Origin of the sequence: Aerococcus viridans (assembly GCF_002871935.1) — a bacterium.
GTDB lineage: Bacteria > Bacillota > Bacilli > Lactobacillales > Aerococcaceae > Aerococcus > Aerococcus viridans_B.
In genome coordinates, this window is the sequence record NZ_PNHQ01000005.1 from 57,672 (window position 1) to 110,466 (window position 52,795).

Here is a 52,795-nt window from a genome sequence, read left to right on the forward strand (position 1 = left end):
CCCTTGTCGTTTCTTCGTTCTTACTGATTCCGTAAGTTCTAAATTACTTTTCGCATAATAATCCATATGCAAGTAATAGGCCACCTCATAATGACTGGCTGCTTGCCAATGGTCAATAGCTTGGTGGGACATTGAATTCACATAGGTTAAAAGCAAGAGTAGACCATTTAATTCATGGTCATCCGAGATATTTTTCAAAATCTGCTGATATTTGTCTTTAGTTATTGTAGCTTCCTCTGCAGTTAGATCATATGGAGATAGAGTAAAGGTTTGTAGATGTTGTAATGTTGTCACTTGGTCAGTTGGTACCGAGGATGAAATCACTAATTCTTTTGACTGCAATTGCGCAAATTCAGTTAGAACAGCAGTAAAGTCATCTAGGCTAGTGACTTTTAACTCTCCTGTACCAACATCTGAAAAGCCTAGAATATATCGGCCGTTTACATAATCAAGGACAGATAAATAATTATTCTCTATCATGCCGATACTATCATTCATGTAGGTGCCAGGTGTCAAGACTTTAACCACACCACGCTTTACCATACCTTTAGTGAGTTTTGGATCCTCTAATTGTTCAGCAATCGCTACTTTATAGCCTTGGCTTACTAGCGTTTTAATATACTCACTAGCTGAGTGGTACGGAATACCACACATCGGAATAGGATCTTCTGCATTTTTATTACGAGATGTTAAGGTAATTTCTAAAATTTGTGCTGCCTTTAAAGCATCATCATTAAACATTTCATAAAAGTCACCCAAACGGAAAAATAAGAAAGCATCCGGATATTGGGCTTTCATTTCATTGTATTGTGCCATCATGGGGGTTTGTTTAGTTTTTTGAGGCATATTAAATTCACTCACTTTTTCTTTTTACGTTAGGTTGCAATCTTTTTTGCATCCTTTTCGCTTTTAAATAATCTCTGTTATTTTACCACAAATCCTTACTCTTGTACGAATACGGCTATATGGTCCTAAACAACAAGTCACCTGTTATCACCGGTGGATAGCACTCTTAATGCAACTGGATTTTTGTGATTAATTTAATCCTATTGAATTCGTTTGCTTTATCCGATGAGGCCTTAGTTGTCTTTGATCATTATCAGCATAGCAAACAGATTTCTATCGTGTATCTATTAGTTGAACTTACTATCACTAATCAAAAATCGAGGCTGGGACAATAATCTCTCAGCCTCGATTTGCTATATCAAAATGTTTATCATCAGGTTTCAAAAGTCAGCATTGTTTGACACTTCCCAAAATGCGCCAATAACATTGCGTTATTATTCGATTTTTGATCCAGTACGTCAATGCTAAAACGACTTTTATCTCACCTTCATTTTTTATAATTCAGTATATTTATGATTATTGTTACGACTTTTTTCAATAGGATATTTCTCATTATTTTTGATTAATTTACGTTCAATGATTTCATCAATATCTAAACCTAAATTGTCTGCTAACATATAAGTGTAAATACAATTCTATCCAAAAAAGGGTCAGGCGTTTTGAAGACTTCTGACCTTTTTGCCTTTCTTATTCAAATTCTTTTAAGAGTATTTCTTGGCGTTTCTTTAATTTGGGGATATCATTCGCTATTAATTTATCCCACATAGAGATTTGGCTTCCAGTTCGACTGATCATCGATTCCTTTTTTTCATTAGTGAAGTCATTCCGCTTTATTGTTTCATATCTGGACCATGCTTCTTCCAGAAATTGATTATCCATCTCTTTAGAGATACCGGTTTCTAACCTAAAGCGATTCCCTTTTTGTAGAAGATTCAACTGGTTCATCTGGCTAGGAAACATCTCTAAATAGCCATTCGCTACAATATAAGCAGCAACTTCTTCATCAATTTTCTTGAAATCAAATTGTAAGGGAATATTCAATTTTTCAAATGTGGCATATGGTATTTCTTTCACCATGGCAGTATAGTCACCCATTTGGGCCTTAACTAAAGCTTTTTTGATTTTTATAGTATCCATATAGCTCTCCTAAATATGATCACTTTGCTGATGATTGATTGGCGCATTCTTATGATGGCGCAAGATATGGCGGTTATATCGTTCATCAGCTTTCAGGTATAAGACCTTACCTTCACCATCCGTAGATAAAGGAGAGGGGTCGCCCACTTCAGTTTCTGTTAGAATCCAATACATATTCGTGAACCCATATCGTTCAAAATCATCATCTCCATAACCATCTGTAAAGTAGACTGCTACAGTATCTTCATTGGTAAAACCTTGGTCATGAAGCCATTGATAAGCCGGGGCAAAACTGGTGCCTCCTCGTCCAGCAAATTCCATATCTTTTAAAGATTGAAATGATAACTGTTTTGCATACTGGACAGTCGTATCCACATGAACTACCCATACTTCAGCGTGTAAAGTCTTTTGTATATTGGCTAACTCACCTAATGAATATGCCAAGGCTTCTTCATTCTGTGAAGCTGAGGTATCAAAGAATGCCACTAATCGACTAGCCGTATCTAAAACACGACCTGGTAAATCCACTCGATGTGGCTGCCTTCTATTCATACGATTTTTAGACAGTTTATAAGGGACTAAAGACGTACCCATGCCTCTTTTAATAACATCTCGCCAGTTTAATGCCCGTTGCTTCGTAATTTGATCGATGCTGACTTTCACTTCACTTGACAATTTTAATCGTAATTCTTCAGTCATTTGACTGTAAGAATCTTTAATTAAACCATTCATCAACTTCCGGTATAAGTCCGCATGTTGGCTATTAGGCGTAATTGGCTGCATGGTACGGTTATTTTTCATTTCCTCTTTTAATTGCTTGGCTGAATCAATTCGCAGTTCTTCTGCTTTATTTGGGTCAAAATTGCCAGCTAATTGACTATATAAATCATCCATTTGACCAGAACCTAACATTTTATTAAAGGTCGACTCAGTTCGGTTGTGCCCCTGTTTTTTCGGATCATTCTTAACAGCTTTTAATTCATTATAGTAATATAACGTCCCAGCCTTTGGTAAAATAAGGCGATTTTCTGTAATATGCTTCACCCATTTTAAAGTTACCACCGTATCTGGTAAATCATCCACATATTGATTCACTTCAGCTTCCATCGCGACACTCATCACTTTAGCTGATTCTTCGTCTTTAAAGGCCCAATCATACTCGACAATATGACCAAATAGGACGTGATAACACATCTGTCTAATCGCCGCCAGCATTCCAGCAGGTGTTTCATAGTACAGATAAAATAAAATAGGGTTAATTGTCATCACCAAGTCTAATCCGCGAAAGCCAATGGTAATTGGTTTAGCGAGTGACCCATTCATTTCTCGGTCTGTATGAAAAAGAATCCCAGCGAAAAGCACATCCCTTGCACCCTTTGTTGAATCTTGATGATTCATCAAACTAGCCGTCAATATGCCTAGCAGTTGATTTTGGGCATCGCTAAATTTTTCATAGTCCTCATGTTGACCATGATTTAAAAAGGTTATATATGCAATACGCATTTTTTGAAAAGTGGTTTCAATATTTTCAAACTCGAAGGCGGAAAATAATTCATTCTCAGACACTTAAACACCTACTTTCTTCCATACACGCGCTTACGCATTAGCATTAACGGCCATTGTAATATCAAAAGTTTTCTCAACAAAGTCATCATTTTGATTCAAAGCACTATAAAATCGTGCCATTGCTGAATCAGCCGGTGCGTCATGCATCCGTTTAATCAAAATATAAATTTCATCAGGCTCAGATACTACGAAGATATCTGTGTACCGGCTAATTAGATCACTATTTTCAATTAAATCTGAATGATCCACAATATAATCTGTTAAATCTTCTATGACGCGTTTACGGCGTACTATTGGCATAGCTTGATATCTATCTAAAATACTTTCGGGTAGATGAGATCCTGTTGCTTGTACAACTTCGGTTGGTTTAATGAAATCAGTTTGTTGTTGTCTCAAAAAAGTTACAAGGACTTGCCCAGCCTCATCACCGATGTTTCCTTCAATACCCTCTATTAAGAACTCAAGATAATCATCCGCTAAATGATAAATATCATGTCCTGCATCTTCAAAAGCATATAATAAGTTAGATAATCGTTCATATGCACGAGGTGTGGGATTCTTATCTTTCGTTTCATCAATTACAATAAAGTATTGGCGACCATCCGCTTGTAGAAATTCTGTAATCAGTGGATGAATCATCGTACGATTTGGATTGTTCTCTTGTGTCTTTTGTGCAAAAGAAATAATCCAATCTTCTAAGTTAGCCCCCATTCTAATCCGCATCGTCCGGTCATTAATAGCCATATCACGAGCATTGGTTGCATATGACGTATTTTCAAACCCTTCTACATCACTTGAAGGGTTTTCAGCCGTAATAATGACCACATTATCAGGTAAAGCTTGTCCCATTAAATTACGTTGTAGTACTAAGTTCATTAACTCTCCTTGCACCATAGCAATCGGTCGATTAAATTCGTCCAAGAAAAGAATCACTTTACGATCTGGATCCGCTTCTGCTGCTGTAATCGCAGCTTGAATTTGTGGATTTAGATAATATTTGATATGGTCTTCTTTTGGTACCGGCATCGTTAAATCACCTGGTTGCAGTAAAGAACAGGTAATTTCAAAGTAAGCGAAATCATTATTTTTAGCTAAATCTCGAATCATTTGCGATTTACCAATCCCACCATGTCCGACAATATTAGGGACAATATCTGTATCTTGGGCTAATAGTAAATTCAATCCTTTGTATACAGCTGTATAAGGTAACCCAGCTATTCTATCTGTCATAATCTATTCACACTTTCTGTATTGATTGTTCCTATTTATTATACGAGTTTCACTTCTTAAAGCCATCTCTTTTCATATATAACTAACAAGGAATACATCATTGTATTTCATTATATCTGTATGATACTTTGTCCATCAATAAGTATGTTACTTATAAAAATATAGCCATCATCCTCATAGTAACATCCATCATTAAAATTGTCGTCTTAAGTTTGATGTTTTAGTGATCCACTTATTAATCATCAATTTCTTAATCTCCCATTTATATTATAAGCAATTAACATATAAAAGCACATTAATCATACAAAAATGACCATTAAAAGAAGGTGAGACAAAAGTCGTTTAGCATTGACGTACTGGACCAAAAGGCGAACAATAATGAAATATTATTGGAGACATTTGGGAAGTATCGGACAATGCTGACTTTTGGCACCCAATTATAAATGTTCTTATATAGCAAAAAGAGGCTGAGACATTTTTGTCCCAGCCTCTTGGTAAACTATTTTGCGTAATCAACCGCTCGTTTTTCGCGTATCACAGTTACTTTAATTTGTCCTGGGTAATCCAGTTCATTTTCAATGCGTTTTGAAATGTCATATGCTAATTCAATGGCTTTTAAATCATCTATTTCATCTGGTTTAACCATTACACGAATTTCTCGACCAGCTTGAATTGCATAAGCGTTATGAACACCGTCATAATCTTTTGCAATAGCTTCTAGACTACGTAATCGTTGGATGTAGTTTTCTAATGATTCACTGCGGGCACCAGGTCGAGCAGATGAAAGTGCATCTGCGATAGCTACTAAGCTTGCGATAACACTTGTTGCTTCAACATCACCATGGTGACTCGCTATGGCATTCACAACAGTTTCTGGTTCTTGATATTTGATTGCAAATTCGGTGCCAATTTGCACGTGAGATCCTTCCACTTCATGGTCGACGGCTTTTCCGATATCATGCATTAATCCAGCGCGTTTAGCTAGCTGTTCATCTTCACCAAGTTCTGCTGCCATTACACCTGCTAATTTAGCAACTTCGATACTGTGATTCAAAACATTTTGTCCGTAACTAGTTCGATAGTATAAGCGACCTAGTGTTTTCACTAAATCAGGGTGAAGAGCATGAATGCCTAAATCAAAAATGGTTTCTTCCCCTATTTCTCTTACTTTACTATCCATTTGTTTACGTGCTTTTTCAACTGCCTCTTCAATTTTGGCTGGATGAATTCGTCCATCTCCAATCAATTTATCTAAGGCAATTTTGGCAATTTCACGACGAATTGGATCAAATCCACTTAATACGACAGCTTCAGGTGTATCATCAACAATCAAATCAATACCTGTTAAGGATTCTAATGTCTTGATATTTCGTCCTTCTTTACCTATGATACGTCCTTTCATGTCATCATTTGGTAAGTGGACAACTGTAACTGTAGATTCTGTAACTGTATCCGCTCCAGAGCGTTCAATAGCCTGAAGTACAATTTGTTTTGCAACTCGATCTGCCGTATCATGAGCTTCTTGTTCAGCTTTTTTAATTAAAATAGCTTTTTCATGAGCTAATGTTTCTTCCATTTCTTTTAATAATAAGTTTTTAGCATCTTCGCGAGACATTGCAGCCACATTAACTAAAACTTCATTTCGTTTTTCAATTAATGCTTCTACCTCTTGCTCAGCTTCTGCAATTTTTTCCTTGCGGTCGCGTATAGATTGCTCTTCATCACTTAATTTATTTTCTTTTTCAGAAATAGATGCATCACGTCTATCCAATTTCTCTTCTTTTCGGTTTAAACGATCTTCTTGTTTCTTAACTTCACTACGGCGATCTCTAACTTCACTATCTACTTCATTTCTATATCGTTGCAATTCTTCTTTTGCGTTTAAGATAATTTCTTTTCGCTCAGATTCTGCGCTACGTTTAGCATTTTCAATGATTCCTTGTGCGGTTATGTGAGCTTCATCTTTTTCACGTTCTTGTGCTTGTAATAAAGATCTTTTTCCTACATAAACGCCACCCAATACACCAACAATTAAAGCAATGATAGCGAAGGCAATTTCAGTAAATCCCATAGTTTCACCTCCGTATCTATTTAATTGTGTTATTATTTTACATAAATATTAAAATACTATAAAACATGCATTACATGCACATAGGTTTATTTTATATTTAAGTGGAACGATTGTCAATCAAGTCAACCGGCAAAAGCATGATAGCCTTTTCAAAAAAATATAGTAAAAAAAGTCTTTCCGTCGTGTTTAAACAGGAAAGACTTTGTAAAAATATATTTTATTCTGTTTCTTCTTCAAACAATGCTGCTTGTGCTTCATCTTTTGTTTCCAAGGCTGCAAGTTCTTCTTCACTTAATTTACCATTTTGACCAAAACCAAAATGTTGACGAACTTGTGCATCAATTCTTTCACGAATTTCTGGATTCTCACGTAAAAATTGTTTTGCATTTTCACGACCTTGGCCAATACGATCTTCACCGTATGAATACCATGAACCAGCTTTATTAATAATATCTAAGTCAGCAGCTAAATCAACTAACTCACCTTCTTGAGAAATACCTTCACCATACATGATATCTATTTCCGCCACTTTGAATGGTGGGGCAACCTTATTTTTTACAATCTTAATTTTAGTTCGGTTACCAATTGCATTACCACTTTCTTTTATTTGTTCACCACGACGAACTTCTAAACGAACTGTTGAGTAAAATTTTAAAGCCCTACCTCCTGGCGTAGTTTCAGGACTTCCGAACATAACCCCAACTTTTTCACGAATTTGGTTGATAAAGATAGCAATCGTTTTAGTTTTATTGATGGTGCCTGATAATTTACGCAATGCTTGAGACATCAAACGAGCTTGAAGACCGATATGTGAATCACCCATCTCACCTTCAATTTCGGCACGTGGCACTAAGGCTGCAACGGAATCGACAACAATGATATCAATCGCGCCTGAACTCACTAAAGCGTCTGCAATTTCTAAACCTTGCTCACCAGTATCGGGTTGTGATAATAATAGTTCATCTACATTTACCCCTAATTTAGCAGCATATTCAGGATCTAACGCATTCTCTGCATCAATAAAAGCAGCAATACCGCCGCGTTTTTGCACTTCTGCAATAGCGTGTAATGAAACAGTTGTTTTACCTGAAGATTCTGGTCCATAAACCTCAATAATACGACCTCGTGGGTAGCCACCAACACCTAAAGCTATATCTAAAGTTAGTGAGCCGGTTGGTACTGTCGAAATTCTCGTATCTCCACGCTCACCCATTTTCATGATTGAGCCTTTACCAAAATTACGCTCAATTTTTTTCATTGCATCGTCTAATGCTTTTTGACGGTTGCTATCGTTTTTATCTATAGTCATGCGCAAATCCTCCTAAATGTTCTCTTAATTCTCTTTTATTTTATAATTCTTTTGCTAATTAAGCAAGAGAAAAAGCGAACGAATGTTCTGTTATTTTTTTATGATATCGAAATAGGCGGTATATACAGAGCGATATTGGATATTTTTACGACTGCCTCTTAAAGTTGGTGTTAAAACTATTGTTGGTTTACCTGCTTGAGCGATACCTATATAGACCGTCCCAACTTCCTTACCTTCCATAGCATCCGGTCCTGCAACTCCTGTAAAAGATACACCAAAGTCCGATTGATATAGGTTTCGTACATTCTCTGCCATTTCAGTGGCTGTTTCAGCGCTTACCATACCAAAGGCTTCAAGGGTTTGTTGTTGTACCTTTAATATATTCGCCTTAGCTGCTTTTGTATATGTCACTGCTGATCCCTGTAAAACCTTTGAAGCACCAGGTACGTCAACCACCTTTTTAGCAGCAAGACCACCTGTAAAACTCTCAGCAAAGGCTATCGTTTGCTGACGTTCAGTTAGTTTTTTCACCAAGACTTCGTTGATACCTAGATTTTCACCTTCTCCAACATAGTAGTCACTAAGTCTATGATTAATCGTTTTTGCAAGTGAGGCCAGCATAGGATTCGTTTCAGCTTCATTTTTACCGACAGCTGTCAATCGGACTGTCACCATAAAATTACCGAAATAGATAGCTACAGACGGATTGCCCTGAGTCATAATTAAGTCATCAATGGTATCTGCTAATTGTGATTCACCAATACCAAAATAATGCAGATATTTTGAGCTAAGTACCAAGTCATTTTGATATTGATCTATTAGATAGTCTGTTACATAATGGTTAAACATGTACTTCATTTCGGACGGTGGTCCAGGTAGTAATATATATGTATGATGATTGTGTTCAATAGCAGTACCTAAGGCTTGTCCCACATCATTTGGGAATGTGTGGCCATTTTCAAAAGTGAGACCCATAGCCAAGTTATTTTCTGTCATTACTCTACCCTTAAAACTTTCTTTAATTGATTCCATCCCTACTTCATTATGAATTAATGGTTGCGCCAGATATTCCGATATCGTTTGTTTAGTTAAGTCATCTCGTGTAGGTCCCAAGCCACCCGTATAGATAATAATATCGGCCCTTTGTTCAGCTTGCGCAGTAACTTTTTTAAGTCTTTCTGGGTTGTCACCAATAACCGTTTGTACATAATGGTCAAATCCTAATTCATTTAATTTTCTTGCAAGAAATTGAGCATTGGTATTGGCTATTTGCCCCATCAATAATTCAGTTCCAACAGCAATAATTTCTACTTTCATTCTATTCCCACCTATTAGATTATACGTTTTATTTATGCGAAAGCGCATAGTCAGCCCTATATATTATAGAATAAAAAAGAGCTAGGTAAAAACCTGAGCCCTTAAATGATTATTATAATCCATCGGAAAAGACCGAAATATTCTTAATAAAGTAGTCTACGCCTGAATAGATCGTAAAGATTAGCGCCAGATACAACAGAATTTGTCCTATTGAAAATGGCAAAAATCCTAATGGGAAATCTCCAATTAGCAAGAAGATGATTGACAGCATCTGCGTAAAAGTTTTCAACTTTCCAGCACCTCCCGCTGCCATGACTGTCCCTTTTTCAACTAGTAATAAACGTAAACCTGTTACCGCAAGCTCTCGCATGATAATAATAGACACTAACCAAGCTGGGGCTAAATCAATCCCCACTAAAGAGATAAAAGCTGTAGCAACAAGCATTTTGTCAGCTAATGGATCGGCAAATTTCCCGAAATTAGTCACTAAGTTATCACGTCGTGCTATGTAACCATCTAACCAATCGGTAAATGAGGCTACTGCAAAAATTACTGCTGCGACTACATACTGCCAATGCCATTGACTACCTAACACTTGAATACCATTTCCACTTGCTGGAATAGATATAAAAATCATAAAAATGGGAATCATGAAGATTCGAATGATGGTTAATTTATTTGGTAAATTCAAATAATCCCTCCTAGTTGACCGTCAGCTATATTGTTTATAGTATAGCATTTTTTTACCCTATAAAATATGTGGATTACACTATTCCATTGTTTCGTCCGCGTTTTCCTGGAAAATATTTACAGTTCGTGGCTTAGAGCCTTCTTGTGGACCAACAATTCCTCGCTGTTCCATATCATCCACTAAACGTGCTGCACGGTTATAGCCAATTCTAAATTGACGCTGTAACATTGAGATTGATACAGTTTCACGGGCTTTAACAAATTCCAATACCGTATCCCACATGTCATCCAAATCTTCGCCCGGTGCTGATTCTTTTGTTTCAGTTGGCATCATTGATTCGACATAATTAGGTTCCTGTTGCTCTTTGACATAGGTAACCACATGCTCTACTTCATCATCAGTGATAAATGCACCTTGGACACGAATAGGTTTTGATTCACCCATTGGAAGATATAACATGTCTCCGCGCCCTAATAATTTTTCAGCACCATTTTGGTCGATAATTGTTCTTGAATCTGTCCCTGATGATACTGCAAAAGCAATACGCGATGGCACATTCGCTTTAATAATTCCTGTGATTACATCAACAGACGGTCTTTGAGTCGCTAGAATCATGTGAATACCAGCTGCACGCGCCATTTGAGCTAAACGAGTAATTGCCGCTTCTACTTCTTTGGAAGCTACCATCATTAGGTCAGCTAACTCATCCACTATTACAACAATATAAGGTAATGATGGATGTGCTGTCCCTTCATTAAGATTCTCTTCATGAATGAAGTCGTTGTAACCATCAATATTCCGTTGTCCTGAAGCTGCAAACAATTCATATCGACGTTCCATTTCTTGTACGACTTTTTGTAAAGCTTGCGCTGCTTTTCGTGGGTTCGTGACAACTGGTGTCAACAAATGAGGGATTCCATTATAGATCGATAATTCAACTTTTTTAGGATCAATCATCATTAATTTAACTTCATTTGGCTTAGCTTTCATCAAAATAGATACGATAATGCCATTAATTGCAACTGATTTACCAGATCCAGTAGATCCCGCAACTAATAGATGGGGCATTTTAGTCAAGTCTGCTGACCGGATGTTTCCGGAAATATCTTTTCCTAAAGGAACTTCTAAGACTTTCCCGGATTGTAATTGATGTTCAAATGAATCACGGAATGAGACTAAAGATACATCCTGATTTGGTACTTCGATTCCAATAAAGGATTTTCCTGGGATTGGGGCTTCAATACGGATATCTTTGGCAGCTAAAGCTAAAGCAATATCATCTGCTAATCCAACAATCTTACTAACTTTCACACCAATAGCAGGTTGGATTTCATATTTGGTAACTGCTGGTCCTAAATTTGCTTTAGTCACTTTAGCATCTACATTAAAGCTTTTAAATGTCGCTTCCAATTTACGGACATTCTCTTTAATGACTGAATATTCACCACTTTGATCAGTAGCCTTAACGGGTTTCAATAAGTTTGCTGGTGGCAACTTATATTCAGGATTCTCTGGCTCTGCAGCCATATCCATCACAATTTCTTTACCATCATCTGGCTCATCAGCTAATTCGTTAGCTTTATCACTCACTGATTCATCAACTTGCTTTGCCACCTGCTCATCCTGTTGGAATTCATCAGCATGTGTACCAATCTCTAATGTTGTTTGTTCGATTTCACTTGTCTGAGCAGTTTTACTAGCATTTGGTCCAACAATCACAACATCTTCATCTTGTTCTTCGACTTGCTTAGGTTTGATAAAGTTGCTGTTTTTATGAACAATCGAATCTGCCCCACTCTGTTTATCTTTTTTAGAAGCTTTATTAGATGCCCCTTTTCGTTTAGTTTGTTCAGCTTTATACTTTTCTCTTTCTTCACGATAACTTGAGATTTGTTGTTTAGAGGCTTCCCAAAATTCGCTTAGCCAGTTAAACACAACATTTATAATCGATTGAATACCTTCAACTAAGTCAAACCAAGTAATACTGAATAAATAACATAGTAGGACCATTAAGGCAATGCCTACAAAAATATAGGTACCTAATTGACTGACTGTATAGAACGTAAAGGTATATAATAATCCGCCTAAAAGTCCGCCACCCAATGGTTGACCAGCACCTTCAGCAGTAAAATTAGCGATTACACGCTGCCAAGTTACTTCTAAAACTGTAGTATCACTTGATAAAGCAATCGCCAGATAGTTCCAAGCATGCATTAATATAGCTAAAATTGGAATGGCCCAAATAAATGTATTCATCACCCTTCCTAACGCTAATGGCCCATGCCCTGTAACAAGAACCCATCCCATGAATATAATTTCTAAGATAAATACTGGAACGGCTAATCCACCAACAAAAAATGCCATTAGATCCATAAATAATCGTCCTAAGGCACCTAGTTCTAACACACCAATAATTGCAAAAAATAGAGAAATACCTGAAAATAATTGCATGCGGAATAACGCTTGTTGTTTTTTAGTTCGTCTTTTCTTTTTCCTTGCCACACTATCCCTCCTCTTCTAGTTTATTTTGCTCGCTGTGATTTGATCGCAAACCTTCTAAAATCTGCGTTAACTCATCCACTCGTTCGCTTGTTAAGGCTTGTTGGTTTTCATACAGTACTAAACTATGATAAATCTGCTCATCATTAGCACATGGTTCACACCAGGCTGTTTCACCCGGTTGCCAAAAAGCCAACATACCTTCCACCCTACTACACGATTTCGGGAATAAATTTTGCAATTTCAATGATTTATTTTGAAAAATAACAGCAGCTGTTACTAAGTCATCAGTTGTTTCAACTGCTACCACTTGCTCGTACCAATCATCTTCAAACCACCAGGGTTCATCAAAACTTTCTATTTGATATACTTGGAAACTCATCTTTTTCACTCTCCAATCAGCACCCTATTATATCAAACTTATGGTCAGTTTTCATCTTGCCGCAGTTCTACTAACTATTTACAAATAAGCATTTAGACGGATGTATTATTGCACTGAAATCTAGTATAATTAAAAGAACATAATGAAAGAAGGGATATTCATGAAAACAAGTCGAATTATTGTAACTGGTCGTGTGCAAGGTGTAGGCTTTCGCTATTTTACGGAAAGAATCGCCAAACGGATGAAGTTAGCTGGAACGGTTGAAAATAAAAATGACGGGTCTGTCGAAATTGTTGTCCAAGCTGACGATACTACATTGCGTGCTTTTGTTGAAGAGGTCAAAGAAATGCCTGAAAATCCTTCTGCGCAAGTAAGTGATATCCAAATTGTCGAAACCTTTGAAAGTGAAGATATGGTGAAATTTCGTACCATTTATTGAAATAGCTTCGCAAATTAGCTACAATAATAACGTTAATCAAGACAGCAAATACAAGTTTCAAATAACTATATAAAATTAAAGGACGTGAAGTTTTGTCAAGCCGTTTAAAGAATAAACGCCTATCACTCATCATATTAGTAATGTCGCTCGTGGTATTTTTGGGTGGTTGCGCTAATCCAAATAAACCAGATGGTCTAATGTATCGTTTAACAGTTGGACCCATTAGTCAACTTATCGAGTGGATTGCCTCACAGTTTGCTGGTAACTATGGAATTGCTATTATTATTATTACCATTGCTATACGAATTATCTTATTGCCGCTTACCTTAAACCAACTAAAAAGCTCAACGCGTCAACAAATTAAGATGCAGGCTTTCCAACCTTATCTTAAAGAAATTCAAGAACGTCAAAAAAATGCTACAACCCAAGAAGAGAAGTTAGCTTTAGCGACTGAACAACAAGAATTCATGCGCGAAAATAATGTTTCTATGCTTGGTGGTATGGGATGTTTACCTTTATTGCTACAATTACCAATTATCTCTGGTTTATACACTGCTATTCGCGTGAGTGAGCCTATTGCAAATTCTGAATTCTTTGGTATTTCTCTCGGTGAATCCCATATGGTTTTAGCTATTATCACTATTGTGATGTATCTTCTTCAATCATTTATCACCCTCCAAGGTGTACCCGAAGAACAAAAAGCACAAATGCGTTCTACCTTGTTCATGACACCTATAATGATGGGATTCATTGTATTTACCACACCAGCCGGATTAACCTTATACTTCCTAGCAGGTGCCATTTGGTCAATCGTACAATCACTATATACAACTTTCTACTATAGACCAAAAATTCAAGCAGAAGTTGATAAGGAAATGGCTGAAAATCCAATCAAGGTGAAGAAATCCTCTAATGGCCGTAAAGATGTTACCAACTCAGTAGTGAATGAAGATACAAACAAATCTTTAACAACTCACAAAAATAAAGCAAATCGTAATGCTGGTAAGCAACGAAAATAAATTAAGATAACAAAAAAAGCCTTCTAATTCGGTTTCACTGCACCGGTTAGAAGGCATTTCTTATGTAATTTTTAACGATTTTGAGGGATCAAATTGTAAATATTCACTTACACGCTATTCGCCATAAAAATGTTTGGAAGCAATAGCTGTTCCTTCTACTAAAGCTTCTAATTTAGCCCATGCAATTTGTTCGTGTAGTCGACCACCTAAACCACAGTCAGTAGAAGCAACCACATTTTCAGGACCCACAATTTCACCAAAACGAATTAAACGTTCAGCGATCAATTCCGGATGCTCAACAACATTAGTTGAGTGAGATACTAAACCAGGTATAATATATTGACCTTCTTTTAAGCGTCCTGCTTTTTCCCATACTTTCCATTCATGTGCATGGCGTGGACTAGATGCTTCAAAAGTGAATCCTGCAGCATTTACTTGTAAACATTGGTCAACAATATACTCTAATGGAATATCTGTTGTATGTGGCCCATGCCATGATCCCCAGCAAATATGTAAACGGACTAAATCTGGATCAATCCCTCTTAAAGCACGGTTGATGGCATCAATACGTAGTTGCAACCATCTTTGAAAGTCTTCTACTGAAGGTTCTGGATTGATTTGATCCCAAGCTTCAGCCAAGTCTGGTGCATCCAATTGAACGATAAATCCTGCATCTGTAATAGCCTTATATTCTTCATGTAAAGCATCTGCTAGATCATTCAACAACGCTTCTTCATCGCCATCATAATAATTGTCCTGTAATCGTGCTGCTGACCCTGGTGATATAGCTGCAATAAATCCTTTATCTATATTATTTTCTCTTAAAGCTGCTTTTAAGTAATCAACATCACGCTTTACCTGATCTTGACCAATATAAGTTACCTTATCACTGAATACCGGATTTCCAACTGCTTTTCGCTTACCTAAAACGCCTGAATCGGGATCTTCATAGGCTTCTCTAAACTTCTCTCGATCACGACGATCTGGAAAAGATGTCAACTTAATGTTTCCTGGCGTTGAACGAATCTTCTCTGGATTTGCCCATCGGTCTTGGTCAGTCATCTCTAAACCACCTAAACGGTAGAATGAATAGTTCCACCAAGCGCCAAAGTCAACTGGACCTGATGTAATATGTCCGTATTCTCCATCATTTAGGATATCAATACCCAAAGCTTTCTGTTTAGCTACTACCTCATTCACCGACTCTTGGATAATTTGGTTATATTCTTCTTCTGAAATTTCATTTTTAGCACGACGTTCATTTGCCTCTAATAATGCTTTTGGTCTTGGTAGAGAACCAACATGAGTCGTTAATATTTTCTTATTCGTCATAGGAAAACCTCCATCTTGTTTAGATAAATTGTAACATAATTACAAAGCTATTATACCCGGATAAAAGTACAGAAAACCTATCAAGGTTGATAAGAAAATTTTGAACACAATAATCAACTTAGAACCAAATATTGTATAGCCCTTTCTTACAATAAATTGCTATACACAAAAACAGGTTGGGAAAATCCCAACCTGTTCTTATCTCGGATGAATATACTATTTGTTAATAGCGATTATTTAATGTATTTTGACTCTAAGCCTTCAGCTTCTAAGAACTCTCTGAATGGTACTAAGTTTTCAGCTTCGTAACGTTCTTTGTAAGCTTTAATTTCGTCTTCGCTGTATAGTTTTGAATCTAATTTCAATGTTTCTACAGGAATTGGACGATCTTGAGTAATCTTACAGTCAATAACTACCGTGTGGCCTTCTTTGTTAGCTTTCACAGCTTCAGCCATTACACGATCAATGTCTTCAATACGATTTACAGTAAATCCTTTAGCACCTTGTGCTTCAGCAATTTTAGCATAGTCTACATCAGTAAAGTCTACACCGAATAAGTTTTTGTTTGTATCTTCATATTTGTTTTTAATGAAGGCATATTCAGTATTAGAGAATACTACGTTGATTACAGGCATGTTGTAGCGAACGTTTGTTACTACATCTGGATAAGTCATTGAGAATGCACCATCACCGATGATATTCCAAACTTGACGATCTGGATAAGTGTTTTTAGCACCTAAACCACCAGGAATAGCAATACCCATTGTAGCGAATAAAGGAGAAGTTCTCCACATATTCTTAGGTGTCATGTGTAAATGACGGATAGATGTTTGTGTTGAGTTACCAACATCGATTGAGTAAATTGCATCTTCATCAGCGTGGTTATTAATTGCGTTGTACACTTGGTAGAATTGCAAGTCACCTTCTTGCTTAGTTTCTAACTTGTTGATGTATTCACGCCAGTTAGCGATGTTCTTCAAGTTAGCTGTCCACCATGCAGACTCTTCAACAGCATCAACTTTGTTTAAGATTTCGTCAATTGCTAAACCAGCATCTCCTAAGATAGCCACATCAGCGTGGTTACGTTTACCTAACATAGCTGGGTCAATATCGATTTGGATGAAGTTTTCAACGTTACGGAAAGTGCCTTCAACCTCTGCGAATGGGAAGTTAGAACCTGCAAATAATACTGTATCTGCTTCTAGGATAGTTTCGTTAGCTGGTTTCCAACCTACACGGTAAGTAGAACCTGTTAACGCTTCGAAATCCCACTCGAAAGTTTCAAAGTTTTTACCAGTAGTAATAACAGGCGCTTTGATTTTACGCGCTAATTCTTGAACTGCAGGACCATGACCCATAGTACCAATACCAGCGTAAATGACTGGACGTTTAGCCTTGTTTAATAATTCAACTGCTGCGTCAATATCTGCTGTTGCCGGAGCAATTGGTTCATATTTACGTAAGCTGTTAGCAGATGAGTACCATTGGTCATTGTCAATTTCAACTTTAGCGAAATCACCAGGAACTTCTAATACTGCTACACCACGTTTTGCAATCGCCATACGTGCAGCTTCGTCAACTAATTTTGGTAATTGTTCAGCATATGCTACACGACGGTTGTAAATTGCAATGTGGTCGTACATTGGGTTTTGGTTTAATTCTTGGAATGCATCCATGTTTAATTCACGTTGTGGACGAGATCCTAAGATTGCTACTACAGGGATATTATCCATTGCTGCATCGTATAAACCATTGATTAAGTGAGACGCACCTGGACCACCAGAACCAACAGTAACACCTAGGTTACCACCGAATTTGCTTTGCATTACTGCAGCCATAGCACCTACTTCTTCGTGTTTCACTTGTAGGAATTTAACGTTATTTTCTTCTTCACCCATTGCGTCCATCAATGAGCTTAGAGTACCTGAAGGAATACCATAAACAGTATCTGCTCCCCAAGATTCTAAGATCTTCATAACTGCTAAACCGATGCTAATTTTATTATCTGACATTTAGATTACCCTCCATTTGATTTAAAAATATCACAATTGAAATCATAGCACTTAAAACAGTTGAATCCAATGAATTGTTCTAAATATTCATTGTGATGTCACTAATTTACCAAAAATAGGCCGTTTTTAGTACAATATTGTTTTTACTATACAAAAAATGATACAAGGCGATAAGTTGTACTAGTACAGTTTGATAACCCAAAACCCTTGTTAATCAAGCACTTTTAAAAAGCAACCATTATTATCATTATTACACATCGTTACTGTTATAAAATATAGAGATTATTTACTCATTTTTATCATTTATCTTATTAAAAATGCTCACATTAGAAAGTTAGTGAAGAATATCTTAAATATAATCTATCGCTCTAAAAGACTACTGATCGCGATTTTTAGAGGCTATGCAACATCATTCGGAATTTCTTTTAGCTATTTTGTTGGTACCCCACCAACAAATGAATAATCTGCTACATCTTTGGTCACAGCCCCTTTCTTCTATACATTAAAATAAGGAAGATGAGACAACAGTCGTTTAGAATTGACTTACTAGACCAAATGTCTTCAATAATGAAATGTTATTGGAGACATTTGGGAGATGTCGGACAATACTGACTTTTGAAACCTGATTATGAACGTTCTTTTATAGTAAAGGGAGGCTGAGATATTTTTATCTCAGCCTCCTGTCATGGTTTATTAAATTAAATGATTATCCTCATCAGTTGCTGCTTCCTCTAGCAATAGATCAATTCTTTCACGATCAGCTGCAGAAATTTCATCTAAAGTATTTAAAATTGGGAAGCGTACATGGAAAATAGAGCCATGCCCTAGCTCACTCTCTACAAATATAGACCCTTTATATCCTTTAATTAATTCCTTAGCAATAGATAATCCTAAACCATTCCCACCACGCTCGCGTGATCTTGCTTTATCTACTCGATAGAATCGATTAAAAATACGATTTTGATCCTCCTGAGACATCCCTTCTCCAAAGTCTTGTATAGCGATTTCAATATAATCTACAGCATTTGTCGCGACTGAGATATGGATTTCTTGGCGATCTGTTGAATATTTTACCGCATTATCCAATAAGATAATCAGTATTTGCTCAAGGTGGCTACGGTAGATTTGAATTTCGTAATTACGTCGCAAGTCATTTTCCAAGAAGAATTGAAAGTCTGGGTATAAGACTTTGAAATTTTGGTATACTTGATTAATCACTTCGTTAATTAATGTTGTCTTATCATAGTATTGCGTATCTACTTGACCAGCACGTGATAGGTCTAACATCTCCTGAACCAGTACTTTCATACGTTCCAGTTCATTTACAGATGCCGATAACGACTCTTCTAGTATTTCTGGATCATCCTTACCCCAACGATTTAACATATTTAAATGTCCTTCAATAATCGCTACAGGTGTACGCAATTCATGCGATACATCTTCAACAAAGTGGATTTGTTGGTCTATATACTCACTCGTTTGATCTAACATTTGGTTGATGCTTTCAGAAATTTCAGTAATTTCACCACGATATTCTGAAACATTTAAACGACGATCAGCAATATTATCTGCGGTAATATTCTTCAAAAATCGTTTCATTTTTTGAATTGGCTGAATAAATACATAAGCTACACTAAAACCAACCACAATCGCGATGAATAAATTAATCCCTACAATCATAATTAATTCAGTACGTTTATTTGAAAGTTGATCGCGTACTTGTTGGTATTCAAATGTAGCAAAATAATAACCAATTTGGTCTGATCCATCATAAAGTAATTGATATGTTAAGAAATCACCTGTTTCATCAGACCGTGTTCTACCCATTGTTCTACTTGTTGAATAATTGTCGACTGTATTACCTGAGTTATATATTAAATTACCATTTTCATTATAAACTTGAATCTTTACACCATGTTCGTTTAGATAGTCCTCTAGAGAAATATTTTCAATGGCCATCCTTGATTGGAATGATTCACGGACTTCTGAAGCAGGGCGTGTCGCTAATGAATTTAAATAAGTTTGTAAGTATGTATCTATTTGTGTAACTTCAGTAATATAATCTTGCTCTAATGATTGTTGTTCTTGAATGTTTGATGTGATGGGGCTCACACTCAAGGCCAACCAAAACAAGCTAGATAAAACTAAGCCCCATTTCCAAATTAATGAAAATGGGTGCTGTAGTTTTGTTTTAAAATCACTTAAAACGTTATCAAACATTATTCTGGCGTCCTCATTACATAACCTGTGCCACGTACAGTTTGAATGTAACCTGGTTGACCATCAACGTCAATTTTATTTCGTAAGTAACGAATATAAACATCAACGACGTTGGTTTCAACTTCAGTTGTATAGCCCCATACTTTGTTTAATAGTTCAGTACGAGGTAAGACGACATTAACATTCTCCATTAACATCACCAATAACTCATACTCACGTTTTGTTAAATCAATTATTTCTTCCCCGCGACGTACGATACGGTTCTCTTTTTCAACAGAAAGGTCTCGGAAAGTAATTTTTGTTTGTTTTCTGTGTTGTTGTTCTTCTTCGATATCAATACGACGAAGTAACGCACGAATACGTGCTAACAATTCTTCAATCGCAAATGGTTTCACGATATAGTCATCCGCACCATGGTCAAAACCTGATACACGGTCAATCACTGAATCTCTTGCTGTCATAATAATAATTGGAACATCTGAAGTTGGACGTAAACGACGACATACTTCAATACCATTAATCTCTGGCAACATTAAATCTAGTAAGATTAAATCCCAGTCGCCTTCTTGTGCCTTTTCAAGTCCAATACGACCATCTTTAGCAAGTTCTGTTTCATAGCCCTCATGTTTAAGTTCTAATTCCACAAAACGTGCTAAATTCTTTTCATCTTCAACGATTAAGATACGTTTTGCTTTTTCTTCACTCATAATTTCACCCTATTTCCTGCACAAATTCATGGGCAAACCCAAAATTAAGCATCAATTTGTTCTTCTTTATCCCATAATAAGTGGTAAGAACCTTCAGCATCAACACGCTCATAGGTATGTGCTCCAAAATAATCACGTTGCGCTTGAATAATATTTGCTGGCAAAGTTTCTGAACGGTAGCTATCATAGTATGATAGTGCTGATGTAAATCCAGGAACTGGAATTCCTGATTTAATTGCTTCAGCTGCTACTTCACGAGTTGCTTGTTGGTAATCTTTTGCGATATCCATGAAGTATTCGTCTAGTAAAATATTTTCTAAGTCAGCATTATTTTCGTAAGCATCCATAATTTTCTCTAGGAAACCTGCTCGTATAATACATCCAGCACGGAAAATTGCTGCGATTTCCTTATAGTTCAAGTTCCAATCATATTCCTCTGACGCTGTACGGTATTGGTAGAAACCTTGAGCGTAAGACATAATTTTAGAGAAGTATAGCGCTTTACGGATTTTTTCAACGAAGTCTTCCTTGCTACCTTCAAATGTTGTGTTTTCTGGACCAGCTAATACTTTAGAAGCACGTACACGTTGGTCTTTCAATGCTGAAATGTAACGCGCGTAAACTGACTCAGTAATTGTTTGTAATGGCACACCAACATCAAGTGCAGATTGAGAAGTCCATTTACCTGTACCTTTATTACCAGCTCGATCTAAGATCACATCAACCATTGGTTTACCTGTTTTTGGATCATGTTTAGTTAAAATATCTGCAGTAATTTCAATTAGGAAACTGTCCAATTCACCAGTATTCCACTCTGCAAAATAATCAGCAATTTCTGTCACAGGTAAGTCTAAATGACGACGTAATAAATCATATGTTTCAGCGATTAATTGCATATCACCATATTCGATACCATTGTGAACCATTTTTACATAATGACCAGCGCCATTAGGACCAATGTAAGTTACACATGGCTCGCCATCACTAGGTGCTTTAGCAGCGATTTGCTTCAAGATTGGTTCCACAATATCATATGCTTCTTTAGGGCCTCCTGGCATTAAGCTAGGTCCTTTAAGAGCACCCTCTTCACCACCAGAAACACCCATACCAATGAAGTGGATACCAGAACCGTCAATTTCATTAGAACGACGAATGGTATCTTGGAAGAATGTATTTCCTCCGTCAATAATCACATCATCTTTGTCTAATAATGGCATCAATTGACTGATTGTTGCATCTGTTGCTTTACCTGCTTGTACCATTAATAAGATACGACGAGGTTTTTCTAATGAGTTCACAAACGCTTCCATAGTCTCAGCAAAAACTAAGTTTTTATCTGGATTTTCATCAACAACAGCTTTTGCTTTGCTAGTAGTACGGTTAAATACAGCAACCGTATAGCCACGGCTTTCAATATTCAATGCTAAGTTCTTGCCCATTACGGCCATTCCGACAACACCAATATGTGCTTCAGTCATTTATTTTCCTCCTTAAGGTAACAACTTGATGATAAAACCTTCTCATATAGTATCAAATAATCTCATAATTTAAAAGTATCTCATCATAATCATAGTAAATTTCACGCTTATTTTTAGCGATTATTCATAATTCATCTCTCATTATACCACTATCTTGAAAAAAAACATTGATAGGATACCAGAAGAAAGGCGTATATTTTTGTGTTATAATAATTGAGAATAAAAATGAGGAGTTTTAATATGCGTAAAGGTCAAAAGAAACATCAACCAGAAAAACGTGGCTTCGATAAAATGTACGATAAAAAAGATAAGAAAACGGGTAAAATCTTTACTTGGATAATGTTAATCCTTCTGTTATCATCAGTCGTTTTATCTTTAGGCTTTGCACTATATAGCTACTTTGGTTTATAAATCATTTGAATAAAAATAAAGGGTCTACAACATAGCATCGTAGACCCTTTTTATTTATTATGATCATTTCACTAGTGATAATTGTAACCGACTAAGATATGATTCTTTTTATGCTAAACCGTCAACTGCTTGAATAGCACTTTCATAGTCAGGTTCGTTTGTTACCTCGTTTACAATTTCTTTATAAACAACTTTACCTTCACTATCAATAACGAACATTGCCCGTGCTAACTTGCCTAATTCTGGTAAGAAAATACCGTAGTCTTTACCGAATGCTGCTGCATCGTTTAACATACGCATGTCTGAATCATTTTCAGCTTTCCAGTTAGATAAAGATTCGTCAGTATTCATAGATATTGTTGCAACTTCTACGCCCTCACCAGCTTGTTTAGCATAGTCGCTGATGCGATTTGATTGGATAGAACATACAGATGAGTCAATATCTGGTACAACGGATAATAAAAGTACTTTGCCAGCAAAGTCTGCTTTACTTACTTTGCCACCATTTACTTCATTCACCTCAAAATCAGGTGCCACTTGGTTTACTTCTACCGGAGTACCTTCTAATTCTACAACTTCGCCTTTAAATGTAACAGTTGCCATAATGTTAATTCCTCCTTTGATTGATTAGCTTCAGTCTATCAATAGTATAACAATAACTTTAATAAGAACTCAATTCAAAAGGGTTAGCTCTTACATTATAATAAGTCACTGAAGGCTTCCGAATCTTCCTTGCTGCGTGAACCAGGCATAATTTTCTCTCCCATAGCTCCTTCAACAGCCCGTTGTACCAAACCTTCGATATCTAATTTCGCTTCGTAGTAGGCAATATCATCTAATTTTGGCTTGGTTTTAGGTGATGGTGGTGCAAAGACAGTACAGCAGTCTTCAAATGGTTGAATAGATAAATCAAAGGTATCGATTTTTTGTGAAATATCAATGATTTCTAGCTTATCCATAGATACAACCGGACGAATCACGGGTGTGCTCGTCACCTCATTGATAGCAAACATTGATTCTAATGTTTGTGACGCCACTTGGCCAATCGATTCACCGTTTATAATCGCTAAGCCATTGTATTGTTTACGCAATTCATCTGAAATCCGCATCATCATCCGGCGGGTAATGGTCATTAAATAAGCTGGGTTCACATGCTCTTTAATGGCTTCCTGGGTTTCCGTAAATGGTACTTCTACAAAATTGATCCAACCGCCAAATTTAGTTAATTTTTCAGTTAAATCTTTAGCTTTATTTAGAGCTTGTGGACTTGTATAGGGAGGTGAAGCAAAGTGGACGGCTGTAATTCTAATACCACGTTTCATAGCTAAATAACCAGCAACCGGTGAATCAATGCCGCCAGAAAGCATCAAAACAGCATTCGCTGATGTCCCTACTGGTAATCCGCCTGCTCCATTAATCCACTCAGATGAAACCAAGAAATCATTTTCGCGTACCTTTACTCGAATAGTTAAATCAGGTTTCTTCATTTGGACTTTTAATTCAGGAAATTCTTCTGCTAAAAAACCACCTAATGCTTGATTCACATCGTTTGTATCCATTGAATAATTGTGGTCTGAACGAGAGGTCGCCACTTTAAAAGATTGCACGCCATTTTTAGCGATTTCTGCTTTCACTAATTTTATGGCAGCTTCTTTTAATAAATCAAAATCACGCGCTAATTCAATAGCTGGTGAAAAACTTTGTATACCAAAGACTTTCTCCAAACCAGATAAAACTTCTTCCTGAGGCGCACCATTTAACTCCATGAACATAAAGTCATGTTGTTGATTGATCTTAATGTCTGGATACTCACTTAAAGCTTCACGGATATTCTTCGCTAGCGTCGACACAAAATTTCGCTTGTTTTTCCCTTTAGTTGATAATTCACCATAGCGAATCATGATTAATTCTTTCATACTACCTCCTAGATTATTGAATACGTTCAAATTTCTTCATTAGTTGACTATAAACTTCAATAAAGCGATCTACTTCTGCCATAGTGTTTTCCTTACCAAAACTTACACGAATAGCTTGTTTAGCCCAAACTGGATCAACCTTCATCGCACCTAAGGTTGATGAAGTATTATTCACAGCTCGGCTTGAACAAGCACTAGTTGTAGAGACGATAATATCTTCATCTTCTAAAGCATGAACCATTACTTCCCCTCTAACACCTTTTAATGCAAAGCATAATACATGTGGCGCTGCATCTCCTGGACTAAAAACTTGTACAAGATCTGTGTGTTGCGCTAAAAAGGTACGTAATTTTTCTTGCATTGCATTTTCTTTTGTTTTTACTGCTTTCGCTTCGGTTAAAGCCATTCGAAGTGCTTTTGCTGTTGCTACAATCCCCGCTAAGTTTTCTGTTGTTGATCGTTGGCCCATCTCTTGACCCCCGCCATCCAATAGATGACTGATTACACGATTTTGTTTTTTATATAAAATGCCGATACCACGAGGTCCATTAAATTTATGGGCAGAAAAACTCATCAAATCCACTCGTTTATGAATAAGTGGTTTTTCGAAAGTGCCCACACTTTGAACACCGTCAACGTGGAAATGGATAGTTGGATATTTTTCTAATAAATCACCAATTTCAGTGATAGGTTGGATCGTACCAATTTCGTTATTTACAGCCATTACAGATACAAGTATCGTATTCTCTTGAATAGCTGCCGCTACATCTTCAACATGGACTTTTCCTGATTTGTCAACTGGTAGATAAGTAATATCAAAGCCATCTTGGTGCAATGCTTCCATCGTATTTCGGACAGATGGATGTTCAACACCAGAAACAATAATATGTTTGCCATGATATTTAGCTTTTTCCATAGCTGTTCCTTTGATGGCCCAATTATTCGATTCTGTGCCACCAGAGGTAAAGAATATTTCTTGCGACTGTGCTCCAAGTAAGTCGGCAACTTGTTTTCGTGCAGAATTTAATAGTTTAGCTGATTCATTTCCCAACTTATGCAAACTAGATGGATTACCATAATAATTCTGCATGACTTGTATCATCGTTTGTAATGCTTCCGGCGCAATTTTAGTAGTTGCGCTATTATCAAAATAAATCATTTCTGCCATGGTCGTTCCTTCCTTTTTCCCTTTTCAACTCTTAACATATTATAGGCATATATCGCAAAATGCAAGTAACTGAATTAAAGTCTTTATTTCTTAGACAAACCAATCAAAAACAAAGAGACCGAGCATATATCTCGGTCCCTATAAAAAAATTATCGTACTTGATTTTCTTGATCATATTGTTGAATGATTTCTTGTCTAGCGCCTGGTTGAATGAGATCAACTGCTTGGGCGATATTTTCAAAAGCATCCTCATATAAAAATTCTTTATCAAAAAGGTAATAGGTCCGTTCAATTACCTCATTCAACTCTGGATGTTGTGGGCGGAAACGATTCGCGTATTGAATAGCATTTTCAGTTAATTGTGCAGCACGTACTTGCTTTTCAGTTTCATCATCTAAGTACTCAATACCTTTTGCAATTTGATCAGTAAGGTTTTCAATCTCTAACATATCTAATTTGACACGGTTTAGCAATTCTGATAAATGATCAATGCGATCACTTGTATCAAAGAAATAATCTAAGTAATCATCTGTTAAACCTGGCAAATGGTGAATCTCTACTGAACGCTTAATATTACGTAAATCCAATTCAAACATGTATAAATCATCACGCGCATCACGTTCTCTTTGACGTAGGTTAGCTAAAGCAACAACGATTGCTGACTGCCCTTTATCAATTTCTGTTAATTGATCATAGATTTCTCGATAACGTGCTTCCATGTCTGAATAGGCAATTTGATGTTCAGCTAATTGATCATCCGTTGTTTTTAGTAGCTCTTTTTGTCTTTCTATTTGATCAGCATACTCTTGCATTTTGCCCATTTCATTATCATATAACAAATAGTTTTGAGATACACGATCAATTTCTAAAGCCCCATAGCGGTTGCTTTGTGTAACTTGCTCCAAGCGACGTTGCACAGCTCCTTGATTTTTTCCAATATACTCTCTAGAAGCGATCTCTTTCTCCATTAAAGTATATGTGTGATCAATCTGTACGCCTGCTGCTTCCATTAATTCAGAAGCTTGTGTTAAATCTGCATCTGAAACAGCTCTTTTAGCTTCTACGACTTTCTTTTCAGAATTGGAAATTTCTTTAGGTATGTCCACATCAATAGGAAATTGGAAATGCTCCTCTTCCATATGCGCAAAACCTTGTTTCATATCAGCAACTTGTTCCACATACTCTTCATTTAACTTAGTATATAGATCTGGAATTTTTTCCATCATTTGTTCCAGCTCATTCAAGTCGGCATCAATTTGTACAAGTACTTCTTGTGCACCTAAGAAATCCCCGTCATTCATTTGTTGGTGGTATTTCGTAAAATCAAGCTCAATATAAGCTAAATGGTGCTCCAAGGTTTCTAGTGCATCGCCAAATTTATAACCATGTGCTAATAATTGCTTCCGTAAAGCAGCATAACGGTCATATGTTTCTTCGTGTTTGTCTTCCGATGCTTTCTCACTAGCTAGTATTTCAGTTAATCGGTCATTAATACCACTCACTTCATTTTTTGTTTCTTCAAGAATGGTTTCTACTTCATCAGCTACACTTCTCGCTTTAACGATATTATATTTATCCGTATAATCTTGGGCAGATACTAACGCTGCCTCAATCTCTGGCAAACGAAAACGAGTGATTGTTTGCCATTTGGCTTGCTCACTCTCATAAACTCTACGCGTTGCTCCTGATACATTCTTGTTGCGTAATGTATATAGCTTGTCCGCTACCGGTGTAGACATAATCTCTTGCTTTTGCTCATCTAGTTCAATATTGGCTTGTGTCTGTTTACGTCCTAGGTAATAAATGAGTCCGTAACCAAGTAATACCAAGATAATTAAGATTAATAATGCTATTAAAAATGGCACACGCACGCCTCCTTCTATCCGTTGATATTTTCATAAAATTTTTAAGGGTTATTTAATCCCTATATTATCACAATTTAAGTAAAAAAAATATGCGTTATATTAAAATAATACTTCAAATAAGAGGTGTGAATATTGTATTTCAGATGTTGTTATCATAAAATACCATTAAACTTTTTAAAATTATGGTAGTGCTTTCATATAGTATCTAACGACAGAAATTACATTATTTAAATAAAAAAAGCCGGAACAATGTCCCGACCCTTTTCAGTAACAAATCATCTAAAATTAGATTAATTTGTTGTAGTATTCAACGACTAGAGATTCGTCGATTTCTTGGTTCATTTCGTCACGTTGAGGTAAACGAATTAAAGAACCTTCTAATTTTTCAGCGTCGAATTGTACGTAAGGTACATGACCGTATAAACCTTCAACTGCTTCTTTAATTACTTTAATGTCTTTAGATTTTTCACGAACAGCAATTACTTGACCTGGTTGAACGCGGAATGATGGGATATCAACTCGCTTACCGTCTACAGTAATGTGACCGTGATTGACTAATTGACGCGCTTGACGGCGAGTAGTCGCTAAACCTAAACGGTAAACGATGTTATCTAAACGTTGTTCTAGTAATATCATGAAGTTAACACCATGTTTACCTTCTCTGATTTTACCAGCTTGAACGAATAAGTTAGCAAATTGTTTTTCACTCAAACCGTAGATGAAACGTAATTTTTGTTTTTCTTGTAATTGTAAGCCGTATTCAGATAATTTAGCACGACGACCATTACCATGTTCACCTGGCGCATATGGGCGACGAGCGATTTCTTTACCAGTACCTGAAATTGAGATACCTAAACGACGAGAAACTTTCCAGTTAGATCCTGTAAAACGAGACATTATATATTCCTCCATAAAAATAAAATTTTGGAGTAAAATAACCTTTTAAATTGACCGCATTCGTGCATTTCACCTTAGCGTTTTCGTCTTCTGCAGCCGCAGACTACTTGGCTTACTGCCTAAAGTCAGTGGTTGAAATGTTGACGAGCTTGCTTCAATTTTGCTGCATTATTTTACACGCCTTTCATCATACCATTATTCTTAAATTCCGTCAATAGGAAGTTAATTTAGGTGTTTGAGGTAGCTCAAAGTGACCTTCGCAGCATTCTGTCCAGCCGTTACCACAAATTCATCAAAGATAACATTCGCGTCTTGTTGCGCTGTGTCTGAAATAGCTCGAATAACGATACAATCAATCCCAAACTGATTTGCCACCTGAGCAACCGCTGCACCTTCCATTTCGGCACATTGCGCACCTCTAAAAGTTTGATACAGGCTGCTCACCTTATCTACATCAGCAATAAATTGATCACCAGTTAAAATTAACCCTGGCGTTGCTGTTAATTCTGTTTCATGATAAGCATCTAGGAATCCTTGAATCAAGTTTTCAGGTGCCTTATAACGAGCTGGCATCGTAGGTACTTGTCCTAATTCATAGCCAAAGGCACGTGCATCCGCATCATGGTACATCGTAGCTTCTCCAATGATAATGTCTCCTATTTGACGGTCGGGAGAAACAGCACCTGCTGAACCTGTATTAATGATTAAATCTGGTTGCCTTTGTGCAACTAAAGTTGTCGCAATTGCTGCATTGACCTTTCCTATACCACACCGTGCGACAATTAAGTCATGGCCCTCATAGCTAGCAGTCCAAATTTCTGTTGGCCCTACAACTTCACTAGTCGTTAATCCAAGGTGTTCCTTATAGTAACCAATTTCTTCTTCCATTGGGCAAATAATTGCTACTTTCATCTACTCAGTCTCCTTTATTCGTAATATCTACACATAAAATGCGATAATCGTTAAAACGATTACCCCTATTGTTAACAAAACGATAGTGATATTTAGGAAGCGGTCAATTTTTGTCGCCCCAAAGAAATGTCTTTCTTTCTTTGCTTCCTGGTCAACAGACACTAAAATATCGCCGTCTTTAACCCCATCGTCCATTGGTTTCTCAGTCACGTAAGCATTCTCTTGATATTTTGTCTTAGTACTGATCTCTTCATTTGTTTTTTCATCTATTTCTTCGGATGGTCCAAATAATCTTTCTTTAAATGAAAGCCGCTCTTTCTTTGTAGCCGTTTCTTTAACCGGGTGTTTGTCTGAATGGTCTTGCATTGATTTGGCAGTCGTTATTACATGATCATCTGGGGTCGACCACTGACTTTGATCAACCGTTTCACGCCCAACGGAAGCTGGTTTAACTGACTGTGTTTGCTGCCTTTCCTTTTCATAAAGCGCTTGGTTTAACATATCCGCTGAAAATTTTCTAGGTGCATCCAGATCTTCTTCTCGTTTAAATACCTTTCTATCACTTGCGCTTGCATTACGGTTAAAAGCCGCTGACTTAAGGTGGCGTACATCACGCGTAGTATTGTTCCGATTAACATTTAATGGTTGTTTACTTTCTTGAATACCATCAGTCACTTCACCGCCCGTCTTATCAGCCTTGTCTTTTTTATTTTTTAAGGCCCGATACTGGGCACGTGTTAACTGCTGTTCATCATCTGGCGTCATATATGTCACCTACTATCCTTGTAATTTCATAATTTGCCAATATTGAATGGCGTAAATTGTCTTCATATCTGTAATTTCACCTTTGGCAATGGCTGCTTTTGCTGCAGTATAATCTAAGTATATTAATTCGATATTTTCATCATCGTCTTGTGCTGGCGGCTCTGGTAAGTCATGAACTTCTTCGCACATATACATCTGAATAAATTCATCGTTATAACCTGGTGTTACATAAAAACCATCCAGGGCCTGCCATTTTTCACCAGCCATACCCGTTTCTTCAGCAAACTCCCGCTTAGCTGCTAATAATAAATCTTCACCTGGATCTACCAAACCAGCAGGCACCTCTAAACTAACAGCTTCTATCCCTTTTCGAAATTGTCGTACTAAGACAATTTGTTCATCCCGCAAGGCAAAGATACCTACTGCTGGACCATGGAAAATAAGTTCTCGAGCAGCAAGCTCACCATTTTGTAAAAGAACTTGGTGCTTCTCTAAGTTTAAAATTTTTCCTTCATAAAGCGTCTCTTTACGAATCGTTTTTTCACCAAATGTCATCCTAGTCAACCTTTCTGGAGTTTGATATTTCCCGTATATCCCTTTATATTTTAGCATTTTTATCTAAAGTATGGGTAAGAAGGAGGAATTTTAGGGATTTATTTACTTTTTAGGACATTACGATTATTTACCTACTATTGTATATAAATAGCTTTGCGTTTTTAAATAAGACTAGAGGCCGATGTTGCATTTAGGCATATCCCCTATAATGAATATAAACCATAAAAGGAGTGACTAGACATGTACCGCCCACTTCGATACATCGCCAAATTAGGCCAATATCCATTATACTGGCCCATGAATTTACCTTTGCTTACACTATTACTAATACTTGATGCTCCGTACTATCAAATCGCTTTCTGGATAATTGCTTTATCATTTTTAGTATTTATTGTTAAAAATAGCTTTTGTTCAAATATAGCAGCTAGTAAAGATTACCATGGAAGATATAGACTAGGACGCATACCCAAATCAAGGAAACAAATTTATGATTCTGCTAATTTAACTGATCAAGAAATTCAATTTTTTCGGTCCGAAATGGCAGAAAGCTTAGCACATATTGAAACGATATTAAACTTTGAAAATTATAATACACATTTAAATATGGTGTTTAAGCGCTATGACATGAGTATCCTATTAAAAAGCTATTTTCAAGCGATTACCCTAGCGCCTTATCGTTTAAGCCAGGCAAGTGACTTCCTTTACCAAATTTTACCTAATTTGGAGAATGTCCTTAAGCAATACACTAATATTAACCAAGAAATGCATCGCTCGCCAAAGAAAATCCAAGCATTGACGAACTTACGTGAAGAAATCGCTAATCTAGCTGAACAAGCACAAGAATCATTCGAACATTTTATTCAAGATTCCAAATAAAGGAGAATTATAATGACAGAAGACAAAAAACAATCATACAGTCAAACAGCCCATTTATCTAAATCAGTGGATGATCTGATTGCTAATCCCTTCCGAGATGCGAATTTAGCTAACCCTCCCTTAAAAAATATCACCAATACTAACGATGAAACGAGTATCGAACAAACTATTTACCAACAACTATCAAAAGACCGCCAAGACCAAGCAAAAGCCTTATCTGAAAAAATTGATGCCAGTGATAGTCAATCAATCGTTTCATACGGTGCCATGGCACAAAAGGAAATCGGAGACTTTTCACATCAGATCATAGCTCAAGTTCAAAACCAAGATTTAGATGTTGTAGGTGAACAACTAAGAGCGTTGCTATCCCGGTTAAATGATACTGATCCTAGCCAGTTAGCGAATCAAAATCAAAGTCGAATCCAACGTTGGTTTAAGAAACAGAAAGCTTCATTATATGAAATGAACGCCAAGTATCAAAAAGTAGGTTACCAAATTGATGAGATTGCTAGTCAATTAAACCGTCAAAAGAATGGCTTATTAAATGATAATTTACAACTTGAAAGTCTCTATCAACAAAACCTTGAGTTCTTTGAAGCTTTAAATGTATACATTGCTGCCGCACAAATCAAAGCAGATCGCTTACGCCAAGAGGAACTCCCCTCACTAAAAAACCAAATCACAAGTGACCATGATCAAATGACTATCCAAAAGATTGCTGATTTAGAGCAATTTATAAATCGTCTAGAAAAAAGAATTTACGACTTAGAGCTAACACGTGAAATTACTATTCAACAAGCTCCGCAAATCCGTCTCATTCAAAATGCTAATCAAAACTTAGCTGAGAAAATTCAATCTTCAATTTATACGGCAATTCCTTTATGGAAAAACCAAATTGCTATCCAACTATCACTGTATCGTCAAAAAGATGCATTGGATGCCCAAATTGCCGTTACAGATACAACTAATCAATTATTAACAGAAAATGCTGAATTATTAAAACAGTCTTCTCTTGAAACAGCTAGACAATCTGAACGTGGTGTAGTAGACATTGATACCTTGAAACACTCTCAACAAAAATTGATTGATACGATTACAGAAACTATGCAAATTCAAGAAGAAGGTCGCGCAAAAAGACTACAAGCAGAACGAGAAATGGTACAAATGGAAAGTGAGTTAAAACAACATTTATTAAATAGCAGTTCAAAAAAATCATAATGTTATCTAGTTAAGGGGTTATCACTTCATCCGTCTTCTATCATATGTTATAATATATGCATGGACAAGAGGTCCTAAACAAAATGAAATGGAGGAATTATTATGGGCTGGTTATGGTCTTTAATCGTCGGTGGACTTATTGGTTGGGGTGCAGGTGCTATCCTAGGTAAAGATGTTCCCGGAGGCATTATTGGTAATATTATCTGTGGTATGTTAGGTTCATGGGTAGCTTCTACTTTCTTACAAGACTTTGGTCCTGTAATTGGTGGATATGCAGTTGTCCCTTCACTAATTGGATCTATCGTATTAATTTTAATATTAAACTTTATTTTAAAACGTTTAAACTAGTATAACGACTCAATAATAAAGGGCATTGAACAATTTCGTTCAGTGCCCTTTTTCTATGTATTAAACAATCAAAAATATATCAGAAAAATAGCGGCGCAACATTTAATTCGTCGCTACCGCTATCTTATTCGTATGCATACTAAGCTAATTCAATATTGACTGCTTGAGGTCCACGTTTCCCTTGAGCAATTTCAAACTGTACTTTTTGACCAACTGCTAATGAAGGTTGATCTAGGTGACGCAATGCTGAAAAGTGCACGAAGATATCATCTTCTTCTGGAAAGTCTGGTAACTCAATAAAACCAAAGCCTTCTTTTGCATTAAAGTTTTTTACAATGCCGTAATAGGCCATCTTAATTCTCCTCTTCAACTAAAGCTTCAGGATAGTGGTTAATCACAATATCAGCACAACGAGCACATAAATGTGGCGCAGCTTCAATTGTACCTACTTCTTCATAAACACCACGACAACGTTCACAAGTTTCTCCGTGCGCATGTTCAATCATTAAGCTATAACCTTCGTAATCTGTGGCATCTTCACTAGCTTCCACTAAATCATGAATGGCTAACTGAGATACCATCAAGTATGTAGCTAATTCTTCACCAACACTTTCTAATAATGCTTTTGTTTCATCATTAGCAAAGATATGTAATTTCGCTTGTAATGATTTACCAATCACTTTTTCTTCACGTGCAGTCTCTAAAGATTTGTTTACATCAGAACGTAATGACATGAAAGCTGACCATTTACTTTCTAACGCTTCACTATTGTCATAAGTGACAACCTCTGGGAATTCAGCTAATTGTGCGTAAGCTTCCTCTTCTTGTAAATAAGCCCAAATTTCTTCAGCTGTATGCGGAATAACCGGTGTTAGTAAGATTGTTACTGCCTTAGCCACTTCATACATTACTGTTTGCATATTACGACGTTTTTTAGAATCTGGTAATTCAATATACACTACATCTTTAGCATAATCTAGGTAGAAGTTAGACATATCCAGTGTTAGGAAGTTTGTAATTTCATGGTTAACTGTCATAAAGTCATATGTATCATACGCATGGCGGACATTACGTACCATTTCATTTAAACGATTCATCATGTATTGATCAATGGACGCTAAGTCTTCATAGGCAACTGCATCTTTTTTCACATCAAAGTCGTACAAGTTTCCTAGTAAGAAACGTACTGTATTACGGATACGACGATAGTTTTCAGCGACTTGTCCTAAGATGTCATCGGAAATACGTACATCATAATAAGTATCAACTGAAGATACCCATAGCCGTAAGATATCAGCACCGCGTTGCTTAATGACATCGTTTGGTGAGACGGTATTACCGAGAGATTTACTCATCTTGCGGCCATCACCATCGTTTACAAATCCTTGAGAGAGCACTGATTTATATGGTGCTTCATCATTAACAGCCACTGAGGTTAGTAGTGATGAATGGAACCAACCACGGTATTGATCAGAACCCTCTAAGTACATATCAGCTGGGAAAGTTAGGTCTTTACGCGTACGTAACACACCATGGTGAGATGACCCTGAGTCAAACCATACATCCATGATATCCATTTCTTTAGTGAATTTACCATTTGGAGAAGCGGGATGTGTAAAACCTTCCGGTAATAAATCTTTAGCTTCACGTTCAAACCAAACATTTGAACCAAATTCATCAAACAAATCAGCTATATGTGCAATTGTTTCTGGTGTACATACTGGCTCCCCGTTTTCTGCATAGAAAATTGGTAGAGGTACACCCCAAACACGTTGACGTGAAATTACCCAGTCTTTACGATCACGAATCATATTGTAAATGCGTGTTTGACCAGATGGGTGCCACCATTTCACTTCGTTATCTATTGTATCTAAAGTACGTTCACGAATTTTTTCGACTGAACAGAACCATTGTGGTGTAGCTCGATAAATTACTGGTTTTTTCGTACGCCAATCATGTGGATATGAGTGAGTGAAATAATCTAATTTTAGTAAACGATTATTCTCTTTCATCTTTTCAATAGAAAGTTCATTTCCTTTTTCATAGAATATCCCCTCAAATCCAGGTGCTTCATCGGTAAAGTAACCTTGGTCATCAATTGGTGAAAGTACTTCTAATTTATAATTTAATGATGCAAAATAGTCATCTTCCCCGTGTCCAGGAGAGGTGTGCACTAACCCAGTACCAGATTCCGCAGTAACATGATCACCTAAGATTAATAAAGAGTCACGGTCATAATATGGATGTTCAGCAACCATATACTCTAAATCAGTCCCTTTTAAAGGTTCTCCTTCAACTGTATAATCAGACCAATCTAATTCTGTTGCTAAACTATTCACTAAATCTGTAGCTACAACAAACTTACGGTCCTTAACAGCGACTACTGAATATTCATAATTTGGATTTACAGCAATAGCCATATTGGATGGAATTGTCCAAGGTGTTGTTGTCCAGATAATAAATTCTACATTTTCAGGTAATTTACCTTTTGTATCACGGGCTTTAAAAGCTACATAGATTGATGGTGATTCAACATCATGATATTCAATCTCTGCTTCCGCTAAAGTTGATTCTGAAGATGGTGACCAGTAAACTGGTTTTGCACCTTTATAAATTAAACCTTTTTCATACATATCTCCGAATAAACGGATTTGTTGCGCTTCAAATTCTGGTGATAAAGTAAGATATGGATGCTCCCAATCACCAGCAACACCCAAGCGTTTGAAATCATCTCTTTGCCCATTGATTTGTTGCCAAGCATATTCTTCACATAATTTACGGAATTCAGCTACTGTCATTGACTTACGGTCAACACCTGAATTGGTTAAAGCCTGTTCAATTGGTAATCCGTGTGTATCCCATCCTGGTACATATGGCGCACGGTATCCAGACATTGATTTTGAACGAATAATAATATCTTTTGAGATTTTGTTCATGGCATGTCCGATGTGGATATTTCCATTTGCATATGGTGGTCCATCATGTAAGATCCAAGGTGTTTTATCTTTATTTTTCTCTTGTCGTTTTGCATAAACATCTTCTTCATGCCATTCCGCTTGACGCTCTACCTCTTTAACTGGTAGGTTTCCGCGCATTGGAAATTTTGTTTTTCCTAAATTTAATGTATCTTTCATTTTCATCGCTTAAAGCCCCCTCATCAATTTCCTAGAAATAAAAAAGCCTCGTCCTAAAAAGGGACGAAGCTACCGTGGTACCACCCAGATTTTGTATACCAAAATAAACGGCATACACTCTATGACTTTATCGCAGTCAACGGTTTAACTATTAAGGCACTAATTAAATGTCCTGTTCAATAAACTACTCCTGGATGATAATAAATAACTTTTCTCGCTCTATTTCGCAGCTAACATAGATTCTCTTTCGATACATTATGTTATTTATTTTGTTCCACTCTACGTGTTCTATTTCCATACGTCATAATATTACTATAAAAATATTGTAAAAACAACTTTTAGCTTGTAAAATTCTCTAATTATTCTTCAGTAGCATCAGATAAACTTTCCAAGTCATCCTCATTTTGCTTTGCTTGGTTTACATCCGCTTTTTCTGTACTTGATTCATCAACAGATTGACTTGTACCTGTTTGATCGCTTTCCTCAAATTCAGAAGACGCACTATCTTCTACACTAGTCGTTTGAATGACTTCATCTTCAAAATGAGTATTATCAGAGCTGCTAACTTCTGAATAAGCATTTTCTGAATTGTTTTTTTCCGAATTTTCAATTGCTGAATCTGCTACTGAGGATTCTTCTTTAGCAACTGTACTATCTTTGAATCCGTTTAAAACAGGCGCAATAGCAGGAATATCGTTGTTAAAGAATTCCTCTCTTCGTTGTTCTTTTTCTGCTTTAACAGCAGCTTCATCGAATATCGCTGCACCCTTATTTGAACGAACTGGTAAATCATATGCTTTCACAATTTCATCTAATTGTGGTGTGGCTACTTCTCCTACAGGTTTTTCAAAGAATAAATTTTCCCATCGAGGATCCTCATACATATCTTTGGCTTGTAAAATCATGGCAAATGATTGGTGTAAGTATGTACGTGCTGCCTCTTGAAGATTATCTGTTTCGGTATTTACAACTGCAGCTTTCTCAGCAGCTTCAGATAATAATAAGCGCGCTTCCTCTTCTGCTCTTTCGACGATTAAACTTGCCTCATTCAGCGCTTCTTCACGTAGACGGTCTGCTGCTTCTTGGGCCACAAAAATAGAACGGTTAACTGTCGCTTCTTTTCGATGAGCAGCATCCACTTCCTTATTCGCTTCATTCAGTTGCTCTTGTAAGGATTTATTTTGCTCTTCCAACTTCTCCATTGAGACACGTACTTTATTCAGATAATCATCTACCTCAGCTTTTCCATAACCTGAAATTTTCTGTTTAAATTTCATATTTTTAATTTCTGATGCGCGCATAAAATGAGCCTCCTATTTGTTTTTAATGACCTCAATTGCTACTCTAATTTTACCTTTTTTAGTTTCCATCTGTGTAGCTACATATTTTAATCTACCATAACCTCTAACCGAAGCAATGTCTCCTGGACTTAATTGTCTTTTTGCATCCTGAACTAATGACCAATTTAATTTGGCAGCACCACCTTCAATAAGTAACTTAGCCTTTGCTCTTGGGATTCTAAATCCATCTGAAATAATCGTATCAAATCTTAATGAAGAAAGTGTGATTTCCATAGGTTGCCAGTCCGATTGAGGTTGGATAATTTGATCACTATGATGAATTTGTACTAACTTAATTTTAGTACCGCCAATCTTATCCATTTGAAAACTGAGAAAATCAGCAATTGCTTTATCAACAAAAAATTGCCATTTTGCCCCAGCTTGAATGATGTCTCCGAGTCGATTACGTTCAACACCTTGGCCTAAAATAGTGCCCAATATTTGTCTGTGTTCTAAGGTATTAAATTTACTCGCATAGTGGATGTCAAATGGTGTAATTTCAAAATCTTCAGGTTGAATGGTGTAATAACTTGGTGCTAGCACACAGCGTTGATTTTCTGCATTAGGATACCCGCCAAAAAAATCATAATGCATCTCATTGTCTTGGCCAATAATCAGCTTAACAATGGCAACTTCCCTCGGATTTAAGAAGGGTGTTACTATAGGCGCGTACTGGTCAAGCACTAGGTTCTTCCAGTCAGTTACTTTTTCAACAAAAGCATGTTCATCAGGTTGGAAGTGCTGTAAAACTTCAATATTTGCCAACTATTTTCCCATCCCTTTCCATCAATTGATTACTCTTATTATACAAAAAAATCGGGTAGATACCTAGACCCACCCGTTTTATAATACCCATGTTGTTATTAAAATCGTAAAATATTTAATCCATTAGAGGCTAATTGTAGGACAATCACGCCTACAAGTACGGAAAATGATATACCTCCCACACTTGGTAGCATATTATCAAAGAATGATAGATATGGGTATGCTAGTCGATCAATAAGTTGACCAAATTTGGATTCTCTGGCTCCAGGGAACCAGGTTAATAATGCATAGATCACTAATACAAGTGTATAAAGGTATATTAAATCTTGAAGTATATTCACTAAACTATTCACGGCTTTCACCCTCTCGATTCCAGATATTACCGCGTTCACGTGATGCTTTGCCATGTGTATTGCTATATTCTTCATATAAACCTTCAATTTGTACGGTTTCAGGAACAGCAATAAACACATCTGTTGCGACGCGTTGTAAATCCCCATTTATAGCATACACAACACCAGTCATGTAGTCGACAAATCTACGAGCATCTTCATCTGACATTTGTGCCAAATTTAATACGACTGATTTACTGCTTAAAAGTGATTGACTAATACGCTCTGCTTCAGCAAAAATACGTGGTTTAAAAATCTCCACAGTAGCTATATTTTTACGTGACTCATTTAAATTGACTACATTATTTCGAGTTGCATCATTTGTCATCGTTTTATTTTGCTCCTTAGTTGCTTGTTCAAATATAAAGTTTGTCTGACTCGATTGGACCGGTTTAGCAATTGTTTCAGAAGTGTTATCTTCAGATGGCGCATAATCACTGCTTTCTACTGGTTCCTGTTCGTAATAGTCAGCTTCATAATCGTCTTCATTGTCAAAGAAATTGGCAAAAAAGTCTTTAAAACCCATAGTGATTTCCTCCGTTTATTCGGTGTCTGTGTTAAAAATGGCTGATCCTACTCTCACAAAATCAGCGCCTTCTGCCACTGCAATTGGATAATCACCTGACATTCCCATACTTAAATGTTTGCAAGGTGCATATGTTTTACCCATTGCTTGTACTTCATCACGTAATTGACGTAGTTGAGCGAAATATTGATGAATTTTATCATCACTCGCATCAATAGGCGCCATTGTCATCAACCCTACAATTTCTACTTTGGGAAAGTCAATAATGACTTCAATAAAATGATATATTTCTTCCGGTTGGATACCATGTTTCGATGCTTCTCCAGAAACATTCACTTGTAGGAAACATTTCACAACTTTGTCTGCACGCTTATCAATTTCCTTAGCTAACTTTAATCGGTCAAGCGCATGAAAATAATCAATGTGGTTAATCACATTTTTTACCTTGCGTGTTTGTAAAGTACCAATCAAATGCCAAGTAATATCATCTGGCATGGCGGTAGATTTCTCTTGAAAGCCTTCTGGGCGGTTTTCTGCAAAATGTCTTACGCCTGCGTCATAAACACTCATAGCTTCATCTATTGAATGATATTTAGAAACACAAATCAGCGTCACATCATTTGATGATAACGCTGATGATTGTTGTACTTTTGCAATAGTGCCTTCAATAGATTGCAAATTATTGCGAATTTTCATATTAACGACGACGCTTTCTGAAGAAAGGTGGTGTATCTAACTCATCGTCATCTAAGTTGTTTGATAAGTAATCATTGTCTACTGGTGCAGACGGTGTATCTTCAAAAGCTCTGCGAGATCTTGTTGAATCTTCATAACGATTGCTATCAAAATCATTAAAGATGTCACGGTTTTCTTCTTGACGGCGTTCAGTTACTTGTTTTTCTTTAAAGTTATCTGGTTGGTTTGCGAAATCACGACCTGAACTTTGTTGGAAAGCTGAGTGTCCACCTGAACGTTTAGCACGTTTTTCATCGCGACGTTTTTCTGTATCAATACCAGTAGCAATAACTGTAACGATAACTTCGTCTTCTAAGTTTTCAGCAATTGTTGTACCGAAGATGATATTTACTTCTGACGAAGAGGCCGCTGCTACGATATCCGCTGCATCTTGTGCTTCGAATAATGTTAAATCGTCGCCACCTTTAATATTCAATAGGATTTGCTCAGCACCATCAATAGATACTTCTAATAATGGAGATGAGATAGCTTTCTTAGTTGCTTCTGCAGTACGGTTTTCACCTGTAGATGCACCGATACCCATTAAGGCAGTACCTTGATCAGCCATTACTGTACGAACATCCGCAAAGTCTAAGTTTACGTAACCAGGTGCAGTAATTAAATCAGAGATACCTTGAACACCTTGACGTAATACATTATCAGCTTCACCAAATGCTTCACGCATTGGTGTCTTCTTGTCAACGATTTCTAATAAACGGTTGTTAGAGATTGTCACTAAAGTATCTACATGTTGTTTCATTTCAGCGATACCTTGGGCGGCAGAACGACCACGTTTTGGTCCTTCAAAAGTGAATGGACGAGTGACAACACCTACTGTTAATGCGCCGATTTCTTCTTTAGCGATACGTGCAACGATTGGTGCAGCACCTGTACCAGTACCACCACCCATTCCAGCAGTGATGAAGATTAAGTCTGCACCTTGTAAAGCTTCACGAATTTGATCTTCTGATTCTTCAGCAGCTTTAGCACCTACTTCTGGTTGCGCACCGGCACCTAACCCACGCGTAGATTTTGGCCCAAGTTGGATTTTAATATCTGCTTTTGAGCTTTTCAATGCTTGTGTATCAGTATTAGCAACGATAAATTCAACGCCACGTACGTTTTCTTCAATCATCCGGTTAACAGCGTTATTACCACCACCACCAACACCAACTACTTTAATTGATGCGTTGTTCATATCCATGTTTTCGTATTCGAATTCCATATCCATTTTATATCCTCCTGGTAAATAAATTAAACAAAAAAGTCTTTGAAGAAATTCTTAATTTTATCAACTGGGCTTTCTTCTTCGCCCGTTTCAGTTTCGTCATTTAATTCATCATATTGGCTAGCTGGTCTTTCTTCATAATAATTTTGTCCATTATTAGAAGGTGATACACTAGGTTCATCGTTAGCACTATCATCTTTTACTTGTCTGTAATTGTCAACTGATTCTGTTTGCTTTGTGCTAGCAATTTGCTCATTACGAGCAGGTGTTGATTGACTAGCCCGACTTGTAGATGCAGCTTTTATTGGTTGGCCATAATCTTGCGCTAGGTGATGAATATCATCTAATTGTGCAACATATTGAATTAATCCAATAGCTGTGGTAAAAATTGGGTTACGTAATCCAACATATTCTGGGATGTAGTAACGCACCTCGTGTCCGAATACTTCTTCAGCCAAGTCAAGTACGCCAGGTAATGACGCTGCGCCACCGGTAACAATAATGCCACCTGGTAAAGCAAATGCTTCAATTTTGTCTAGAGGTTTTTTCAATGTTTCGAATATTTGACGTTCCCGAGCTTCAATAATTTCAGCTAAATAATGCTCATCAACCCGTTCTGGATTCACTTTACCAATTGTTTCAACTGGGAAGAATTCCGAATCACTTGTATCTTTAGATAAGGCATAACCATACTCTAATTTAATTTGTTCAGCGTTTTCAATTGAGGTATTCAATATTGTCGAGATATCTTTTGTAACAAGTTCCCCACCTTCGTGATCGACTGTTGCAAATTTTAATTGATCATCATGGAATACAGACACACTTGTTTGTCCACCACCCATATCAACTAATATTGTCCCGAATTCTCGTTCACTCTTGCTCATTGCGGCATATGCATTTGCATAAGATTGCACAACTAAGTCCCGTATATTCAAACCTGCCATTGCTACACAACGGCGAATATTGTGGACTAGTGTTTTAGGTCCAGTAACCAGACTAGCATATAATTCTAGTCTAACACCAATCATACCACGTGGATCCTTAATGTTGTCAAAGCCATCAACTATGAATTCTTCTGGCATTACGGAAATAATTTCTCTTTCAGCTGGTACTGACCGAACTTTCGCTGCTGCCAATACATTTTTTACATCTTTATCTGTAATTTCTCTGTTATCATTTGACACAGCAATCATACCGTAACAAGGCTCGATGTTCACTTGGTTACTTGGAACAGCTACAATAACATCATTAATCGTATAATTTGCTTTTTGTTCGGCTTTTTTGATTGCACGCTTGATAGACTCAACAGTCTTATCAATATCCACAATCACACCTCTACTGAGCCCTTGTGACCGCTCATGACCTACTCCAATAACATTAATTTGTTGGTTTACATATTCTGCAACTACTACTTTTATTGAAGTGGTTCCAATATCTAAACTTGCAAAAATTTCTGGCTGAACCATGTTTATTGAAACCTCCTAGAAAATTTAATATTTAATCGTATCGTTATTATTTTAACATAGACGGTACTAATTACCAATCGAATTACCGCGACTTTCTAATAGAAATTATAGGCATAGTCAAGGTCTATCAATAGTGATGACGTTTTCCCACAGGCAAACACTTTTAATTGCTTTCACATGGTTTTACCACTTTACTCACTTGAAGTTGTGGCACTATTATTTCCAGTCGTTGCTTCCGTTTCTACAGTCGGACTATCTGCTTGTGTACCAGCATTTTCAACCTGACTCGTTTCACTAGCTGACTGTTCTGTCGTCGATTCTGTTGATGAATCTGCTTCACTACTAGATCCATTATTGCTAGATACATCCAACGCACTCGCTTCACTTTCACTTGAAGCTTTTGATTCAGCTGCAACCGATTCTTCATATGCTTTCTTATCTTCCGCTGAAGCATAAGGATTATTGCCATCATTTAGTTCAGTAAAGTAGATCGCTACTTCCATATCAATTAATCCTGTTTGACCGTCTAATTGACTAGCAATACCATTATAATAACTCATTCGGTCCCCTATTGAGCTAATAAAGCCTTTGACAACATTACCATCAACCATTTGTAAGGCAATTCGATCATTGTTACTATCATCGCCTTTATAAGACACTAGTGAAATTTTTTGGATAATATCGTCCGATAAATTTGAGAATGCTTTGATTGTTTCAGTTAGCTTGGTTCTTTCTTGATCATCAGAAATATCATAATCTTCAAAAAGTGGTAGGTCTTTTTCAAGTGATGGTAAGGGCGAATCAATAATTTCATCATTTTCTAGTAAAGGATAGAAAAAGTCAGCAACTTGTATATAACCGAGTTGACGATAAGCTGACACATTAACAGCCACTTTATTCCACTCAGATACGTTTACGGTTGCAGACTTGACTGAGGGATTTTGGTTAACAATAGCCTGCTCCACTTCACCTTTTGTATTTTTCAATGCTGTCACAGACATACCCTCTTTAAGAGGGTACAGATTCACATCATCTGCTTGCTCTACACCCTCAACACTGATTGAAGCTACATGATTAAATGGTGATGCATAATAACCAGCAACCAATAAGGCAATGATGAATGGTAGCAATAAGCATGTCATCTTCTTCCAGTTGCTTGCATTCTTCTTATGTACCTTCTTAGTCGGAGGCATTTTATCGTTAGTCGTTTCAGCTTGGTCACTAATTGCTATTCGGCGATTGCTTTCAGGCTCATTCTTGGTATTTGACTTTCTTTTTACCTTCAACTTAGGTAGTTGCCATTTAGCTTTCTTCTTGGATGCTTGTTTTTTTTGTTTAGACTGTTTGTTTAAAGCATTTGATTGGCCATCATTAGGACTATTTTGTACACTCGCTTGAGCTTCACTACCTTCTATAGGTGTCTTTTTACCATCATTCCTAGTCTGTTGACCCTTATCAAAATTTACTTTACTTGTCTCAGCAATTTTTTCATGCAGACGTCGTCTTTTCTCTCGCCGTTCTTGACGAATACGTTCTTCTTCTTCCCAATCCATCATCATGCCCCCTTTCTATTTTATTCATTGGAAAAAGGACAACCTATTTTAACAAGTCTTCAATGATTTTAATTAAACGGTCACCCGCATCTGGCACCCCTTGGTTTAAAGCATTATTGGCGATACGGTCACGTTCACTCTTATTCGACATTAAATCATCAATTTCTGACAACAAGTCACCAACATTTAAATCATTTTCCAATATCATGCGCGCGCCATCATGTTTGACTAATGAGCGTGCATTCATTTCTTGGTGATTAGCGGTAACATTTGGACTCGGGATTAAAATAGATGGCGTTCCTAATGAAGTTAATTCTGTCATGGTAGTTGCACCAGAACGACATACAACCAAATCGATTGTATTGAATAAAGCTGGCATATTGTTGATATATGAGACAATTTGTACATTATCCCAGTCATTAAAGTCAGCAAAGGTTTCTTGGAACTCTTGATAATAAGTGTCTCCAGATGCGATTAAAACTTGATAGTCTTTTTCAGTAAAAGCTGGAATCGCTTCTTTTACAGTTTCATTGATCCGTAATGCACCACGACTACCACCAAAAATCAAGACAGTCGGCTTATTGTTTTCTAAGCCATAAACAGTCAAGTCAGCCTTATCAGTGATAGAAGCTACTTCTTGTGCACGCGGGTTACCAGTGAAAACAACTTTGTTAGCATAGCGCTTAAAATCATTTCTCACATCTTCAAAGCAAATAGCTATCTTTGACATAAATGGTGCCAAAAATTTATTGGTCATACCTGCCACAGAATTTTGTTCATGAATTATACTAGGTATATTTAATCGAGCAGCTGCATATAAGACCGGCGCACAAACATAGCCACCAGTTCCAATGACTACATCGGGTTTAAATTCACGAACGATTTGCTTTGCCTTACGGATACTATCAAACATGTAATATACCGTTCTAGCATTATCTAGGGAAAAAGAACGTTTAATCCCTTGAATTTGGACTGTTTTAAAATCGACACCCTCATTGGGAACGATTTTCGACTCTAACCCATTTTCAGTTCCGACATATAGAAATTCTGCATCTGGATATCGAGTTAAAATTTGTTTTCTTAAAGCAAGGGCTGGATAGATGTGACCACCAGTCCCCCCACCAGAAAGTAAAATACGCATGATAATCTCCTTTTTCTAGCGATTCATTTTATTTCTTTAGCTGATCAATAGCTTTAATATAACGTTCACCGCGTACTTCAAAGTTTGGATACTGGTCCCATGAAGCAGAAGCTGGTGATAGTAGAATGGTATCGCCTGGTTCTGACATATTATATGCAGCTTGAACAGCATCTTCAATCCATGTTACTTTTTCAATAGTAGATAAGCCTTGTGATTGACCAAGGGCTTTAAATTTGTCTGCTGCTTGACCAAAAACGACCATCCCTTTCACCTGACGCATATGTTTGGCCAATTCAGTGACTTCATTCCCTCGATCTAAACCTCCAGCTAGCCAAATCACTTGATCTTGGGCTTGATTAAATGAATCCAAAGCTGTGATACTTGCATCGTTATTCGTTGCTTTAGAATCATTATAAAAACGTCGCCCATCAATCTCGGCAACAAATTGTAGACGATGTTTTACACCATGAAATGTAGATACACCATTTTTTATTTCTTCATTTGAGATACCTAATAGTTTACCAATGGCGACAGCTACTAACATATTTTCCAAGTTATGATGACCAGGTAGGAAGAAGTCTTTTCTATTAAAGACTTCTTCTTCATGCCACATAAAATTTTGACTTTCTTGGTCAAACCAAGCACCATCTTTTTGAGCAACAGTGGCTGAAAAGGGTACGATAGTCGCTTTTGTCGACCGTTCCCCAAAAACAGCCTGCTGATCTGCATTTAAGATAAGATAGTCATCTGCTGTTTGGTTAGCTGTAATTTGCCATTTTGCTGAAATATAGTCTTCCATTGAACCATGATAATCTAGATGAGCAGCATAAATATTCGTAATCGCTGCAATATGTGGCTTAAATTCTTTAGTCCCCATCAATTGGAATGAAGATAATTCTAAAATAAGTCGGTCCCTAGCTTTCGCTTGACTTGCGATATCTAAAGATGGAATACCTATATTTCCACCAATAAAGCTATCACCAGATAGACTGTCAGCTTGGGATAACATTTCACCAACTAAACTAGTCGTTGTTGTTTTACCGTTAGATCCAGTTATCCCAATAATAGTCGCATCTGTTAATTTATCAGCAATTTCAATATCAGTGTATACGGGCAAACCAAGCTCTTGGGCTCGAACAACCATTGGATTAGTATAAGGAATACCAGGGTTTTTAACCATAAAAGCAAAGTCCTCATCAAGTAGTGACACAGGATGACCGCCCGCAACGACACGTGCATTATTTTCCTCAATTAGTGCTTGCGCATCCTTATTTTCCTCAAGCGGTTTTGCATCATTGACTGTAATAATTGCACCTAATGCTTGTAAGTGTTTTGCCACTGAAATACCTGTCTTCGCTAGCCCAAGTACTAATATTTTTTTATTGCGAACTGATTTACGCCATTGTGATGCTTCCATAATGATTTCCCCTTTAGTTAAAATTTAAATTAAAAGAATAATAGGCCTACGATGGCTGTTACTAAGCCTACAGCCCAGAAGATGATGTCTACCTTCCATTCACTCCAACCAATCATTTCAAAGTGATGGTGGATTGGTGACATTTTAAATACTCGTTTACCGGTTAATTTAAATGAAGTGACTTGAATAATGACTGAAGCAGTTTCCACTACGTATACAAATCCAATTAATAATAGTGACCAAGGATTACCCAACATCACTGAAATAACAGCAAGTAATGCACCCAAGGCTAAGGATCCTGCATCTCCCATGAAAATACGTGCTGGTTTACGGTTGAAAAATAGAAAACCTAGTAAGCCAGCAACAATTGCGATACAAAATGCCCCTATTCCTCGTTCGCCCATTCCAAAAGCAATAGCAGCATAAGTTGAGAAAGAAATCACACCAAGTCCAGACGAAAGACCATCTAAACCATCTGTTAAATTAAAAGCATTTGAGAATCCGGTAATCCATAATAATAGGAAAACAAAAACGAATAATACGTTAGTGATTCCTGTTGTAAACGGAAATGGAATAGATACATGGAAAGTAATCATACGCATTAATAATACAATGAGGGCTGAACCGACGATTTGTAAAATTAATTTTTGTAGTGAAGTTAGACCTTCATTTTGTTTTTTAAAGATCTTTAAGAAGTCATCAGCAAATCCAATGCCACCAAAGAAAAACATCGTACCCACTAACAGCCATACTTCACCTCGCCATTGGCCGGTGATTATAGACCAGATGAATAATCCAACTAAGGCTGCAGATAAGAAAACTACTCCCCCCATAGCTGGTGTCCCAGATTTAGCCTTATGCCAAGCTGGTCCTTCATCTCTTGTGATTTGTCCAAATTGTTTTTCGCGCATAAATTGTATGAAAAACGGCATGCCTACTAACGTTAAAACTAAAGTAGTAATAAAAAGTAATACCATTATTTTTCCTTTCTCTTTCCTAAACAACTGTAGTAAATGTTCATTTTCTTTTTTATTATTTATGACTCAGCTAATTGTAACACAATCGTCTTGTTGTTATTGACCTGTTCTCCAACTGCTATTGACTGGCCGACAACAAGCCCTTCACCTTCAAGTTGGACTTCTACACCAAGGAGAGAGCCCAATGCTTGACTAGCTGAAGCATTCAGTCCAGTAAAGTCTGGCATAGTTGGATTTGAATCATCCGACATCAAGAAAATTGGTTGTGTTACAGATACTTCTTCATTCACTGCTGGTGTTTGACTGATAATATTTTCACCATTACCAATCACTTCAACATTCACAAAACTAGCATCTGCTAGTGTTTGTTGAGCATCACTTACCGTTAAGCCTTCTACATCTGGAACCGTTTCAGAAACCACCGACTCGCTATCACTTAAAGCATTATATTCAAGTGCTCGTGTTAATAGCGGTGTGTAAATTTTTGTCATCATATCGCTAGCTGTAGTTTCCAGTTTTTTCGGCTGTTCTACTGTAATATATAGAATATATTGTGGATCTTCACTAGGTACAAATCCCACTACAGAATATAGGTATTTCGTTAAGCCTGCTTCATATGTGTTGGTTTCTAGATTGAAAACTTCTGCGGTACCAGTCTTAGCAGATACTGTATAACCATCCAAATCATAAGCCGCTCCGGTACCTGTATCTGCGTATACAACAGATTGCAAGTACTCCAATGTCTTGTTGGCTGTTTCTTTTGAAATTGGAGATGATACTTCTTCTGGTTCAACAACTTGCATTTTACCGTCTTTTTCATAACGGTTCACAAGTTGCAATTTCATCATCTTACCGTCATTCGCAATTGAAGTGAAAGCTTGCATCATTTGGTAAGGTGTTACATAGATCCCTTGACCAAAACCAGTTGTCACCTTATCAGCTTCATATTCATAGTTCATTGAGCCACTTGCTTCATTGGCGAAACCTGATCCCGTTTCTTGAAGTAAACCGAACTCGCGGATATAAGATTCCCAAACATCAAACCCCATTTCTTCTACTAAATGGATCATTAGCGTATTAGATGACTGTGACAATCCTTCTAATTCAGAAATGACACCCCAACCAATACCATTATAGTCAGCTATTGTAGAATCACCCATGGTCACTGGACTTGAATCATAAAATGCATTCGGATCAAAAACGCCCTCTTCAATCGCAGCTGCAACTGTAAGTACTTTAATTGTAGAGCCTGGTTCATAAGCTTTTTCAACTAATAAATTTTGCCACATATCATCAATACCTTCCTTAGTTTCTAAGTTAAAGGTTGGTCTCTGTGATGCAGCAACAATTTCACCAGTTTCTGGTTCTACTAACATAGCGGTCATTGAGGTAGGGCTATATTTTTCATAGACTTCTGACATCAAGGTTTCTAAATAAGTCTGCAATCTAGAATCTAGCGTCAGGTAAACATCTGAGCCATCGGTAGGTTCTTCTTCAACCTGCCCCGTGCCACTTAACTCCGCATTTGTAGAACTTGATTGATAGGATTTACGACCATTGCGCCCTTTTAAAGTATTATCCATTGATAGTTCCAAGCCCATTTGTCCAGTTAATCGACTATCGATAGCTGATTTTGCTTCCATATATTCCGCATAACCAATAAGGTGTGAAGCAAATACACCATTAGGATACATTCTAGTTGGTGTTTCATTAAACATAATCCCTGGTAATCCTTGATCATCAATCGCTTTCATCTCAGCATAAGTTAAATCTTGTCCTGCTGTACCAAACTCTACTTGTGAAGCATCTTTAGTATTTAACCTTTCCAAGATTTCATCTTGTGAAAGATCAATATACTGCGACAATACTTGAGCTGTTTTTTCTTTATCTACCACATATTGCGGATCTTCTTGTTCAGACCATGCATCCGTTAAAACAGCGTATAATGAATAAGAAGTAGCATCCATTGCCAAAGGAAGCCCACCTACATCATAGATGGTTCCACGCTGCGCTGACAATATGCTACTTCTATCATAGAGGTTTTGAGCCTGTGTGGATAAATCTTGACCGTTTACAGACCCAAAAACCATTATTTGTGTTAAACGAATGCCAAATATGAGTAGTAAAAAAACTGTTAAGCCCATCATCGCTCTAATTGTTTTTTTGCGATTCTTTTTAAGTTTTTTACTATCTTCCATTATTCCACATTCCTTATATTTTCTTCATTCATATCTAACCCTTGATCTTCAGCAATCTTAACCACACGTGAATAGTTCGATAGCTCATGAACTTCTTGAGTCAAATTCTCTTTTTGTACGCTTAATTCTTCTGCGTTTTGTTGCACTTCTTGTAACTGTTGTGATGCTGCATTTACATTTGCACGCATAATGGTAACCCCTAATAGTCCTGAAATCATCACTAGAAAGGCTACTGTCATCATCACTTTTTGTAACATTGAAAATCTTACTTTTGATTGACTTTTACTTGCCGGTATACTTGTTGGAAGTGCCGTCATTGCTTGCTTCACTTCTACTTGTTGACGTTCTTCAGGGTTAGCCGGAATATTTGGAATAGCTTTTTCAGCTGGCATAGCATTCATTCTAACATTTACTTGATCTTGTAATAGGAATATTGCCATAAATACTGCTCCCTTCTATTGGCTGTCCGCCTTTTATCAATTGTTCTATTTAATTCGTTCGATTATACGTAACTTAGCACTTTGTGCTCGTGAATTGTGTGCTAATTCTTCTTCGCTGGCATAAATAGGTTTTCTATTAACCAATTTAAAAGGCGCTTCAATATCGGCATTGATCACAGGTAAGTTAGCTGGTAATTCTTCACCTGTTGAAGCACCTTTAAACATTTGCTTCACAATACGGTCTTCTAGTGATTGGAAAGAGATTGTAGACACTCGCCCACCAACATTTAATAAATTCAAAGCTTGCTCTAAGGAATCTTCAATTGCACCTAATTCATCATTTACTGCAATGCGAACTGCTTGGAAAATCCTTTTAGCCGGATGGCCACCTTTACGACGAGCTGGAGCAGGAATCGCTTCCTTGATAATATCTACCAATTCTCCTGTACGTGTAATGCGATGGTCATCTCTTCTTTGCTCGATTTTACGTGCTATTTGCTTAGAGAATTTTTCTTCTCCATAGCGGTAAAAAATACGCACAAGATCATTAAAATCCCATTCATTAATAATCATTTCTGCTGTTAACAGTTGGGTTTGATCCATTCGCATATCAAGCGGGGCATCTTGGTGATATGAAAAACCACGTGCTATCTCATCTAATTGCGGTGAGCTAACCCCTAGATCATATAAGATACCATCTACACCGGTAATACCCATTTTTTTTAATTCTGATTGAATATGTCTGAAATTACTATGAACAAGTGTAACCTTGCCACTTTCAATCTCTTTAGCGAACACTTTTTCAGCATTGCCAATGGCCACTAAATCCTGATCAAATGCAATTAAACGACCTTCATCAGATAGGCTTGCTGCTATTTTTGAACTATGCCCAGCCCCCCCCAAAGTACAATCAACATAAATGCCATCAGGTTTGATTGCCAATCCGTCTACTGATTCGTTTAATAACACTGAGATATGATGGAATTCATTTGCCATTCTTCTGCCATCCTCTTCTTCTATAATTCTTTATCTCTGTAAAGTTCATTTATGATTTTATTAAAGTCCAAAATCTAACATATCTTCCGCAATTTCTTCAAAACTTTCCTCTATTTCAGAAGAAACATTTTCCCATTTCTCTTTCGACCAAATTTCAATTCGGTCTGAAACACCTAGCACTAAGCATTCTTTCTCTAGATTTGCGTAATTGACAAGGGTTGTTGGGATGTTGATGCGTCCTTGTTTATCAATTTCAGCTTCTGCCGCTGCAGAATAGAAAAAACGTGTAAATGCACGTGCTTCTTTTTTAGCTAGCGGTAGTTGTTTTAACTTCTCTTGAATTTTCTCCCAATTATCTAAAGGATAACCAAAAACACATCCATCTAAACCGCGTGTAATGACAAATTTAGAACCTAAATCCTCACGCAATTTTGCTGGAATGATGATTCGCCCTTTGGCGTCGATATTATGTTGGAATTCTCCCATTAACATCATTTATCACCTTCTGTGCCTAACCTTAACCTTTATTGTTTTTAGTCTACCATATCTCCCCACTTTTCACCATATTTCCCCAAATTTTTGCATTATTTTTATAAATTTTGTGGAAAAGTCTATTTTTATGGTTTTTCACAAAAAAAAGAAGTTTTAAAACTGATTTTCAACAGGTTTAAAACTTCTTTTTGTTATTGTTCTAATCAATATGATATTGTACACAATTCACATAGTTACAACTTGAATAATACGACCAATCGTCACAACGACATAAATGATAAAACTAATTGAAAAAGCTATATTGGCTAACATTCGATAGAATTTACCTACCACGATTTCTTCATTTTTAATCCATCGCCACAGCAATACCCCAATCGCTAGAAGTGCAATTATAACTACTAGATGAGGAATAATTGAATAGAATAATAATGCTCGAGAAATAAAGTGAAGGCAAACCAATAAAATTGGAAACACAACATCAATCGGTGCAAATTTGATATGTTTATTGAAGTAGAGGTATGGTTTTCCATATGTACCCACAAGCAATAAAGTTACAATGGGTAATAGATAAAATAGTAATTCACTCCATTTAAAAAACATTTCAAGCAACCTCTCCTTTTTTATTTTCTATATCAATCATTCATTAATAGTAGCTAAGATAGATTAGAATGTCTAGAATAAATCAAAAAAGGCACTAACCAAAAGCGGTTAATGCCCTTTTAAGGCTCTACAATATATAGGACTGATGACTAAAAAAGTCATTGGTCCAATTTTTTTCGCAAAAAAACGAGGATTCCATTATCATTAAG

The 52,795-nt window shown here is 36.9% G+C and carries 47 protein-coding genes and 1 pseudogene (1 of these 48 running past the window's edge); 6 read left to right on the top strand and 42 right to left on the bottom strand.

All coding sequences use genetic code 11. The features are described from left to right. The 11 genes and pseudogenes from mutS to CJ191_RS03095 all read right to left on the bottom strand — a co-directional run. Positions 1 to 846: the 5' portion of a DNA mismatch repair protein MutS gene (gene mutS / locus CJ191_RS03045; protein ID WP_102198965.1), read on the bottom strand. The gene continues 1,764 nt to the left of window position 1, outside the view; the window shows 846 of its 2,610 coding nt (coding positions 1-846); the start codon lies at positions 844 to 846; its stop codon lies beyond the left edge, outside the window. Between the two features lie 494 nt (positions 847 to 1,340). After that, positions 1,341 to 1,475, bottom strand: a pseudogene (locus CJ191_RS03050) (MazG-like family protein); the annotation flags it as partial. A gap of 58 nt (positions 1,476 to 1,533) precedes the next feature. Then, positions 1,534 to 1,983 carry a hypothetical protein gene (locus tag CJ191_RS03055; protein ID WP_102198966.1) on the bottom strand — a complete coding sequence of 150 codons (450 nt, stop codon included), beginning with the start codon at positions 1,981 to 1,983 and terminating at the stop codon, positions 1,534 to 1,536. A gap of 9 nt (positions 1,984 to 1,992) precedes the next feature. Next, the gene (locus CJ191_RS03060) at positions 1,993 to 3,549 is read right to left on the bottom strand and encodes a VWA-like domain-containing protein (protein ID WP_102198967.1); all 1,557 of its coding nucleotides are present in this window, start codon (positions 3,547 to 3,549) and stop codon (positions 1,993 to 1,995) included. Positions 3,550 to 3,579: 30 nt separating this feature from the next. Continuing rightward, complete coding sequence (locus tag CJ191_RS03065; protein ID WP_102198968.1) at positions 3,580 to 4,779, bottom strand: ATP-binding protein; 1,200 nt, start codon at positions 4,777 to 4,779, stop codon at positions 3,580 to 3,582. A gap of 499 nt (positions 4,780 to 5,278) precedes the next feature. After that, complete coding sequence (gene rny, locus CJ191_RS03070; RefSeq protein ID WP_070467928.1) at positions 5,279 to 6,850, bottom strand: ribonuclease Y; 1,572 nt, start codon at positions 6,848 to 6,850, stop codon at positions 5,279 to 5,281. 217 nt (positions 6,851 to 7,067) lie between these two features. Further along, positions 7,068 to 8,159 (bottom strand): recombinase RecA, encoded by a 1,092-nt coding sequence (gene recA, locus CJ191_RS03075; RefSeq protein ID WP_070467929.1) that lies wholly within the window; start codon positions 8,157 to 8,159, stop codon positions 7,068 to 7,070. A gap of 90 nt (positions 8,160 to 8,249) precedes the next feature. Further along, positions 8,250 to 9,476 (bottom strand): competence/damage-inducible protein A, encoded by a 1,227-nt coding sequence (locus CJ191_RS03080; RefSeq protein ID WP_257994111.1) that lies wholly within the window; start codon positions 9,474 to 9,476, stop codon positions 8,250 to 8,252. 112 nt (positions 9,477 to 9,588) lie between these two features. Beyond that, positions 9,589 to 10,167, bottom strand: a complete 579-nt coding sequence (pgsA, locus tag CJ191_RS03085) for a CDP-diacylglycerol--glycerol-3-phosphate 3-phosphatidyltransferase (protein ID WP_070467931.1) — start codon at positions 10,165 to 10,167, stop codon at positions 9,589 to 9,591. Positions 10,168 to 10,245: 78 nt separating this feature from the next. Continuing rightward, on the bottom strand, positions 10,246 to 12,669 hold the full coding sequence (locus tag CJ191_RS03090) for a DNA translocase FtsK (RefSeq protein WP_180960925.1): 2,424 nt from the start codon (positions 12,667 to 12,669) through the stop codon (positions 10,246 to 10,248). Between the two features lies 1 nt (position 12,670). Next, positions 12,671 to 13,048, bottom strand: a complete 378-nt coding sequence (locus CJ191_RS03095; RefSeq protein WP_102198970.1) for a DUF1033 family protein — start codon at positions 13,046 to 13,048, stop codon at positions 12,671 to 12,673. Between the two features lie 160 nt (positions 13,049 to 13,208). Between CJ191_RS03095 and CJ191_RS03100 the strand changes: the two genes are divergently transcribed. Both CJ191_RS03100 and yidC read left to right on the top strand, forming a co-directional pair. Then, positions 13,209 to 13,487: an acylphosphatase gene (locus CJ191_RS03100; RefSeq protein ID WP_180960926.1), complete on the top strand. Its 279-nt coding sequence runs from the start codon at positions 13,209 to 13,211 to the stop codon at positions 13,485 to 13,487. 92 nt (positions 13,488 to 13,579) lie between these two features. Continuing rightward, positions 13,580 to 14,506: a membrane protein insertase YidC gene (gene yidC, locus CJ191_RS03105; RefSeq protein ID WP_070467934.1), complete on the top strand. Its 927-nt coding sequence runs from the start codon at positions 13,580 to 13,582 to the stop codon at positions 14,504 to 14,506. 114 nt (positions 14,507 to 14,620) lie between these two features. Here yidC and CJ191_RS03110 read toward each other — a convergent pair whose 3' ends face one another. The 5 genes from CJ191_RS03110 to gndA all read right to left on the bottom strand — a co-directional run bounded on the left by CJ191_RS03110 (position 14,621) and on the right by gndA (position 22,255). Then, complete coding sequence (locus CJ191_RS03110) at positions 14,621 to 15,838, bottom strand: cobalamin-independent methionine synthase II family protein (protein WP_102198972.1); 1,218 nt, start codon at positions 15,836 to 15,838, stop codon at positions 14,621 to 14,623. 233 nt (positions 15,839 to 16,071) lie between these two features. After that, positions 16,072 to 17,850 carry a pyruvate oxidase gene (spxB, locus tag CJ191_RS03115; RefSeq protein ID WP_070467936.1) on the bottom strand — a complete coding sequence of 593 codons (1,779 nt, stop codon included), beginning with the start codon at positions 17,848 to 17,850 and terminating at the stop codon, positions 16,072 to 16,074. A 693-nt stretch (positions 17,851 to 18,543) separates the two neighbouring features. Then, positions 18,544 to 20,070, bottom strand: coding sequence for a sensor histidine kinase (locus CJ191_RS03120; RefSeq protein WP_070467937.1), 1,527 nt, complete (start codon positions 20,068 to 20,070; stop codon positions 18,544 to 18,546). After that, complete coding sequence (locus CJ191_RS03125) at positions 20,070 to 20,777, bottom strand: response regulator transcription factor (RefSeq protein ID WP_070467938.1); 708 nt, start codon at positions 20,775 to 20,777, stop codon at positions 20,070 to 20,072. The genes CJ191_RS03120 and CJ191_RS03125 overlap by 1 nt, the downstream gene beginning before the upstream one ends. 44 nt (positions 20,778 to 20,821) lie before the next feature. Then, complete coding sequence (gene gndA, locus CJ191_RS03130; protein WP_102198973.1) at positions 20,822 to 22,255, bottom strand: NADP-dependent phosphogluconate dehydrogenase; 1,434 nt, start codon at positions 22,253 to 22,255, stop codon at positions 20,822 to 20,824. Positions 22,256 to 22,495: 240 nt separating this feature from the next. Between gndA and CJ191_RS03135 the strand changes: the two genes are divergently transcribed. After that, entirely contained in the window at positions 22,496 to 22,666 is a 171-nt protein-coding gene (locus CJ191_RS03135) for a MerR family transcriptional regulator (RefSeq protein ID WP_083272757.1), read from the top strand. A 108-nt stretch (positions 22,667 to 22,774) separates the two neighbouring features. Here the strand turns inward: CJ191_RS03135 and CJ191_RS03140 are convergent, their stop codons facing one another. The 8 genes from CJ191_RS03140 to CJ191_RS03180 form a co-directional block, all read right to left on the bottom strand. Next, positions 22,775 to 23,269: a thiol peroxidase gene (locus tag CJ191_RS03140; protein ID WP_070467941.1), complete on the bottom strand. Its 495-nt coding sequence runs from the start codon at positions 23,267 to 23,269 to the stop codon at positions 22,775 to 22,777. 95 nt (positions 23,270 to 23,364) lie between these two features. Next, positions 23,365 to 24,582: a tRNA uracil 4-sulfurtransferase ThiI gene (thiI, locus tag CJ191_RS03145; protein ID WP_070467942.1), complete on the bottom strand. Its 1,218-nt coding sequence runs from the start codon at positions 24,580 to 24,582 to the stop codon at positions 23,365 to 23,367. A 13-nt stretch (positions 24,583 to 24,595) separates the two neighbouring features. After that, a complete protein-coding gene (locus tag CJ191_RS03150; protein ID WP_070468012.1) occupies positions 24,596 to 25,741 on the bottom strand; it encodes a cysteine desulfurase family protein in 1,146 nt (381 codons plus the stop codon). Between the two features lie 158 nt (positions 25,742 to 25,899). After that, on the bottom strand, positions 25,900 to 27,615 hold the full coding sequence (locus tag CJ191_RS03160) for a septation ring formation regulator EzrA (protein ID WP_102198974.1): 1,716 nt from the start codon (positions 27,613 to 27,615) through the stop codon (positions 25,900 to 25,902). A gap of 285 nt (positions 27,616 to 27,900) precedes the next feature. Then, complete coding sequence (gene rpsD, locus CJ191_RS03165; protein WP_070467944.1) at positions 27,901 to 28,512, bottom strand: 30S ribosomal protein S4; 612 nt, start codon at positions 28,510 to 28,512, stop codon at positions 27,901 to 27,903. A 222-nt stretch (positions 28,513 to 28,734) separates the two neighbouring features. Beyond that, complete coding sequence (locus CJ191_RS03170; protein WP_102198975.1) at positions 28,735 to 29,424, bottom strand: 5'-methylthioadenosine/adenosylhomocysteine nucleosidase; 690 nt, start codon at positions 29,422 to 29,424, stop codon at positions 28,735 to 28,737. A gap of 27 nt (positions 29,425 to 29,451) precedes the next feature. After that, positions 29,452 to 30,189, bottom strand: coding sequence for a hypothetical protein (locus CJ191_RS03175; RefSeq protein ID WP_070467946.1), 738 nt, complete (start codon positions 30,187 to 30,189; stop codon positions 29,452 to 29,454). 12 nt (positions 30,190 to 30,201) lie between these two features. After that, positions 30,202 to 30,744 (bottom strand): NUDIX hydrolase, encoded by a 543-nt coding sequence (locus tag CJ191_RS03180; RefSeq protein WP_070467947.1) that lies wholly within the window; start codon positions 30,742 to 30,744, stop codon positions 30,202 to 30,204. Positions 30,745 to 30,984: 240 nt separating this feature from the next. Here CJ191_RS03180 and CJ191_RS03185 point away from each other — a divergent pair, with 240 nt between their 5' ends. The 3 genes from CJ191_RS03185 to CJ191_RS03195 all read left to right on the top strand — a co-directional run bounded on the left by CJ191_RS03185 (position 30,985) and on the right by CJ191_RS03195 (position 33,186). Continuing rightward, positions 30,985 to 31,620: a 5-bromo-4-chloroindolyl phosphate hydrolysis family protein gene (locus tag CJ191_RS03185; protein ID WP_070467948.1), complete on the top strand. Its 636-nt coding sequence runs from the start codon at positions 30,985 to 30,987 to the stop codon at positions 31,618 to 31,620. Positions 31,621 to 31,632: 12 nt separating this feature from the next. After that, complete coding sequence (locus tag CJ191_RS03190; protein ID WP_070467949.1) at positions 31,633 to 32,838, top strand: toxic anion resistance protein; 1,206 nt, start codon at positions 31,633 to 31,635, stop codon at positions 32,836 to 32,838. A gap of 99 nt (positions 32,839 to 32,937) precedes the next feature. Continuing rightward, on the top strand, positions 32,938 to 33,186 hold the full coding sequence (locus CJ191_RS03195; protein ID WP_210382478.1) for a GlsB/YeaQ/YmgE family stress response membrane protein: 249 nt from the start codon (positions 32,938 to 32,940) through the stop codon (positions 33,184 to 33,186). A gap of 139 nt (positions 33,187 to 33,325) precedes the next feature. Here the strand turns inward: CJ191_RS03195 and CJ191_RS03200 are convergent, their stop codons facing one another. The 18 genes from CJ191_RS03200 to CJ191_RS03285 form a co-directional block, all read right to left on the bottom strand. Continuing rightward, positions 33,326 to 33,538, bottom strand: coding sequence for a cold-shock protein (locus CJ191_RS03200; protein ID WP_070467951.1), 213 nt, complete (start codon positions 33,536 to 33,538; stop codon positions 33,326 to 33,328). A 1-nt stretch (position 33,539) separates the two neighbouring features. Continuing rightward, positions 33,540 to 36,326: an isoleucine--tRNA ligase gene (gene ileS / locus CJ191_RS03205; RefSeq protein ID WP_102198976.1), complete on the bottom strand. Its 2,787-nt coding sequence runs from the start codon at positions 36,324 to 36,326 to the stop codon at positions 33,540 to 33,542. 353 nt (positions 36,327 to 36,679) lie between these two features. After that, the gene (locus CJ191_RS03210; RefSeq protein WP_070467953.1) at positions 36,680 to 37,621 is read right to left on the bottom strand and encodes a DivIVA domain-containing protein; all 942 of its coding nucleotides are present in this window, start codon (positions 37,619 to 37,621) and stop codon (positions 36,680 to 36,682) included. 12 nt (positions 37,622 to 37,633) lie between these two features. Continuing rightward, positions 37,634 to 38,425, bottom strand: a complete 792-nt coding sequence (locus CJ191_RS03215) for a YlmH family RNA-binding protein (RefSeq protein ID WP_070467954.1) — start codon at positions 38,423 to 38,425, stop codon at positions 37,634 to 37,636. A gap of 98 nt (positions 38,426 to 38,523) precedes the next feature. Next, positions 38,524 to 38,778 (bottom strand): YggT family protein, encoded by a 255-nt coding sequence (locus CJ191_RS03220; protein WP_070467955.1) that lies wholly within the window; start codon positions 38,776 to 38,778, stop codon positions 38,524 to 38,526. Next, on the bottom strand, positions 38,771 to 39,343 hold the full coding sequence (locus CJ191_RS03225; RefSeq protein ID WP_070467956.1) for a cell division protein SepF: 573 nt from the start codon (positions 39,341 to 39,343) through the stop codon (positions 38,771 to 38,773). The genes CJ191_RS03220 and CJ191_RS03225 overlap by 8 nt, the downstream gene beginning before the upstream one ends. Before the next feature lie 15 nt (positions 39,344 to 39,358). Beyond that, positions 39,359 to 40,039: a YggS family pyridoxal phosphate-dependent enzyme gene (locus CJ191_RS03230; RefSeq protein ID WP_102198977.1), complete on the bottom strand. Its 681-nt coding sequence runs from the start codon at positions 40,037 to 40,039 to the stop codon at positions 39,359 to 39,361. A gap of 1 nt (position 40,040) precedes the next feature. Next, on the bottom strand, positions 40,041 to 41,309 hold the full coding sequence (ftsZ, locus tag CJ191_RS03235) for a cell division protein FtsZ (protein WP_083272759.1): 1,269 nt from the start codon (positions 41,307 to 41,309) through the stop codon (positions 40,041 to 40,043). A gap of 23 nt (positions 41,310 to 41,332) precedes the next feature. Then, positions 41,333 to 42,772, bottom strand: coding sequence for a cell division protein FtsA (gene ftsA / locus CJ191_RS03240; protein ID WP_070467958.1), 1,440 nt, complete (start codon positions 42,770 to 42,772; stop codon positions 41,333 to 41,335). A 191-nt stretch (positions 42,773 to 42,963) separates the two neighbouring features. Then, positions 42,964 to 44,325, bottom strand: coding sequence for a cell division protein FtsQ/DivIB (locus CJ191_RS03245; protein WP_257994112.1), 1,362 nt, complete (start codon positions 44,323 to 44,325; stop codon positions 42,964 to 42,966). Positions 44,326 to 44,368: 43 nt separating this feature from the next. Continuing rightward, entirely contained in the window at positions 44,369 to 45,466 is a 1,098-nt protein-coding gene (murG, locus tag CJ191_RS03250; RefSeq protein ID WP_070467960.1) for an undecaprenyldiphospho-muramoylpentapeptide beta-N-acetylglucosaminyltransferase, read from the bottom strand. A gap of 28 nt (positions 45,467 to 45,494) precedes the next feature. Further along, positions 45,495 to 46,883 (bottom strand): UDP-N-acetylmuramoyl-L-alanine--D-glutamate ligase, encoded by a 1,389-nt coding sequence (gene murD / locus CJ191_RS03255; RefSeq protein WP_070467961.1) that lies wholly within the window; start codon positions 46,881 to 46,883, stop codon positions 45,495 to 45,497. 29 nt (positions 46,884 to 46,912) lie between these two features. Continuing rightward, positions 46,913 to 47,860, bottom strand: a complete 948-nt coding sequence (gene mraY / locus CJ191_RS03260; protein ID WP_070467962.1) for a phospho-N-acetylmuramoyl-pentapeptide-transferase — start codon at positions 47,858 to 47,860, stop codon at positions 46,913 to 46,915. Positions 47,861 to 47,919: 59 nt separating this feature from the next. Beyond that, complete coding sequence (locus CJ191_RS03265; RefSeq protein ID WP_070467963.1) at positions 47,920 to 50,058, bottom strand: peptidoglycan D,D-transpeptidase FtsI family protein; 2,139 nt, start codon at positions 50,056 to 50,058, stop codon at positions 47,920 to 47,922. After that, the gene (gene ftsL, locus CJ191_RS03270) at positions 50,058 to 50,498 is read right to left on the bottom strand and encodes a cell division protein FtsL (protein ID WP_070467964.1); all 441 of its coding nucleotides are present in this window, start codon (positions 50,496 to 50,498) and stop codon (positions 50,058 to 50,060) included. The genes CJ191_RS03265 and ftsL overlap by 1 nt, the downstream gene beginning before the upstream one ends. Positions 50,499 to 50,543: 45 nt before the next feature. After that, positions 50,544 to 51,494 carry a 16S rRNA (cytosine(1402)-N(4))-methyltransferase RsmH gene (gene rsmH / locus CJ191_RS03275; protein WP_102198979.1) on the bottom strand — a complete coding sequence of 317 codons (951 nt, stop codon included), beginning with the start codon at positions 51,492 to 51,494 and terminating at the stop codon, positions 50,544 to 50,546. Positions 51,495 to 51,554: 60 nt separating this feature from the next. Beyond that, on the bottom strand, positions 51,555 to 51,986 hold the full coding sequence (gene mraZ / locus CJ191_RS03280) for a division/cell wall cluster transcriptional repressor MraZ (protein WP_070468014.1): 432 nt from the start codon (positions 51,984 to 51,986) through the stop codon (positions 51,555 to 51,557). A gap of 225 nt (positions 51,987 to 52,211) precedes the next feature. Next, the gene (locus CJ191_RS03285) at positions 52,212 to 52,586 is read right to left on the bottom strand and encodes a DUF3397 family protein (protein WP_070467966.1); all 375 of its coding nucleotides are present in this window, start codon (positions 52,584 to 52,586) and stop codon (positions 52,212 to 52,214) included. Positions 52,587 to 52,795: the final 209 nt, after the last annotated feature.

Bases quoted from the DNA above. Each gene is read 5' to 3' on its own strand.
- rsmH (WP_102198979.1), bottom strand. From the start codon at position 51,494: ATGGCAAATGAATTCCATCATATCTCAGTGTTATTAAACGAATCAGTA.
- CJ191_RS03190 (WP_070467949.1), top strand. From the start codon at position 31,633: ATGACAGAAGACAAAAAACAATCATACAGTCAAACAGCCCATTTATCT.
- murD (WP_070467961.1), bottom strand. From the start codon at position 46,883: ATGGAAGCATCACAATGGCGTAAATCAGTTCGCAATAAAAAAATATTA.
- CJ191_RS03265 (WP_070467963.1), bottom strand. From the start codon at position 50,058: ATGGAAGATAGTAAAAAACTTAAAAAGAATCGCAAAAAAACAATTAGA.
- CJ191_RS03185 (WP_070467948.1), top strand. From the start codon at position 30,985: ATGTACCGCCCACTTCGATACATCGCCAAATTAGGCCAATATCCATTA.
- CJ191_RS03210 (WP_070467953.1), bottom strand. From the start codon at position 37,621: ATGCGCGCATCAGAAATTAAAAATATGAAATTTAAACAGAAAATTTCA.
- ftsL (WP_070467964.1), bottom strand. From the start codon at position 50,498: ATGGCAATATTCCTATTACAAGATCAAGTAAATGTTAGAATGAATGCT.
- gndA (WP_102198973.1), bottom strand. From the start codon at position 22,255: ATGACTGAAGCACATATTGGTGTTGTCGGAATGGCCGTAATGGGCAAG.
- CJ191_RS03230 (WP_102198977.1), bottom strand. From the start codon at position 40,039: ATGAAAATTCGCAATAATTTGCAATCTATTGAAGGCACTATTGCAAAA.
- CJ191_RS03095 (WP_102198970.1), bottom strand. From the start codon at position 13,048: ATGAGTTTCCAAGTATATCAAATAGAAAGTTTTGATGAACCCTGGTGG.
- CJ191_RS03055 (WP_102198966.1), bottom strand. From the start codon at position 1,983: ATGGATACTATAAAAATCAAAAAAGCTTTAGTTAAGGCCCAAATGGGT.
- mraY (WP_070467962.1), bottom strand. From the start codon at position 47,860: ATGGTATTACTTTTTATTACTACTTTAGTTTTAACGTTAGTAGGCATG.
- CJ191_RS03150 (WP_070468012.1), bottom strand. From the start codon at position 25,741: ATGATTTATTTTGATAATAGCGCAACTACTAAAATTGCGCCGGAAGCA.
- CJ191_RS03110 (WP_102198972.1), bottom strand. From the start codon at position 15,838: ATGACGAATAAGAAAATATTAACGACTCATGTTGGTTCTCTACCAAGA.
- spxB (WP_070467936.1), bottom strand. From the start codon at position 17,850: ATGTCAGATAATAAAATTAGCATCGGTTTAGCAGTTATGAAGATCTTA.
- rpsD (WP_070467944.1), bottom strand. From the start codon at position 28,512: ATGTCTCGTTTTACAGGATCTAACTGGAAAGTTTCTCGTCGTTTAGGT.
- CJ191_RS03135 (WP_083272757.1), top strand. From the start codon at position 22,496: ATGCGTAAAGGTCAAAAGAAACATCAACCAGAAAAACGTGGCTTCGAT.
- CJ191_RS03125 (WP_070467938.1), bottom strand. From the start codon at position 20,777: ATGAGTGAAGAAAAAGCAAAACGTATCTTAATCGTTGAAGATGAAAAG.
- CJ191_RS03285 (WP_070467966.1), bottom strand. From the start codon at position 52,586: ATGTTTTTTAAATGGAGTGAATTACTATTTTATCTATTACCCATTGTA.
- CJ191_RS03100 (WP_180960926.1), top strand. From the start codon at position 13,209: ATGAAAACAAGTCGAATTATTGTAACTGGTCGTGTGCAAGGTGTAGGC.
- CJ191_RS03245 (WP_257994112.1), bottom strand. From the start codon at position 44,325: ATGGATTGGGAAGAAGAAGAACGTATTCGTCAAGAACGGCGAGAGAAA.
- rny (WP_070467928.1), bottom strand. From the start codon at position 6,850: ATGGGATTTACTGAAATTGCCTTCGCTATCATTGCTTTAATTGTTGGT.
- CJ191_RS03080 (WP_257994111.1), bottom strand. From the start codon at position 9,476: ATGAAAGTAGAAATTATTGCTGTTGGAACTGAATTATTGATGGGGCAA.
- ileS (WP_102198976.1), bottom strand. From the start codon at position 36,326: ATGAAAATGAAAGATACATTAAATTTAGGAAAAACAAAATTTCCAATG.
- recA (WP_070467929.1), bottom strand. From the start codon at position 8,159: ATGACTATAGATAAAAACGATAGCAACCGTCAAAAAGCATTAGACGAT.
- mraZ (WP_070468014.1), bottom strand. From the start codon at position 51,986: ATGTTAATGGGAGAATTCCAACATAATATCGACGCCAAAGGGCGAATC.
- CJ191_RS03200 (WP_070467951.1), bottom strand. From the start codon at position 33,538: ATGGCCTATTACGGCATTGTAAAAAACTTTAATGCAAAAGAAGGCTTT.
- ftsA (WP_070467958.1), bottom strand. From the start codon at position 42,772: ATGGTTCAGCCAGAAATTTTTGCAAGTTTAGATATTGGAACCACTTCA.
- CJ191_RS03120 (WP_070467937.1), bottom strand. From the start codon at position 20,070: ATGTTTGATAACGTTTTAAGTGATTTTAAAACAAAACTACAGCACCCA.
- CJ191_RS03175 (WP_070467946.1), bottom strand. From the start codon at position 30,189: ATGACGCCAGATGATGAACAGCAGTTAACACGTGCCCAGTATCGGGCC.
- CJ191_RS03225 (WP_070467956.1), bottom strand. From the start codon at position 39,343: ATGGGTTTTAAAGACTTTTTTGCCAATTTCTTTGACAATGAAGACGAT.
- ftsZ (WP_083272759.1), bottom strand. From the start codon at position 41,309: ATGGATATGGAATTCGAATACGAAAACATGGATATGAACAACGCATCA.
- CJ191_RS03140 (WP_070467941.1), bottom strand. From the start codon at position 23,269: ATGGCAACTGTTACATTTAAAGGCGAAGTTGTAGAATTAGAAGGTACT.
- murG (WP_070467960.1), bottom strand. From the start codon at position 45,466: ATGCGTATTTTACTTTCTGGTGGGGGGACTGGTGGTCACATCTATCCA.
- CJ191_RS03065 (WP_102198968.1), bottom strand. From the start codon at position 4,779: ATGACAGATAGAATAGCTGGGTTACCTTATACAGCTGTATACAAAGGA.
- CJ191_RS03170 (WP_102198975.1), bottom strand. From the start codon at position 29,424: ATGAAAGTAGCAATTATTTGCCCAATGGAAGAAGAAATTGGTTACTAT.
- thiI (WP_070467942.1), bottom strand. From the start codon at position 24,582: ATGAAAGAATTAATCATGATTCGCTATGGTGAATTATCAACTAAAGGG.
- CJ191_RS03180 (WP_070467947.1), bottom strand. From the start codon at position 30,744: ATGACATTTGGTGAAAAAACGATTCGTAAAGAGACGCTTTATGAAGGA.